28 protein-coding genes (1 of these 28 cut by a window edge) are annotated in these 41,081 nt (G+C 40.9%); 13 read left to right on the forward strand and 15 right to left on the reverse strand.

All coding sequences use genetic code 11. From position 1 onward, the window contains the following. Positions 1–1,100, forward strand: the 3' portion of a protein-coding gene (locus NCWK1_RS05690) for a TRAP transporter large permease (protein ID WP_096581050.1). Its footprint begins 238 nt before the window's first position; the window shows 1,100 of its 1,338 coding nt (coding positions 239–1,338); the start codon falls outside the window, past its left edge; the stop codon is at positions 1,098–1,100. Positions 1,101–1,177: 77 nt separating this feature from the next. Here NCWK1_RS05690 and NCWK1_RS05695 read toward each other — a convergent pair whose 3' ends face one another. The 3 genes from NCWK1_RS05695 to NCWK1_RS05705 all read right to left on the reverse strand — a co-directional run bounded on the left by NCWK1_RS05695 (position 1,178) and on the right by NCWK1_RS05705 (position 10,669). Continuing rightward, positions 1,178–3,166: an ATP-binding response regulator gene (locus NCWK1_RS05695; protein WP_096581052.1), complete on the reverse strand. Its 1,989-nt coding sequence runs from the start codon at positions 3,164–3,166 to the stop codon at positions 1,178–1,180. Beyond that, on the reverse strand, positions 3,163–9,231 hold the full coding sequence (locus NCWK1_RS05700) for a hybrid sensor histidine kinase/response regulator (protein ID WP_103124031.1): 6,069 nt from the start codon (positions 9,229–9,231) through the stop codon (positions 3,163–3,165). Before NCWK1_RS05700 ends, NCWK1_RS05695 begins: the two co-directional genes overlap by 4 nt. Positions 9,232–9,562: 331 nt before the next feature. Further along, entirely contained in the window at positions 9,563–10,669 is a 1,107-nt protein-coding gene (locus tag NCWK1_RS05705) for a TRAP transporter substrate-binding protein (protein WP_103124032.1), read from the reverse strand. A gap of 99 nt (positions 10,670–10,768) precedes the next feature. On the opposite strand from NCWK1_RS05705, the gene mtnA reads away from it, so the two are divergent. The 3 genes from mtnA to NCWK1_RS05720 all read left to right on the forward strand — a co-directional run bounded on the left by mtnA (position 10,769) and on the right by NCWK1_RS05720 (position 13,688). Continuing rightward, positions 10,769–11,833 (forward strand): S-methyl-5-thioribose-1-phosphate isomerase, encoded by a 1,065-nt coding sequence (mtnA, locus tag NCWK1_RS05710; RefSeq protein WP_103124033.1) that lies wholly within the window; start codon positions 10,769–10,771, stop codon positions 11,831–11,833. A 110-nt stretch (positions 11,834–11,943) separates the two neighbouring features. Then, a complete protein-coding gene (locus NCWK1_RS05715; RefSeq protein WP_187308065.1) occupies positions 11,944–13,080 on the forward strand; it encodes a retropepsin-like aspartic protease in 1,137 nt (378 codons plus the stop codon). A 137-nt stretch (positions 13,081–13,217) separates the two neighbouring features. Further along, entirely contained in the window at positions 13,218–13,688 is a 471-nt protein-coding gene (locus NCWK1_RS05720; protein ID WP_103124035.1) for a hypothetical protein, read from the forward strand. Between the two features lie 218 nt (positions 13,689–13,906). Here the strand turns inward: NCWK1_RS05720 and NCWK1_RS05725 are convergent, their stop codons facing one another. The 3 genes from NCWK1_RS05725 to NCWK1_RS05730 all read right to left on the reverse strand — a co-directional run bounded on the left by NCWK1_RS05725 (position 13,907) and on the right by NCWK1_RS05730 (position 16,014). Continuing rightward, positions 13,907–15,034 carry an ABC transporter ATP-binding protein gene (locus NCWK1_RS05725; RefSeq protein WP_096581064.1) on the reverse strand — a complete coding sequence of 376 codons (1,128 nt, stop codon included), beginning with the start codon at positions 15,032–15,034 and terminating at the stop codon, positions 13,907–13,909. 87 nt (positions 15,035–15,121) lie between these two features. After that, positions 15,122–15,274, reverse strand: a complete 153-nt coding sequence (locus NCWK1_RS29425; protein WP_187308073.1) for a hypothetical protein — start codon at positions 15,272–15,274, stop codon at positions 15,122–15,124. Positions 15,275–15,291: 17 nt separating this feature from the next. After that, on the reverse strand, positions 15,292–16,014 hold the full coding sequence (locus NCWK1_RS05730) for a GUN4 domain-containing protein (RefSeq protein WP_096581066.1): 723 nt from the start codon (positions 16,012–16,014) through the stop codon (positions 15,292–15,294). Positions 16,015–16,325: 311 nt separating this feature from the next. Here NCWK1_RS05730 and NCWK1_RS05735 point away from each other — a divergent pair, with 311 nt between their 5' ends. Next, positions 16,326–17,747 (forward strand): NADP-dependent isocitrate dehydrogenase, encoded by a 1,422-nt coding sequence (locus NCWK1_RS05735; RefSeq protein WP_103124036.1) that lies wholly within the window; start codon positions 16,326–16,328, stop codon positions 17,745–17,747. A 445-nt stretch (positions 17,748–18,192) separates the two neighbouring features. Next, the gene (locus tag NCWK1_RS05745; RefSeq protein WP_096581070.1) at positions 18,193–18,933 is read left to right on the forward strand and encodes a superoxide dismutase; all 741 of its coding nucleotides are present in this window, start codon (positions 18,193–18,195) and stop codon (positions 18,931–18,933) included. Between the two features lie 139 nt (positions 18,934–19,072). On the opposite strand, the gene NCWK1_RS05750 is transcribed toward NCWK1_RS05745, so the two are convergent. Further along, the gene (locus NCWK1_RS05750; RefSeq protein WP_245894830.1) at positions 19,073–19,819 is read right to left on the reverse strand and encodes a peptidoglycan-binding domain-containing protein; all 747 of its coding nucleotides are present in this window, start codon (positions 19,817–19,819) and stop codon (positions 19,073–19,075) included. Positions 19,820–19,925: 106 nt separating this feature from the next. Continuing rightward, positions 19,926–20,921, reverse strand: a complete 996-nt coding sequence (locus NCWK1_RS05755; RefSeq protein ID WP_103124037.1) for a glycerophosphodiester phosphodiesterase — start codon at positions 20,919–20,921, stop codon at positions 19,926–19,928. A gap of 274 nt (positions 20,922–21,195) precedes the next feature. Between NCWK1_RS05755 and ligA the strand changes: the two genes are divergently transcribed. Next, positions 21,196–23,232, forward strand: coding sequence for an NAD-dependent DNA ligase LigA (gene ligA, locus NCWK1_RS05760; RefSeq protein WP_103124038.1), 2,037 nt, complete (start codon positions 21,196–21,198; stop codon positions 23,230–23,232). 10 nt (positions 23,233–23,242) lie between these two features. On the opposite strand, the gene NCWK1_RS05765 is transcribed toward ligA, so the two are convergent. Then, complete coding sequence (locus tag NCWK1_RS05765) at positions 23,243–24,295, reverse strand: tellurite resistance TerB family protein (protein WP_096581078.1); 1,053 nt, start codon at positions 24,293–24,295, stop codon at positions 23,243–23,245. A gap of 669 nt (positions 24,296–24,964) precedes the next feature. On the opposite strand from NCWK1_RS05765, the gene NCWK1_RS05770 reads away from it, so the two are divergent. Together NCWK1_RS05770 and NCWK1_RS05775 are read left to right on the forward strand one after the other, a co-directional pair. Continuing rightward, positions 24,965–26,893: an alpha-amylase family glycosyl hydrolase gene (locus tag NCWK1_RS05770; RefSeq protein WP_103124039.1), complete on the forward strand. Its 1,929-nt coding sequence runs from the start codon at positions 24,965–24,967 to the stop codon at positions 26,891–26,893. A gap of 370 nt (positions 26,894–27,263) precedes the next feature. Next, a complete protein-coding gene (locus tag NCWK1_RS05775) occupies positions 27,264–28,745 on the forward strand; it encodes a site-2 protease family protein (protein ID WP_096581082.1) in 1,482 nt (493 codons plus the stop codon). A 184-nt stretch (positions 28,746–28,929) separates the two neighbouring features. Here the strand turns inward: NCWK1_RS05775 and NCWK1_RS29060 are convergent, their stop codons facing one another. From NCWK1_RS29060 to NCWK1_RS05780, 3 genes are all read right to left on the reverse strand, one after another. Next, positions 28,930–29,118 (reverse strand): hypothetical protein, encoded by a 189-nt coding sequence (locus tag NCWK1_RS29060; protein ID WP_146033949.1) that lies wholly within the window; start codon positions 29,116–29,118, stop codon positions 28,930–28,932. A gap of 73 nt (positions 29,119–29,191) precedes the next feature. Next, positions 29,192–29,314 (reverse strand): hypothetical protein, encoded by a 123-nt coding sequence (locus NCWK1_RS30370; protein WP_281259084.1) that lies wholly within the window; start codon positions 29,312–29,314, stop codon positions 29,192–29,194. Positions 29,315–29,329: 15 nt separating this feature from the next. Then, positions 29,330–30,349, reverse strand: a complete 1,020-nt coding sequence (locus NCWK1_RS05780; protein WP_103124040.1) for a tRNA-dihydrouridine synthase family protein — start codon at positions 30,347–30,349, stop codon at positions 29,330–29,332. Positions 30,350–30,871: 522 nt separating this feature from the next. Here NCWK1_RS05780 and NCWK1_RS05785 point away from each other — a divergent pair. Together NCWK1_RS05785 and NCWK1_RS05790 are read left to right on the forward strand one after the other, a co-directional pair. Then, positions 30,872–31,783 (forward strand): NAD(P)-dependent oxidoreductase, encoded by a 912-nt coding sequence (locus NCWK1_RS05785; protein WP_103124041.1) that lies wholly within the window; start codon positions 30,872–30,874, stop codon positions 31,781–31,783. 201 nt (positions 31,784–31,984) lie between these two features. Further along, positions 31,985–33,283 carry an MFS transporter gene (locus NCWK1_RS05790; RefSeq protein WP_103124042.1) on the forward strand — a complete coding sequence of 433 codons (1,299 nt, stop codon included), beginning with the start codon at positions 31,985–31,987 and terminating at the stop codon, positions 33,281–33,283. Between the two features lie 581 nt (positions 33,284–33,864). On the opposite strand, the gene groL is transcribed toward NCWK1_RS05790, so the two are convergent. The 3 genes from groL to NCWK1_RS05805 form a co-directional block, all read right to left on the reverse strand. Beyond that, positions 33,865–35,505, reverse strand: a complete 1,641-nt coding sequence (gene groL, locus NCWK1_RS05795; protein ID WP_103124043.1) for a chaperonin GroEL — start codon at positions 35,503–35,505, stop codon at positions 33,865–33,867. A gap of 111 nt (positions 35,506–35,616) precedes the next feature. After that, positions 35,617–35,928, reverse strand: coding sequence for a co-chaperone GroES (gene groES, locus NCWK1_RS05800; protein WP_103124044.1), 312 nt, complete (start codon positions 35,926–35,928; stop codon positions 35,617–35,619). 509 nt (positions 35,929–36,437) lie between these two features. Continuing rightward, positions 36,438–37,790, reverse strand: coding sequence for a selenium-binding family protein (locus NCWK1_RS05805; RefSeq protein ID WP_103124045.1), 1,353 nt, complete (start codon positions 37,788–37,790; stop codon positions 36,438–36,440). Between the two features lie 486 nt (positions 37,791–38,276). Between NCWK1_RS05805 and NCWK1_RS05810 the strand changes: the two genes are divergently transcribed. Together NCWK1_RS05810 and NCWK1_RS05815 are read left to right on the forward strand one after the other, a co-directional pair. Further along, the gene (locus NCWK1_RS05810; RefSeq protein WP_103124046.1) at positions 38,277–39,887 is read left to right on the forward strand and encodes an FAD-dependent oxidoreductase; all 1,611 of its coding nucleotides are present in this window, start codon (positions 38,277–38,279) and stop codon (positions 39,885–39,887) included. 153 nt (positions 39,888–40,040) lie between these two features. Next, the coding region (locus NCWK1_RS05815; RefSeq protein ID WP_103124047.1) for an MFS transporter at positions 40,041–41,081 on the forward strand (1,041 nt) is incomplete at its 3' end.

Consider the following 41,081-nt stretch of genomic DNA (forward strand, 5'->3'; position numbering starts at 1 on the left):
TGCTAGAGAAATCTGGCATAGCGGAACGGCTTTTAGAAACGATGGGGATTTTATTAGGACGGTTGCGTGGAGGACTGGCCTTAGCGGTGGTGTTGGTGGGAGCTTTGCTGGCAGCTACTACGGGTGTAGTTGCTGCCACAGTAGTAGCAATGGGTTTGATTTCCCTGCCAATTATGTTGCGCTATGGCTATAACAAACAATTAGCCACTGGTGTCATTGCAGCATCGGGTACTTTAGGACAAATTATTCCGCCGAGTGTGGTTTTGGTAGTTTTAGGCGACCAACTTGGTGTATCTGTGGGGAATTTGTTTATTGGTTCGGTGATTCCCGGCTTGATGATGGCCAGTGCCTTTGCGCTTCATGTGCTAATTGTGGCATTTTTGCAGCCGGATGCCGCACCAGCCTTACCTGCGGAAGTGCGGGAAATTGGCGGTAAAGCTTTGGGCAAAAGAGTAATACAGGTGATGTTGCCGCCTTTGGTTGTGATTTTACTGGTGTTAGGGAGTATCTTTTTTGGTATTGCTACCCCGACGGAAGCCGGTGCCGTTGGTTGTGTAGGGGCGATCGCTTTGGCTGCTGCTAACGGTAATCTCACTTTATCATCTCTGCGTCAAGTCTGTGATACCACTTTGCGAATCACCAGTATGGTGGTGTTTATTTTATTTGGTTCTACAGCTTTCAGCTTAGTATTTCGGGGATTAAACGGCGATCAATTTATGTTTGATGTCCTCGCCAATCTTCCTGGTGGCAAAGTTGGCTTTTTAGCCGTCAGTATGATGGTGGTGTTTATCCTCGGTTTCTTTATTGACTTTTTTGAGATTGCCTTTATTGTCATACCTTTATTTGTGCCTGTTGCCCAGCAATTAGGCATCGATTTAGTTTGGTATGGTGTAGTGCTAGGAGCAAATCTGCAAACTTCGTTTTTAACACCACCTTTTGGCTTTGCTTTATTTTATCTCCGTGGTGTTGCACCCCCGGAAGTTACAACATCGGATATTTATCGCGGTGTAGTACCATTTATTCTGCTGCAATTGTTAGTTGTATTGTTAATTATTGTCTTCCCGCAAATTGTGAGTTTCTTACCTTCTTTGGGCAGTTAACATCATCAATACGGGCGATGTTGATTGCCCAAAGCTTTAAAGTAAATGGGTTTGTATTCAGCACTTTGCTATATCTACTATTTAGCCACACTCTCTGGGTTTCGAGATGACTGTACAAGAATGCTGTGTAAGGTCTGCAACAAATCTTTTGTTGTATATGGCTTAGGAATAAATTGTTTCACTCCAGGCATTTTGGTTAATTTACTACTGGCTGTCAAACCACTAACAGCAATCACCTTGACTTGAGAATTCATTTTTTGCATCGTACTAATAGCAGTAGCGCCATCCATTGATGGCATCATCATATCCATCAACACGAGACTAATTTCGTCTTCGTGTTGAGCATAAAGAGCGATCGCTTCAATACCATTACTAGCTGTTAATACTCTGTAGTTGTAAGTTTCTAAAGAAATCTTGGTGGTTTCTAAAATTCCACTTTCATCATCAACTACTAAAATTAATTCTCCATTACCTTTGAGTAATTCTAAGTCTTCCCCTAAAAGTGTATTTGCTACTTCCACTGCTGGCAAGAAAACTTTAAATTCTGTACCTCTGCCAACGTGACTAGACACATTCACAAAACCACCATGACTTTGAATTATACCTCTAACAGTAGACAAACCTAATCCCGTACCTTTACCAATTTCTTTGGTGGTGAAAAACGGTTCAAAAATTCTATCAATAATCTCTGACCGCATCCCCATACCTGTATCTGCAATAGTTACTACAATATAAGCGCCGACACGCGCATCTAGATTCATTCGCGCATACTGTTCATCTATTAAGAGATTTTCCGCCGAGATTTTAATATTACCGCCTCTAGGCATGGCATCACGGGCATTAACTACTAAGTTCATCAGCAGTTGATGGAGATGTGTTGCATCTCCAATCACAGCCCAAAGTCCTGGCTGAATGTTTTGTGTTAATTCAATTGATTTGGGAAAAGTCTCTTGGACAATTTGCTGGATTTCGGAGCATAGATGGCTGACTTGTACAATGCTACGCTGACCGTCCACTCCCCGCGCAAACTGCAAAACTTGCTTGACTAAAGCGGCTCCACGTTTAGAATTAGCTTCGATGGTTTTCAACATCTGCTGATTGCGCTCGTTAGTGTTAGGCATTTTGAGTTGTAGCAGTTGTGCAGCAGTCAAAATGGGAGTCAGAATATTGTTCAAGTCGTGAGCGATACCACTGGCTAGTGTACCGATGCTTTCTAGACGTTGAGCGCGGAGAATTTGACTTTCTAAATGTTTTTTTTCGGTAATATCAGTATTAACGGTCAAAATTGATGTTGGTTGGTTATGGCGATCGCACATTAATGTCCAACGACTAGCCACAATCACATCCTGTCTTTGTTTGTTAACTTGTTTTAATTCTCCTTGCCAAAAGCCAGACTCAGTTATACTTGCATAAATATTTTGTATTTGCGATAAAGTTTCTGGCGTGTACAAAAGCTGATTGACATTCTCACCCATTACTTCTGTAGCTTTCCAGCCATACAAATGTTCAGCGCCTTGGTTCCAAAAACAAATTTGATTATCAAAATCTTTAACGATAATTGCATCGCTAGTAACATCTAACAAAGCTGCTTGTTCGCGGATTTTTTCTTCAACTTGTAAACGTTCGGCAATTTCGGTTTCTAGGCGTAGATTTTGCTCTTGCAGGGTTTTGGTAAGGGTTCGCAACTTGAGATGTAGTTGAATTCTGGCTAATACTTCTTGGTGTTGGAGTGGTTTGGTGAGGTAATCGACTGCACCCAATTCAAAACCTTTGACTTTATCTAAAGTTTCTGAAAGTGCTGTCATGAAAATCACCGGAATATCTTGAGTTGCTTCCTTGGCTTTCAGACGACGACAAGTTTCAAAACCGTCGATTCCCGGCATGAGGATATCTAACAAAATTAAGTCTGGTTTACCATATTCTGCTATGGCGATCGCACTTTCGCCGTCTTCAGCAATTAATACTGTAAATCCAGCTTTACCTAAAAAATCAAACAGCATTTCTAAATTAATGGGAGTGTCATCAACAATTAAAATGACACCCGATTTATTAAAATCATTTTTCATAAAGCCTCAGAACACTTTTGGAGAAACTCCAATATTTGTTTCCCTTTAAAACCTTTTGCTAGTTGATATAAACGAGTAGCAAAAGGTTGTAACTTCTCTTCCCGTTCTTCTAGTTTGAGCGATTGTTCCGCGATACTTCTTAAGTCACCCCGCATAGCCAAATCTAGCAACATTGCTAGTTCGTCTGCGGGAGGAGGCACAATCGCAGCCTGAGATGTCAAGTGTAAAGGATAAATTGAACTTTTTTGTTTATCCTTCATCTTTCTTACCTTGTCTTCATATACCCATTCCAATCCCAAGTGAACTTGTAACTTTTCTAAAAGTTCGGCTTTTTGGATAGGTTTGGGTAGAAAATCATCACACCCAACTTTTCGGCTTTCTTGTTGATTAAACTCAAACACACTTGCTGATACGGCAATTACGACTATTTCCTGAAAATTTGGTAACAATCTCAGGCGACGGGTAGCTTCAAAACCATCCATTCCTGTCATCACTAAATCCATCAAAATCAAGTCTGGCTGAAATTCAGGTATTTTCTGCAAACACTCTAAGCCATCACTAGCCGCCAAAACTTCAAATCCTAAAGGCTCTAAAATATTGACCAAAACTGAGCGATTTTCCCATTTATCATCTACAACTAAAATTTTGCGTTTAGCTCCAGCAACACCAATAATATTCAGTTCATTAATATCAACATTGCTCAGTTGTTCAACCTCTGGTAATTCTAAATCTAGCCAAAAAATACTGCCTTTGCCCAGTTCACTTTTAACAAATAATTTGCCCCCCATCATCTGCACCAATTGACGGCTAATTGTTAAACCTAATCCGGTTCCTTCCGTTTTTAAACTATCCTCACCCACTTGTTTAAATGGCAGAAATATGTCTTCTAATTGCTCCTGAGCAATGCCAATTCCTGTATCTTCTACTAAAAAGCGAATTTTCAACTGTGGAGATTGAGCAGCAAGTTTATCTGTATCTATTATCCAGTCTCCGTCCTGATTTATAGAGCCGACTTTAAAAGTTATACTACCTTTTTTTGTAAATTTTACGGCATTGCTTAATAAATTAATTAAAACTTGCCGTAAGCGTTTTTCATCACCACAAATTAACTCAGGTAGATAACCAAGAGGTTGGTAAATTAAACCTATCCCTTTAGTTTCTGCACGTAGCCGACAAATTTCTATAACCCCATCTAAAAATGCTGAAAAATTAAATTTTTTCAACTCTAGCTCCATTTTCCGAGCTTCAATTTTAGAAATATCTAAAATATCATTAATCAATGTTAAAAGATGTTCACCACACTGATGAATAATGTTTACACCATTCCGTTGTTGACTACTCAAAGAGTCATCTGTTTTAAATATTTGTGTATAACCTAAAATTCCATTTAGAGGTGTACGTAGTTCGTGACTCATATTCGCCAGAAATTCGCTCTTGGCGCGGTTAGCATCGGCGGCGACTTCTTCGGCTTTTTGCCGTTCTTGAATTTCTTGTTGTAGTTGTAAGTTTCTTGCTTGTAATTCTAAAGTGCGTTCTTTAACTTTTGTTTCTAATGTCCGATTATATTCTGCTAAATCATGATAAAGACGGGCATTTTCTAAAGAAATTGCTGCTTGTGATGATAAAAGTTGTAAAACTTCTAATCTTGCTGGTGTAAATGCCCCAGCAATTAATTTATTTTCTAAGTAAAGAATACCAACCAACTTACCCTGATTCACAATCGGGCTACATAAAATAGATTTTGGTTGATGTAAGACAATATAATTATCTGTTGTAAATACGCTCTCAGAAGTAGCATCGTTGAGAACAACATTTTCCCGCGATCGCTGCACATAATTAATTAGCGATATTGGCAAATTCTGACTAGATTCTACCGGAGTTGACTGTCGCACATTGATTTCAGTTTGACCAAACCTACCTGATGCTTCAATAAATAAATTATCAGCTTTAGCTAAAATTAAAGACCCTGTTTCTGCTCCAGCATTTTCTAGCAAAATGTGCATCAATTTAGCTAGTAGTTTGTCTAAAACAATTTCCCCAGAAAGAGCTTGGGACGCTTTCATGACTGTGGCTAAATCAAAAGCTCCACTCATATTGTGATTTATCGAGTGCATCAGCTGATTTTTGTCTAAATTTAGCGTTTGACGTTCCCACAGTCGTCCGACAATTTGGGGATATTTAGCTTCCAAATCTCTCAACTTGGCGATCGCACCCCAGTTACTATATCCATAGTAAGCATCCGTAAAATATATCTGGGCGACTTTTTCTCTACCACTGGCAAAATAAAACTTTGCGGCTAGTTCATTGGCGAGAGCCTCTTCTTGGATATATCCTTGTGCTTTAGCCCCAGCAATAGCTTTGTCATAATTTGCCATTGCTTGCCAATATTGACCAATGATGCGGGCTTTTTCTGCCTCAACAAGCTCATACTTATGCTGAAAATTCATCGGTGCATGATCTGCCCATTTCCGCATTTTTGCTTGATTAGTTTGCACTTTCTCTAGCAGCAGTTTTTGATGTGTAGATGAAACTGATGGATAGATGGCCAGTTGTGCTAAAGAATCGTAGAAATAAAATAATGGTACATTTAACCACCCTGTTACGCCATCTAAATATTGTTCGGCTTTGCTGGCATTTTCCACAGCTTGAGCAAAGTCACCAAATAGATAACAAAGAACTAATTTATTGAGGAATACATAATGAATAATTGTGCGCTCATTTGATTGGATGTGGAAGGGTAACAATTGCTCTTCGTTGTAAGCTTCACCAATTAAAAGGCAAGGTTCTTCTGATAGCCCAATTAAATTCAAAACTGCTTGATGAAAGACTTGATGCCATTTTAGGGCAGTCTCTTGATGAATTTGCGCGATCGCCTTACTATATTTTGCCATTTCCTGTTCTAGGTTGGTTAATTCCCCACCACTCCAGTAGGCATATTGACACTTATTAGCGGCTGAATAACCTGTATGTACTAAATCCCCAGCTTCTAATCCACTCAAGTAAGCATCTTCTAAAAGTGGTAAAGTCTCTCTCACATGATGTTTCCAATGAATTATAAAAGTGCCAACTTTAAATAAAACTTGGCTTCTCACTTCATAAGCATCTAAGCATTCTAATAAGCTTAAAGCTAATTTTCCAATTTGATCAACCGCTTCAATATCTTGTGATAAACCACTCAAAACCACACCAAAATCAGCAAAACCACTCGCTGAAAACGGTGTATTTCCATACTGAATAGATAAGTTTATTTGTTGACAAGCCATCAAAATAAATAATGCAGGTGCAGATTGATAAGCAGCAGGTACTAAACTTGCTATTAGTCTCATTGCTGCTCGTTTGTGAGCATCTGTCATTGAAGGCGAATTAATTAAATCTTCTATTCCTTGACCTGCTAAGTAAGTTGTAGTTTCTTGAATAGCTTGCTGAATATCTAACTCAGTCGGTGCTTGGTTGAGTGTTACTCCTAACATTTCCAAAACTTCCAAACCAAGCTTTACTGCTGCAATTAGTTTTCTTTGAACTTCACAACTTTTGATTCGTAACTCATAAATCTTCACTTTTTCCAGTTGCGTTTTAGCTTGTTGTAATACTACCTCAGCTAATAACTCCATTTGCTCAAAGTCACCGTCTAAAAATGCCGATTCTGCTGCTTCCTGATGTAAGTTTAATGTTAGTTCATATTGCTGATGCCAACTGACAGGTGTTAATAAGCTCAAAGCTATCTTGCAATAACGCACAGCAGACTCATACGCGGCAGCGGCTTTCGCTTTTTTACCTGCAATTAGATTGAGTTCAATTAACTCATATTTTGCTGAATCTGATGTTAGTAAATCGATACCATAATTTAAGTGATTTACTAAAGAAAAAATATGTTCTTTTTGCTCTTCTCGTGATGTTTGTTGTAAAAGTAATCGACCAATTTGGAAATGTGTAGCTTTTTTTTCCACATCAGGAATTAGCAAATAAGATGCTTGCTGTACACGGTCATGTAAAAACTTATAGGTAATTGGTTGCTGTAACGAGTCTGTTAGTAATTTTGCTTCTGGCTGTTCATTCAAAACTAGAGGTATTTTATAAGAGGCATCTAAAGGTAAAATCAACCCTGCTTGTAAAGCCTCCCAAAGTTCCGTTGCTGTTGCTGTCCATGATTTTTGGTTAACAATACTCAAAACATCTAAATTAAATTTATTACCGATACAAGCAGCTAATTGCAAAATTCTTTGGGTAGTAGGTGATAATTTTTGAATTTGATTGACCATCAATTCAATGACATTATCGGTAATCTCAATGTTTTTGATCATGGCAAGATTCCACTGCCAAGATGCTGTATTAAAATCAAAAAATAATAAGTTCTCTTGATAAAGAGACTTGAGCATTTGGGTAACAAAAAATGGATTACCTTGGGTTTTATTAAAGATTAAATTAGCTATTTCTAGTGACTCTTCTGGGCGATTTTTAAGTGCATCACTAACTAATTGTTGGATATGCCAAATTTCTAAAGGCTGAAGCACAATACGATTGACATTTATACCAATTTTTTGTATTTCCTCTAGAGTTAAGATTAAGGGATGAGTCGGAGTCACTTCATTATCACGATATGCACCTATTAATAATAAATATTGACTCTCGCTGTCACTCATCAGTATTTGAATTAACTTGAGAGATGCTACATCTGCCCATTGTAAGTCATCCAAAAAAATTACTAGTGGATGTTCTGCTTGCGAAAATACATAAATCAATTGTTGAAATAATCTATTAAAGCGGTTTTGCGATTCATTTATTCCTAATGCTGGGATTTCAGGCTGAGTCCCGATAATTTTTTCGATATCAGGAATCACATCAATAATCACTTGACCGTGAACCCCAACTGCTGATAAAATTTTGCTTTTCCAGTTGGTTATTTTTTCAGTATTTTCTGTTAATATCTGGCGGATTAATTCTTGAATAGCTTGAATCAATGCCGCATAAGGTATATGGCGTTTATACTGGTCAAATTTCCCAGCAATAAAATAACCATTCTGGCGAATAATGGGTTTATAAACTTCATTAACTAAAGAAGATTTACCAATTCCCGAATAACCGCTAACTAACATTAATTCAGTTGTACCTGAACTAACTCGCTCAAATATATTTATCAATTGAGCAGCTTCTTGCTCTCGCCCATAAAGTTTTTGTGGTATCAGTAATTGACTAGATAAATCAAGTTGACCAACAACAAAATTCTCAATTTTACCAGTTGCTTGTAGCTGGTTTAAACATAATTCCAAGTCAGCTTTTAAACCCAAGGAACTTTGATATCTTTCCTCGGCAGTTTTTGCTAATAATTTCATAATAATATGAGAAACTGCTGGAGGAATTTGAGCATTTAAAGCTTGAGGTGGTATGGGTATTTTAGCAATATGAGAATGAATTATTTCTAAGGGGTCATTTACCTCAAAAGGCAGTTTGCCAAGCAAAATTTGATATAATGTTACACCTAAAGAGTACAAATCAGTGCGATAGTCTATTGAACAATTCATTCTCCCAGTTTGCTCTGGGGACATATAAGCAAGACTACCTTCTAGCAAATTGAGATGATTCACTGTCTGAGTTTCTTGATATAGGCGTGAAGCACTACTAAAATCTATAATTTTGATTTGATTAGTATTAGGATTAATTAAAAGATTGCGAGGTTGGATATCTTGATGAATAATTTGATTTTGATGTAACTGAGATAGTGTTAAGGCTAATTGAATTGCTATTTGTAAAAAATCGTGTAATTCTAAAGTGTTTGTGTTGATAAAATCCTGAAGTATTTCGCCAGGAAAATCTTCTAATATCAGCGCTAGTCCGTTTTGTGTACTTTCTAAAGCGAGAGGTTGAATCACTCCTGCTATTGCCAAAGATTGCAGTATTTGATACTCGTATCGAATGCGAGTGATTTGCTCGATTGTAGGATAAGAAGTTTTAAAAGTTTTGATGATTACTGATATTTGTGCTGATTCTTTAAACGCACGGTAAATACAGGTATTTATGTCATCATAAAGAACTTTGATGAGATTGTATTCGGCAAGAATAATACTCATATTTATTTTGTCACTTGCGTGAGCTAAATATTGACATCAGTGTTCAAGGCACTATTTTGGTATTACTAAATATTTTTTTAATGTGATGCTCAATAATGTTCAGGCGGACAATGCTGATAACATCAAAATTGGTTGTTTTGGAACTAACAGCATTGCCCACCCTAGAAAAATGGGGATAAATCATGGGTATAGAACTGATGTATCTTCATCCTAATACAAATAAACTGCTTTGATTGACTATTTTTTGGGCGATCGCCACCCAGATAAATAACTGCACTCAACAGCAAACTTAATATCCCCACACGCAGCTGTGCTTTGTGTGGGGAAGCTATTACTGGCTATTAGTAGAAGTGACAAAATTGGCGTAACTCAATTCATTCACACGATTCCAGTTATAAACTTGTTGGCGAAAGTTTTTCCACTGTTCGTAAACTTGTTTAAAGTTGGGATCTTTACTGGCATTTTCTTCATATATCTCAATAGCAATTCGCTGTGCAGCTTGTAATATATCTTGGCTATAGGGAGTAAGTTGTGTACCACCAGCAATCAATCTCGCAAGTGCTGCACCATTCAAAGTATCGTACTCGGTGAGCATATTCATGTTGGCTTCAAAAGTCGCTGTCTTGAATATTTCCTGATACTCTTTGGGTAACTTATTCCAAGCATTCAGATTTACTAACACATCCAAAGAAGGGCCTGGTTCCCACCAACCCGGATAGTAATAATATTTCGCAGCTTTATTTAAACCCAGTTTCTCGTCATCGTAAGGGCCTACCCACTCAGCCGCATCAATTGCACCCCGGTCAAGTGACAAATAAATTTCGCCTCCTGGTAAAACTTGTACATTCACACCCAAACGCGACATTACTTGTCCGCCTAAGCCGGGAATTCGCATTTTTAACCCTTTGAGGTCGTCTAAAGTTTTAATTTCTCTTTTAAACCATCCCCCCATCTGCGCCCCAGTGTTACCAGCGGGAAAATTAATAATGTTAAAACTGGCGTAGATTTTCTGAATCGCTTCTAAGCCACCGCCATGATATAACCAAGCATTTTGCTGTTGGGCATTTAAACCAAAGGGTACAGAGGTGGCGAAAGCTAAAACCGGACTTTTACCAATGTAATAATAACTGGCTGTGTGACCACATTCTACTGTTCCGGCTTGGACAGCATCTAAAACTTGCAGTCCGGGGACTAACTCACCAGCGGCGAAGGGGGTAATTGTAAAACGACCGTTAGTCATTTGCTTAACACGTTCTGCAACTACTTTTGCACCAATAAAAGTCCCCAAACTTTTAGTCCAACTAGTGGCCATGCGCCAGCGAACAGTTGGGAGTCCAGCTTGCACTCCAGGAGATGTAGTGCTACGACTACAAGCCGCTAGGGTTGCAGCCGTGGCTGTGGCTAAAGCAGCTGTGTTTAAAATCTTTCGGCGTTTCATCATGCTTGGTAATGTTAATAATTGACTGTCAACATTGCAGTCTTTAAATTTTCACACCTTTGCGATCGCCTACTTCACTTTCTCAAGCTAACTTCTTTTATGACAAATTCTGCAAACCAAGTTTATCCGGTTATTTGGCACAACGATTCAGTCTCACTCATTGACCAAACTCGTTTACCCAATGAATACGCCTTTGTCGAAATTCATCGTAGTGAAGATATGGCGCTGGCGATTAAAACCATGATTGTGCGGGGTGCGCCAGCAATTGGTGTGGCTGCGGCCTATGGTATGTATCTTGGGGCGAGAGAAATTATCACCAGCGAACGCACTGAATTCTTAAATAAATTAGAAACAGTCGCCCAATTATTACGAGAGACTCGTCCCACGGCGGTAAACTTATTTTGGGCAATTAGCCGGATGTTAAATACTGCCCACGCAACTGAAGGAAGCGTCGAAGATATCAAAGAAGTTTTATTTCACACAGCTCAAGCCATTAATGAGGAAGATTTGCAAACTTGTCAAGCGATGGGCGATCATGGTTTAACTGTGTTGCCTAAAACACCCGAAAAACTCACTTTACTGACTCACTGTAATGCTGGCGCGTTAGCAACTGCTGGTTATGGTACAGCCTTGGGTGTAGTGCGTTCTGCGTTGCGCGAAGGGCGCTTAGAACGGTTGTTTGCCGACGAAACCCGCCCCCGCTTACAAGGCGCAAAACTCACAGCTTGGGAATGTGTGCAGGAAAATATACCTGTGACCTTGATTACCGATAATATGGCCGCCCATTGTATGCAGCGGGGTTTGATTCATGCTGTCGTTGTGGGTGCTGATCGCATTGCGGCGAATGGTGACACAGCCAATAAAATTGGTACCTATAGTTTAGCGATCGTTGCCAAAGCCCATAATATACCCTTCTTTGTTGCGGCACCGTTTTCTACCGTTGATTTTGCATTAGCTAATGGTAGTCTCATTCCCATTGAAGAACGTCACCCAGAGGAAATTTATCAAGTTGGCGACACCAGACTCACTCCAGAAGGTGTGGAATTTTACAACCCAGCTTTTGATGTCACCCCAGCCGAGTTAATCACAGCCATAATTACAGAAAATGGAGCATTTGCACCTGGCGATTTAGCTAAGTACCAGTTAAAACAGTGTGTTAACTAACTATCATTACTGTTTTTATGCAAATTCTCATTCAGCCTCGGTGGGAAAAATACCAGACTCCAACAAACAAAAATTCTCCCCGATGCAAAAGCCTGCTTCCTCATATATTTATGGCAGGCATTTTTTTCAGCAGTTTTTCCCCATTGATACCAACATCTGCTGTTGGTCAAATTAACAGTAAACTAGCTAATTCAAGCCTTGGTCAACAACTTTTACAAGAAGTCTCACAATGCGCTGAAGCCAAAATTTCTCATCAACAGCCAATTGATCAAACAGAATCAGAAGCTATTGCTACGAAGTGTGCTTTGCAAATTCTAACTCTAGGGTCAAATGAAGAATTTCGTCCTGATGCTTTTGATCGCGTCGCGGCTTTTATGGAAGCCGTTGGTGTGAAACTCCCTCAATCTACTAGTCAAGGACAAGCCAACGTAAAACTTAACTTTAATGGGGAAAGTTCTATTTTTAGAATTCCTGTCCGCATTGGTAGACAAACTCAAACTTTTATATTAGATACAGGTAGTGGACAGACAATTATTAATACTCAAATTGTTCAACAGCTAGGGCTTAAAAGCAAACCTGTGCCGAATGGACTTTTGGAATATAAACCAGTCATTGGCAATAACTTCAAAAATCTAGATGTTAAGGTTCATACTTTACCAGTTTTAGGCGTAAATTCTGCCACTGTTTCTGGAATTCAGGGTTTAGAATTACCTACATACGCACTACCAAAAGATATCTCTGGAGTTTTAGGACTGGATTTTTTAAGTAAATTCGATGTTGTTCTCAATCCTAAAAAACAACAATTGCAACTTTTACCACATTCCGACTTTGTTGCTGATGCTATCCCCCTTAAAGGAAGCTTTGGTATTTTAACTGCCCAAGTTTATATTAACGGTCAAGGGCCTTTTACTTTTGTTGTGGATACAGGAGCCTATACAATAGCTGTTTCCAAATCTGTAGCTCAAAAATTAGGCATTGACGATCGCAACGCCCAAACATCAGAAATCTTTGGTTTTGGCGGAAGGGAAACAGTCAAAAAAATTAAATTGACTAAGTTGCAAATTCAGCAACATCAAGTAACTGAAATTGATGCTGTCATTGTTGAACAAAATAATATCCTTAAGCTCCCTGGTGTAGAAGGTATTATTGGTCAAAACTTTCTCAACAAATATCAACAACATTGGCGCTTTAGCAAACCCAATGCACTAGGAGTTGTGGAATCGGGAAGTTTAGTTTTAACACCTTAGAGGCAGGAGGCAGAAGGCAGAAGGTAAGAATATTACTATTGTGAGCATTCATGCTTTCAAAATTAATTATTGAACATTACCAAATCCTTGTACAGCTGTAACACACCCTACTTGTACTTTATAAATAAACTCTAACTATGAACAAACCTAGCTTCATCACTGGATTAATTATTTGTCTGATTTGGATTAGCGGTTGTACTAATTCCTCTACAGAAGTTAGCCAAGAAACACCGACAACTAAATCTGAAATTACGCAGAGTCCTAGCCAAATCTCAACAGTTACCGCATCTCCTGAACCAATTTCCACACCAGATGTTTCGCCATCAGAAAACCCAGAAACATCTACAAAAGCTTTACCAACTATTGGTACAGTAAAAGAACTAGTCAACGGTGATTTATTGTGTTATGCCACATTAACTGATGAACAAGGAATTGAACATCAGGTAGGTGCATCTTTTGAGATTTGTGCAGAATCGGCGAAGTTTTTAAACAAAAAAGTCCGTGCATCTTACACAATTGAATCGGTAAGTGATTGTCAAAGTGCTGAACCATGCGGCAAAACTAAAAAAGAATCAATCATTACCAAGATGGAAATTTTGACTCAATAAAAAATATAGCTGACCAAGGATGCGAAACTAATCTAGGGTATTCATGTATAAAAACCATTTAAACTAAAAACTTGGGCTATTCGTTTTACTTGGTTGTTTGTGATTATTGGAGTAGCATTTCTCTATCTATATCCCGTAATTAGTTGTAGAGTGTGGCATGATCAAACTGCTTGTGAAACTGAGAAGTGGCAGCAGCGTAATTTACCCAATACTTAATTTTATGACTCAGGCCATATTCTATCTCCAGTAATAGAATCAAACACAAATAACTGAGTTAAATCTAATTGTACAGATAAGCGATCGCCCACATTCACCCGTACATTTCCACCAATCTGCACATTCAATAACACTGTTGAACCAGGTAAACTCGCACGAATTAAAGTTTCTCTCCCCAAAGGCTCAACCACCTTCACATCAACTGAAAGTGCTGAGTGCTGTACACTGAGCGCAGCCGAAGTGTGAGTGTTGAGTGTTGAGTTATTGTTAATAGAAATATGTTCTGGACGAATACCCAAATCATAATTCTGCCCTGGATGCAGTTGTAATTTTTCCTTTATAAGTTCGGGAACTGCAATTAATTGTCCACTAGCATCAAAGCCATCATTTGTATATTTTGCTGACAAAATATTCATTGGTGGATTGCCTAAAAAAGTTGCCACCATTTGATTAGCTGGAAGCGCGTAAATGCTTTGGGGTGCGCCAATTTGTTGAATTCTCCCACGATTCAGCACGACAATTTTATCAGCCAAGGTCATCGCTTCAACTTGGTCGTGGGTAACATAAACAGTCGTAATTCCCAACTCTTGATGCAATTGTTTTAATTCGGCTCTGGTGTCATCGCGCAACTGAGCATCTAAATTAGATAAAGGTTCATCTAATAAAAATACTTGGGGTTCACGGGCGATCGCTCTTCCTAATGCTACCCGTTGTTGCTGTCCACCAGAAAGTTGTTTGGGTTTGCGATCTAACAAATGTTCCAAAGAAAGCGATCGCGCCACCGTCCCTACCCTTTCCTGAATGAGTTTCGCATCCACCTTCCGCATCTGCAACCCAAAAGCGATATTTTCCGCCACCGTCATGTGCGGATAAAGGGCGTAGTTTTGAAACACCATCGCCACATCGCGCTGTCTGGCGGGGATGTTATTCATTAAGCGATCGCCTATAAATAGTTTGCCAGAAGTGGCAGTTTCTAAACCCGCGATCGTCCGTAAAATTGTCGATTTACCACAACCAGAAGGCCCAACTAACACCCAAAATTCGCCATCGGGAATATCAAAGGTAATATCTTCGATGGCGGTGACGTTATTAAACCGACGTTTAATTTCTTCGAGACGTACTTTAGCCATTATTTAATTTTGTCCTTTGTCATTTGTCATTTGTCACTTGTCATTTGCCCTTTATTTTTATAACCAAGGAATAATGACTATTAACAATTAACTATTTTCAGGCTGTGCAGTATTAGGTTCTAAACGAATTGTTGTTTGAGTAAAACTTTTACGTTCAGAGCCAAATTTTCTGACTCTTAAGCTTTTTAAGTTATACTCTGAACGCAAATCATCTTCTATCTCTGCCTTATGCTTCTTCATACTTCACACTTCATCCTTCATACTTTATTTGTCCACGCCGGATGAGCAAATAAAGACGCAATTACTCGCACACCTCGCAGTTGATTCGATAGAGGTAAATGACCTTTTGGCGCACTCAAATCCCAAATAAAGCTATTAGGATAACGTGTCCAATTATTACCATCTTTCCAGGCAATTTTCGGCCAGAAATTATCCCAATTTTTGCCGAGGCTTAACCAAATTTCGCGCTGTACTGCAAAGCCAAATTTCCCTTCCGAATGAACTAACCACAAATTATTAATGGTATGTAAGTCAGTTACAGGGAAATTGTCAACTTCCGTAAAATACAGCCATTTGCGTTTGACAGCCGTTGGCCCTGCTACTTCACACATTTTCTCAATAGTCATGCGATCAGCTGCTTGGAAGTCTTGAGCAGCAAGTAACTGTTGTAAAGGTTTGTAATTGATCCCTGCCTCTGATTTTAGAGGTACAATGCCTTCAGGAAAATTTGTTTGGAGAAATTCTCTGGCGTTTGGTGCATCAGAGTTGTAAAGGACTTGGTAAGCTTTACCATCAATCCAAGTTGCTGGGGACTCACGACGTTTCAGCAAAAATTCCATCAACACTTCTAATCCCTGATTACCTAAGTCGGCTAACTGTGGGATGATTTGTTGTTGGACTTGAAGAGACCCAGCGATTAAGCGTTGTCGGAGGGAGTCGATGTCATTAGCAGTGCCTGATACAATCATTGGGTCTGTCATGCCATTACTCGTGTTAGCGGTCAGTGAACAAGCGATCGCTATCGTGAATTCTTGATGATGAAACACTGATAGCGAAAAGTAGTTTACTATTTTTGATCGTACAAAATTGCGACAGTTTCACTGAATCCCCAAATGCTGTAAAAGGGGAATAGGGGGAAAATCTGCACATTTAGGGGCGCTGAGGCTAGGGACTAAAGGCTAGAACCCAAGCAAGATGAAGGATTAAGGCTGAAGGTGAAATTTATATTTGACATTTCATACTTCAAACTTCATACTTCGTACTTTTTATGTTTTTCTGGAGTGTTTGAACTATGTACGAAAAGATTACCCCCCCGACTAGTGGATCAAAAATCACCTTTAAAAATGGTGAGCCAGTTGTGCCTGACAATCCAATTATCCCGTTTATTCGGGGCGATGGCACAGGAATTGATATCTGGCCTGCTACCCAAAAGGTACTAGATGCGGCGGTAGCTAAGGCGTATCAGGGTAAACGCCAAATCAGTTGGTTTAAGGTTTACGCTGGTGACGAAGCTTGTGATTTATACGGCACTTATCAATATTTACCCGAAGATACTCTGACAGCAATTAAAGAATATGGTGTGGCAATTAAAGGGCCTTTGACCACTCCTGTGGGCGGTGGAATTCGTTCTTTAAATGTGGCATTACGGCAAATTTTTGACTTGTATGCTTGCGTGCGTCCTTGCCGTTACTATGCGGGTACGCCTTCACCGCACAAAAACCCTGAAAAACTGGATGTAATTGTTTATCGAGAAAATACCGAAGATATTTATTTGGGAATTGAATGGAAACAAGGTAGTGAAATTGGTTCACGCTTAATTTCCATCCTCAACAAAGAACTCATCCCCGCCACCCCAGAACACGGCAAAAAGCAAATTCCTCTCGATTCTGGTATTGGCATCAAACCCATCAGTAAAACTGGTTCTCAGCGTCTAGTACGTCGTGCCATCAAACACGCCTTAACCTTACCCAAACATAAGCAACAGGTGACTCTGGTGCATAAGGGTAACATTATGAAGTACACCGAAGGCGCGTTTCGTGATTGGGGTTATGAACTAGCAACTACTGAGTTTCGCCAAGAGACAGTTACCGAACGGGAATCTTGGATTTTAAGCAACAAGGAGAAAAATCCTAATATTTCCTTAGAAGAAAACGCCCGTCAAATTGATCCTGGGTTTGATGCACTTACCCAGGAGAAAAAAGCGCAAATTGTCAAGGAAGTGGAAACAGTTCTTAACTCAATTTGGGATAGCCACGGCAATGGCAAGTGGAAAGATAAAGTCATGGTCAATGACCGCATTGCTGACAGTATTTTTCAACAAATCCAAACCAGACCAGATGAGTATTCAATTCTGGCGACAATGAACCTCAACGGGGATTACTTGTCGGATGCGGCTGCGGCGATTGTTGGTGGTTTAGGTATGGGGCCAGGCGCGAATATTGGCGATGCTTGCGCCGTTTTTGAAGCAACTCACGGTACAGCACCCAAGCACGCAGGCTTAGACAAAATTAACCCTGGTTCAGTGATTTTATCTGGCGTGATGATGTTGGAATATCTGGGTTGGCAAGAAGCCGCCGACTTAGTGAAGAAAGGTTTAGGAGATGCGATCGCTAACAGTCAAGTAACTTACGATTTAGCAAGGTTACTCGAACCACCAGTAGAACCTCTCAAATGTTCTGAATTTGCCGACGCAATTATCAAACACTTCGGTTAATTTTAGTTAACCTTTAGGGCGGGTTTTTCCCGTCCTAACATCAATTAATTTATTGCTGATTGCATAATGATTCATAGAAATTTTAAGTGTTCAGAAAGACTAACTATAAAAGTTAATCAAATAAATCCCATTAGTTCAAACTACAAATAATTGGTTAGAAGACATTGGTTTAGGCGTTACCTTGTGGACTGGAGAATTTGAATTGAGAAATAACACATGGTTGCGATAGTTTGACCAAGCAGGTCGTATTTTACTGACTGGTGATAAACGCGCTCAATTACTAGCCGAGAGATTAAAAGTTTTGGGTGTAGACCCTGATAGTATTTAACCTAAACTTAACCATATTTATTTTGATATTTAAGTCATAAAGGTGATTTTTTGTAGCCTAAATCTATGACAATAAAAATTGACAACAAATTGCGTAGATTTGCTGTAAAAAATTCTTATGACTCTTAACCGCAGACATTTCTTATTTTTACTGGGTGCAGGTGCAGGTAGTTTTGCATTAGATTCTTTGGCGTTGGCTGATAAATCACCTGTTAGTCAAGCACCAAGCACCACAGGCGTAATTGAACTACCACCTTTACCTTATGCTTACGAAGCATTAGAACCACACATTGATGCGAAAACAATGCAGTTTCATCACGATAAGCACCATGCGGCTTATGTGAAAAACTTGAATGCTGCATTAGACAAACACCCAGAACTGAAAAATAAACCTGTTGAAGAACTGTTACGCAAACTTGGCAAAGTTCCGGCAGATATCCGTACAACAGTCCGCAATAATGGCGGTGGTCATGTTAACCACTCGATGTTTTGGAAAATTATGAAGCCGGAGGGAGGCGGAGAACCAACCGGAGAAATAGCTACTGCAATTAATCAAAATTTTGGTAATTTTGCAGCCTTTAAAAAGCAATTTAACGAGGCTGGTGCTGCACGTTTTGGTAGTGGTTGGGTTTGGTTAGTTCGTAACAAAAATGGCAAGTTAGAAATTACAACTACAGCTAATCAAGATAATCCCATTAGTGAAGGTAAATATCCCATTCTCGGTAATGATGTCTGGGAACATGCCTATTATCTCAACTATCAAAACCGCCGCGCTGATTATTTAACAGCATGGTGGAATGTTGTTAACTGGGATGAGATTAACAACCGATTTGCAGCAGCAAATAAATTTGCTTATTAAAGGTTGATTTGTAAATACAAATAAACTTAGATACCAGACTTCTTGAAGAAGTCTGGTATCTTGTTTTTTACAGAAAGATTAGGATATTGTGTAATTTTGCCTCCTGCCTCCTGCCTTCTGCCTCCTGCCTTCTCCCATATCACAGTCCCAATGCTTTGCGTGTACCTGTCCCAACAATACCATCTGGTGTTAAACCTTGCTTGTTTTGAAAAGCTGTCACAGCATTATCCGTAGCCGCACCAAATATCCCATCGGCTTTAAGATTAAATCCTTTTTGGATGAGAGCTTTCTGCACAGCAATTACATCATCTCCTTGCATGGGTGGCTCAGTCAGAAATAAAATTCTTGGCTGTCCAGAAACAGAATTAGGTTGAGATAAAGCTCTCATTTCTGATTGGATAATAGGAAATTTGGCATCCCAAGTAGCAGCATCTCTGACATTTAACCCATCATCAATATGAACTGAATCTGCGGGGGTAAAATCTCCTCCCCATCGTAGCATCGGATCATTACGGATGCTTTGAATAAAGTTTTGAATTGCTTGTGGCAGATTTTTTAAGTTGCTTTTGTCGAGAGCATCACTGTTAAATAGCTTATCTCCTAGAGAAACATTCATATCAATGCCATGACCGACTAAATGATTTGACCGACTAGCGGGACGGACAATTGCGCCTGAGACTACGCCACCTTGTAAGCGAGTAGAACTAGTGACATAAATTTTGATACCAGCATCAGTCGCAAATTGATCAACTTTTTCTAGGGAATCAAAAAACTCAATGTCTGCTAAAAGAGGTTTACCTATAAATCGAGGTGATTTAAATGCTTCTAATTTAGTTACCATAATTACCTTGATTTGGGATGCAGTAGTTAATTCTTTGGAAACCATCTATGGTGATGGAGGAATTGAGACTAGATAATTATGGATTTATAATATTTCTCATACCTTTAGTAGTAGCCTTAAGTATAATTTTGGCTTTTTTTAGATGAAACTATTAAGAAATATCAATTGATGTAAAGCGATCGCGCACATTTAAAGCAGTATCAGAAAAGTCACTAAATACGCCATCAACCCCTAAACTAAAAAATAGTTCATATTCCCCTTGGGGATTACCTGGGAAGTCTAGAGGTAAAAAGCTGTCTTCGTTGCGAAAAGTCCAGATATGTACCTTTAAACCAACAGCATGGGCATTTTGTAGCACAGATGTGGGTGATAGCAATTTATTTTTATGATCTCTAGGAACTAAAATATCTTTATGAATGCCAATTGCTTGGGCGTATTTAGCAATTTCTTCTAAACCTGATTTTGTCACTAAATCGGTATATGTGCGAACATCACCACTAACGACAAAATCATGAGGTTGACCAGTAAGATTGATTAACTGGACTAAAGGTAAATTAGTTATTTGGGCTAAATATCGTAAGTTACTCACTTCAAAAGATTGAATAAAAATTGGGGCGTTTTTTTCGTGATAACCGTTGGCTCGTAAAGTATTGAGTAAAGGTTCTTCTAAACTTAAATTGATAGACCTAAAATAAGTGGGATGTTTTGTTTCAGGATAAATGCCAATATTCCGACCCAATTTTTTACTATAATTTTTGGCTAAATAAATAATTTCTTGGAGTGTAGGAATTTCCCACAAATCATCATAAATAGTATTTTGTTGGCGTAATTGAGGGATTCTTTCTTTGGCGCGTAATGTTTTGATTTCAGCTAGGGTAAAGTCTTCTGTAAACCAACCCTTTTTTGATTCGCCATCGATAATTTTAGTGGTGCGCCGTTGAGCAAATTCTGGATGTTTAGCAACATTAGTGGTTTCTGAAATTTCGTTTTCGTGACGCGCAATTAAAACACCATCTTGAGTTGAAACTAAATCTGGTTCAATGTAGTCTGCACCAAAATTAATTGCTAATTCGTAAGCGGCTAAAGTGTGTTCTGGACGATAGCCACTCGCGCCGCGATGAGCAATAATGATGGGTTTTTTATTCATGAGGATGATTGTATGTGTGGTGGAAGACAAGAATTGTTTATCTCACGCAGAGGCGCAAAGATTTACAGCAAAGTTATCTGTTTAGTCAGCAGAATCAGAATTTATGCAACAGGTTTATAAATTTATGGGGATTTTTTTAACAAATGTTAATATTGGGAGACAGGATGCGATCGCCTATTACCTATTGCTCATGCCTTTTGATACCCAAGAAGATTAACCTAGAATTATCCCAACAAATAAAATTATATTTACTCAGTATCGTTCTATAAGAATAATGATTCAGATTCATCTCGAACTCAAGCGCATAGAAGAATTACGCCAGCTTTTGCAACAAGCTAGTTACGCCTATTATGTTTTAGACGCACCCATCATGGAAGATGCAGTCTATGACCAGCTATACCGCGAATTGCAACAGTTAGAAACTCAGAATCCAGAATTAGTTACACCCGACAGTCCCACTCAGCGCGTGGGTGAAAGACCAGCCACTCACTTTACCTCAGTACGCCACAATATCCCCCTGTACAGTCTGGAGAATGCGTTTAATATTGATGAGTTACAAGCTTGGGATCAACGTTGGCGGCGACAACTGCCGACAACCGACGCGGTAAAATATGTCTCGGAATTGAAAATTGATGGTTCGGCTTTGGCGCTGACTTATCAAGATGGTGTGCTAGTCAGGGGTGCAACTAGAGGTGATGGGGTTACGGGTGAAGAAATTACCCAAAATGTGCGAACAATTCGTTCTATTCCTTTGCGTTTAAACTTTGATGGGATAGAACCGATAGAAAGAATCGAAGTGCGCGGTGAAGCATTTTTACCGTTGGAAGTCTTTAAGCAAATCAACGAAGAACGGCAAAAAGCAGGCGAACAGTTATTTGCTAACCCCCGCAACGCCGCCGCAGGTACACTCAGACAGTTAGACTCTCGCATTGTGGCGCGGCGACGGTTAGATTTTTTTGCTTACACTCTGCATATTCCGGGGATGGATGATGCGAGTATTGCCAATACCCAATGGGAAGCCTTGGAATTGTTACAAAAAATGGGTTTTCGGGTCAATCCCAATCATCAGCTGTGTGAGTCTTTGCCAGAAGTGGCAGAATACTACAAATACTGGGATACGGAACGGCTGAATTTACCCTACATGACCGATGGTGTAGTAGTCAAACTGAATGCTTTTAAACTGCAAGAACAGTTAGGATTTACCCAAAAATTCCCGCGCTGGGCGGTGGCGTTGAAGTATCCAGCCGAGGAAGCACCCACCCGTGTGGAAAATATTGCGGTGAATGTGGGTAGAACTGGGGCGTTAACACCTTTAGCAGAGATGCGTCCGGTACAATTGGCGGGGACAACAGTTTCTCGTGCTACTTTACATAATAGCGATCGCATTGTCCAATTAGACATCCGCATCGGTGATACTGTAATTGTTCGCAAAGCTGGGGAAATTATTCCCGAAGTGGTGCGGGTAATTAAAGAACTGCGTCCGGCTAACACAGAACCCTTTATTATGCCTAGCCACTGCCCAGTTTGTGGTCAAGAAGTGGTGAGAGAATCAGGAGAAGCCGTGACTCGTTGCGTCAATGCTTCTTGTGCAGCTATTCTCAAAGGTTCCATTGAACATTGGGTTAGCCGCGATGCTTTAGATATAAAAGGCGTGGGTGAAAAATTAGTGCATCAACTGGTAGATAAAGGTTTGGTGCATTCTGTAGCTGATTTGTATGATTTGACAGAAGCACAATTATGTAGCTTAGAAAGAATGGGGGAAAAATCGGCACAGAAATTAGTAGATGCGATCGCCCAATCAAAAAATCAACCTTGGCATAGGGTATTGTATGGTTTAGGCATTCGTCATGTTGGCAGTGTCAATGCTCAACTCATCACCGAGAAATATCCCACCGTTGAGAAATTAGAAACCGCCAAACAATCAGACATTGCAGGTATTTATGGTATTGGTGCAGAAATTGCCCAATCTGTTTATCAGTGGTTTCATATTGATGCTAATCAAGCTTTAATTGAACGCTTAAAAACAGCCAATTTACAATTTGTCGCCGCAGAAAATATAACTGTTAGTGATAGTAATCAAAAGTTTGTCGGCAAAACTTTTGTGGTGACAGGCACATTACCCACCTTAAAGCGCGATGAAGCTAAAGCAATCATCCAAAAAGCTGGCGGTAAAATTACAGATTCCGTCAGTAAAAAAACAGATTATTTGGTAGTAGGAGAAGATGCTGGTTCTAAATTAGACAAAGCCCAGGCTTTAGGAATTACTCAGTTAACTGAAGCACAGCTATTAAAGATGTTAGAAGATGAATAAACTCTAGAGATTAACTAAACTCCATCGTCTCCACAAAAGACAAAATATTATCCTTAATATACTCAGCTTCTTCGGCGATATCATTTGGTATTTCGCCATATAAAAAGCTGCGTTGATTGCTAACTATATATAAAAACTCTCCATTAATAAAAGCCAGCAATCCACGGTAAGCATCCAATCTAGTAGCAGTACCGTTATTTCCTTGTTGAGACATGGTTGAACCTTTAGGCATATCAACTAAGGCGTAATATGCACCCGCAAAAATGTCTTCTAAATACTCACTATACTTGATTTGAGCATCTGACACATTCGTAAAAATTGCTTGGGGGACATATTTATCTACTACGATATTTTTTAAATATTCCTCCTGTCCCTCAGATTCTAATTCTTCTAACTGTTCTGGAGGGATAGGATAATAATCAATCCGTAACAAAGTCCCAAAGTCATCAGAAAAACCTACTACTCCTTCTTGTGTTTGAATCTTACCTCCTTGTGTTGGATCAACAGGAATCGAAACTGTAAAATTGCCTAAAGGAGATTCATAGACATCTTCGAGATAGTCTTCTACAGTAATTGTGTCATCTTCATCATCAAAATCTGCTTCATTTTCTCCTGCTTGAAAAGCCGCAATTATTTCTTTGACAATTTCATCGGCTTCTTCATCTTCAAGGTCTAATGCTGTTTGTAACCTTTTTAAGAAAGGCTGTTTATTTTGAGGAACAATTAATTCTTCTTCATCTAAAAGTGCAACTACCCCAGCCGCAAAACCATCTAAGACTAAATCTTCAGGGAGAGATTCATTCGCAGTGTTAAACAACGGACTCAACCCTTGTGATTCTGCTATATAGATGAGTTTATCGACGATTTCGATCATTTCATCTTCGGAATATTCTTCAAAAACCTCAAATTCCCAGAGGATACCTGCTAAACCTTCGGGATCTACTTCTTCAATCGAAGCATCTGCGATCGCCGTTACCACCGCGATCGCTGCTACAGCTTCTTCTGGTGTTAAAGACTCGGCTAATGTTTTTTGTGAGTTAAAAACATTATCATATTTAGTCATAATTGCTACCCTTGTTGATTGCTTACTAGTTTGATTAAAATTTCCCTTCAATTCATATTCATTTGTATTTAATTAATCCCCTTAGCTTTTTTCATCCTCCAAATGAGACATCCAAAAGTAATTAGCAATATGTCTGCAAAAAACAGCAAAAATTTGCTATAAATTTGGACAATTCACCCATCACTTAGATTAATTAGTCTTAATAAACTTAGCTTTCATGAAAACTCTTTTGTTTTAACAGTTGAATTTCCTAATTCATCTACTGCTAATGATTACCATAAAAAATCAATTTATAATTTTTTTTAACAGTTCTATAAATTCTCTCATCACCAAACAAAGATCTGAATGCAGCAAACAGGGTTTGTCATCCTGATATTTGATGCACTACAACACATCAATTTGATTTGCTTTGTATCACATAACCTTGACAACGTATGCAACATAATATTCTACCAAGAGCCAATTTCTTAGGATTAATTTAATTTTGATGACAAAATCTCTATATATGAACTGCTAGAACATCGATTTTTTGACCTCTAGCAAGAGAACTATATCTAATGATAGAAAATAAACTAGCTCTCGATAGATTTTCTTTACCAATAGCAGGATGGCATAATACCGAAGTGCAAAGCAACACATAGAAATTATTTAAATCCCAATTTAAATCTTATGGTGCAAACACCTCCATCCCAGTTCTCACCAGACCAATACACAGTTGATTCAGCCACAGCCGAAGTAGAAGCGCTAATTCAAACGCCACCATCAGATACAGAGCTTAATCTAGAGTTTCTCTACACCAGAGATATTGAATTTCGCCAAGAAACAATTTACTTTATCGTTGTCGATCGCTTTCATGATGGCGACCCCGAAAATAGTGAAGGTATTAATCCAGAATTGTATGATCCCAGCGGACAAGACTGGGGTAAATACTGGGGTGGCGATTTGCAAGGTGTTATAGAAAAATTAGACTATCTCAAAAATATGGGAGTTACCGCTGTTTGGTTAACTCCTTTATTTGAGCAAGTAGAAGAATTATTTGTTGGTAATGCAGCCATACATGGCTATTGGACAAAAGACTTTAAACGCATCAATCCTAGGTATATTGCTAAGGACGAAAACCCGTCGTTAAATGAAACCCAAGAAGCCAAAAATACAACATTTGATCGCTTAATTGAAGAGTTGCACAAACGCAACATGAAACTGGTGCTAGATATTGTTTGTAACCACAGTACCCCTGATACTAGCGGTAGTAAAGGTGAATTGTATGACGACGGTGTAAAAATCGCCGACTTTAATAACGATGTTAATAACTGGTATCACCATTATGGTGAAGTGCAGAACTGGGAAGATGATTGGCAAGTCCAAAACTGTGAATTAGCTGGTTTAGCCACCTTCAATGAAAACAACAGCGAATATCGTGAGTACATCAAATCAGCCATTAAGCAATGGCTAGATAGAGGTGTAGATGCCTTGCGGGTAGACACTGTGAAGCACATGCCCATTTGGTTTTGGCAAGAATTCACAGGCGATATGTACAATCACAGACCAGATGTATTTATTTTTGGGGAATGGATTTATAGTGGCCCCAGCGACGATCGCTCTTTGGAATTTGCCAATAATTCCGGGATGACTATTCTAGACTTTGGCTTGTGTGTTGCCATTCGTGCCGCCCTCGCCCAAGGCTCAGAAAATGGATTTCACACCATTCAATACATTTTTGATGAAGACTACCGCTACAACGGCGCAACCGAGTTAATCACCTTCATCGATAACCACGATATGCCGCGCTTTCAATCGCTCAACCCTGACCCAGCGATGTTGAGAGTGGCGATCGCCTTAATTATGACATCCCGTGGTATTCCCTGCATCTATTACGGCACAGAACAGTATCTCCATAACGATACTGATGGCGGTAACGACCCATACAACCGCCCCATGATGGAAACATGGGACAACGATACAGAAGTTTATCGCTACATCCGCTTACTGTCTGGCTTACGACGACTGAACCCAGCTATCTCAATGGGTAGTCATTGGCAAAAATACATCACCCCCGATGTTTACTGCTACGTCCGCCGCTATCGTGATTCTCTGTGCTTCGTCGCCCTCAACCGAGGTGGAGAAGTCACATTGCCAGAAATCGAAACAGAACTACCCGACGGCGAACACACTTGTGTCATCACACGCAATAAATACGAAGTCAAAGACGGCAAAATTTACGACCTGCAACTAGAAGAACGGGGAGTAATTGTCATCAGCCATGTTGGCGAAAGAATCAAAGGACAAACCATCATTCGGGTACAACTCAACGGCGTAAATACCCAACTCGGTGAAACCATCGTCGTCACAGGCGACTGTCCAGAATTAGGTAATTGGGATATTAGCAAAGCTTATCCCTTGGAATATATCAACGCCAACACTTGGTTTGCCGAGATTCCCTTTGATGAAAGTGCAGGCAAATTGATTAGTTATAAATATGCTCTCTGGCGCGAAGGGCGATCGCCCCTACGCGAAAACACCACACCCCGCCGTTGGGTAGTCGCCAAAGAAGGCACAGTCAAATGGCGCGATACTTGGGCAACCGGACGAGAATCTTAGAAGTCTGAAGGCTCGGAGGGCGTAAGGAGACAAAGTGTAATTTCCAGGTATTACACATTGTCTCCCTACTAAAATTTTTCCATCACCCTATAAGTGATTTGGGCGAAAAACAGGTGGCGTTATACATTAAATGTATAGCAAGAAGCAGAGAGCGTTAGACAAAAAGCATGAATGGTAGGAATAGTCATAACTTTTTCGCCTGCCTCTCCGCAGTCGCTACAACGGGGAGCCACTGCGTTGGGCGGCTCTGCCGACTTGAAGCATGTGGTGTGCGAACCCCCGCAACGCGCTGCTCTCTGCCTCCTGCCTCCTGCTATACTCTCACACCTGACCAACTCAGGCTTGGTCGTTCACAGCGAAGGGTTTGGAAATGTTTGCTTCCTCAGAGACTCCTATAATTGGGACAATTTTATTAGTAGCTTTCGGCATTTTAGGCTGGGGCTTTTATCGCGCCAGACCTTTTGGAAAACTGGGAATCTTAGCCTGGTTGCAGTCAGTGGTGTTAATGTCTCCCTGGCTGCTATTCTTTGGTTTATTTGCTGCCGGAATTTACCTCAACATAGTTGGCATATTGTTATTGGTGGTAGCTTCAGCTGGATTATATATCTACCTCGGCAGAAAACTGCGGGCGGCTGGGCAAGATGCCATTCTCCAGCAACGAGCAACAGAAAGGCTTGCAGCTAATTCCACCTCGGAAGATAATGCTGCACAAACACCAGTTATTGCCGAACTAAAAGAAGTCTTATCAATTCCCGAAGCAGATTTGAGTGCCATTAAAAGCATTTTTGGCGTAGATACATTTTTCGCCACAGAAACGATCGCCTACCAAGAAGGCGCTATCTTTAACGGTAATCTGCGCGGCGAACCCCAAGAAGTTCACAACCGCCTCAGTGACAAGTTACGCGAACGCCTGGGTGAACAATATCGCCTGTTTTTAGTCGAAAACACAGACGGTAAACCTGTGGTGATTGTATTACCTAGCCGTAACGATCCCCGTCCCACTACAACAGGGCAAAAAGCCTTTGCCGGAATTTTGCTCATCGCCACTCTGGCTACATGTTTAGAAACTGCCGGGTTACTCCTGAACTTCGATTTATTTGCCACCCCAGCACGCTTCACCCAAGCCTTACCCATCGGCCTCGGCATATTTGTCATTTTAATTGCCCACGAAATCGGTCATTGGGTAATTGCGCGGCGTTATCAAGTCCGTCTTAGCTGGCCATTCTTTTTACCTGCTGTGCAGATTGGCTCCTTTGGTTCAATTACCCGCTTTGAATCTCTCTTGCCCAACCGTACTGCATTATTCGATATTACTTTGGCAGGGCCAGCCGCTGGCGGTATCGTCTCTTTAATCATGTTAATTGCGGGGTTATTACTTTCCCACCCAGGCAGTTTATTTCAATTACCTAATCAGTTTTTCCAAGGTTCTATTTTAGTCGGCAGCTTGGCGCGAGTAGTCCTCGGTTCAGCTTTACAATCACCCCTAGTCAACGTCCATCCTTTAGTCATCATTGGTTGGCTGGGGTTAGTAATCACTGCGTTAAACCTGATGCCAGCCGGTTCTCTAGATGGTGGACGCATCGTCCAAGCCATTTATGGGCGCAAAACTGCCAGAAGAGCCACATTTGCCACTTTAATTTTGTTGGCATTAGTTTCGCTTGGTAATACCTTAGCGATGTACTGGGCAATTGTCATTGTGTTTTTACAACGAGACTTAGAACGCCCCAGCCTAAACGAAATCAGCGAACCTGATGATGCCAGAGCCGCTTTAGGTCTTTTGGCACTATTCTTAATGATTGCCACTCTTCTGCCCTTAACTCCCGGTTTAGCTGGGCGTTTAGGCATTGGCTGATTAACTCTGAAGTCTGAAGAATCTTCAAAAAATTTTTAGTGGCGTGAACTAAATTAATTAGCCCCCGCCACTAAAAACTCCGCGTAACTTCGCGTTTACCTCTTGATTCCTCTGCGTTGAAAAACACTTATTAACTTAAAAATTAATATAAAAAAACAGCCAAATTTTTAATTATCAATAGGCTCTAATAATCACTATCAGCGACACAAATACCTTTACATTTAATCCCATTTGTAGCAGTACGCAGACAATGAGGACAGAGGATTTTTTCTGCTGCTATTTCTTGATTTATCTCTATACTAGTACTTGCCTGTAATTTATCTTTCTCTGTCTGGGGTGTTACAGTCATAAAAATTGCAGAATCGTTTGGCACTTTCACTTAAATGCTAACAATATTTTAATTGATTGTAGCTCCGAAAGGTTGCACTGACTCGAACACAGGGATTTCACTCCAAACTCAATTTTGTACTCCTACCCATCCGTGGATGGAGGCAAGAAATTTCTAATGGGCTGATAATGGCTGCGCCAATGCCAAAGGCGATCGCATCTCCAGAATGATTTAGAGTCAACTGTAGCAGTCATAATTACACACCAGAGTAAGGCGCTAGAGCAAAAGTTTGCGTAGTATCAACAACAAGAAAGCGATCGCATAAATTAAACAGTTCTGCCTGAGTCTGAGTTTGTCGCATCAGCCGCAAGAAAACACCTTCAGAGTCAACACTCAAGGCGATATAGTTGAGGAACATTTTGAGGTAACCTACACGCGCACGCTCTGGGATATTTGGTGCTGCTGGGGTTTGCCATAAACGATCAATGTATTTACGTACCTCGATTAAAGGAACAGGTGCGATCGGTTCCAAGCGCAAAGCCTGCCGGATTTGCTCAAAAATCCAAGGATTTCCAATTGCCCAGCGTCCCACCATCACACCAGCCGCACCTGTTTGAGCCAGCACCGATAGTGCTTGTGCCGCCGAGTAGATATTTCCGTTGGCCAGCACTGGACAATTAACTCGTCTGACGGCTTCGGCAATCAAATCATAATTCACTCGTCCGTGGTATCGATCTAGAACTGTGCGACCATGTAAACTCAGCAAATCTATGTTGTGGCGATTGATTAAATCTAGAATTTGGTAAAAGGTATCGGTATTTTCAAAACCTAAACGCATCTTGACTGTAAAAGGTCGATCATTAACTGCTTGCCGCAATTCCCCCAGAATTCGATCCACTTTTTCGGGTGAAAGCAGCAATCCACCCCCAGCTTTTTTGCGGTAAATTCTCGGTGCGGGACAGCCCATATTCAAGTCAACTCCCGCAATATTATAACCGCAGAGTTCTTGTGCTGTTTTGACTAAATGAGGAATGCTTTCACCCATCATTTGAGCAAAAACAGGGCGACTAGTATCGTTTTCGGTGATTGATGCCAGAATGCTAGGGTTGAGTCGTGAGGTTTCATTGACGCGGAAATATTCGGTAAAAAAGTAGTCAGGACTGCCGTACTGATTAATGACCTTCATAAACCAGAGATTTGTGACATCCTGCATAGGCGCAAGAGCAGTCAGGGGTAAATCTAGGTGAAGTGATTGAGGGAGCAATACCTGGGACATAAAATGGAGAGCATTCGACACAGCATCACTCTATCAAACAAAATGAACCAATTAGGGATGCTTATTGTAGACCTAATGGTGTGTTGATAATGTTGCCATTAAAGCAACCTCTAAAAAATTATTAATTGTTCTTGATTAAGCAAGGCGTAATCAAGAATACTTTAATAGTTGCATAAATTTGTTTTTTTGCGCCTTATTAAAACCTCTATGTTCTGCACCTTTAACAGTTAATAATTGATTTATAGTCCCAACTTGGCGCAATGCTTGATTATAGTCTGACTGCATAGCTATAAGGAACAAAATGATCTTTTTTACCATGTATTGTCATAATTGGTGGTAGATTTTAACACGCATTTAATTGGGAAAAATATTATTCATTTCACCTTGCGTTCGACTAATGAATTGTGATAAGTTTCTAATCAATAATTAAATACGGTAATTGTATCGATATGCCGTACTTTACTCAATAACTCATCACCAAAATCAGTTAAAAGCTGAATATAAAGCATTATCAAGCTTTTTATGCCAATTCAAACAGTCGGTATTTTAAGTCCTGGTGATATGGGACAAGCGATCGCATCTGTTCTCAATCACAATGGATTAAGGACGATTGCAGCCTTAGAAAATCGCAGCCAAAGAACTCGCCAGTTAGCCGCCGCAGCTAATATAGAGGATGTGGGTTCTCTTACACAGTTGGTAATTGAATCTGATATAGTGTTATCCGTTTTGGTTCCCGCCGCCGCCGCAGAGGTAGCCCAGCAAGTAGCTGCGGTGATAAGTAATGTAGGGAAACAGATTCTTTATGTTGATGGTAATGCGATGTCTGACGACAAGCCGCAAAGCGTCTACGCACCCCAAAAGGTCAAAACTATCGCTCAAATCATCGAATCATCTGGAGCAACTTTCGTCGATGCTTCCATCATCGGCCCACCTCCCAGAGTTCCCGGACGCACGCGCATCTATGCTTCTGGCAAACAAGCTGTGGAATTTCAACAACTAAGTAATTATGGCTTAGATATCCGGGTCATTGGCGATGAAATTGGTCAAGCTTCGGGTTTGAAAATGTCTTATGCCGCCCTCACCAAAGGACTAACAGCAATTAGTACAGAATTATTAATTGCTGCCCATCGCTTAGGCTTAGATGAAGAACTATGGAGTGAAGTATCTAGTAGTCAGCCGGAACTTGCTCATATACTTGCTCGTTCCATTCCATCTATGACACCAAAAGCACATCGTTGGGTTGGGGAAATGGAGGAGATTGCCGAAACCTTCAAAGAATTAGGTTTGACTGAACGCATATTTTATGGTGCAGCTGATGTTTATCGTTTAGTGAAAGATACTTCTTTAGGGCAGGAAACACCAGAAGAACGCGATCGCGATCGGCAATTGTCAGAAATTATCACGACGCTTTCTGACGAAACTACATCAAACTAAATAGGATTTACGCACAAAGTTGAGACTGGGTATAGGGGAGAGGGCTAAGGGTTTTGAACACCTTTAGCCCTCAATGTACTGCGAATTTACAAAATTTTGCGCTTAGTAGAACAATCACCTCTAAGTTCAGGCAAATAAGCGATGATCATATAATAATCGTTAGTTAATCTAATAGTTAGTAAAACATATCGAACTTTCCCTATGAAAATTTGGCAGGGACAACTAGGCGATCGCATCAGTAAGGCCATTTACCACCATCTACCCGCCTTTCGTTGGCGGAATTTTCGGCTATTTTTCGGGGGACAGTTACTATCAATGTCTGGGACATTTATGACCCAGCAGTTGACTATTCCTTGGTTAGTATACGATTTGACTAAATCTGCTTGGTTGTTAGGAGTTGCCGGGTTTATACAATTTTTGCCTACATTGTTAGTGATTCCCTTTTCGGGCGTATTGTCTGATCGCTGGAGTCGTCGTGACTTGTTAATGCTGGTGCAGATATTGGGAATTAGTGTGTCCTTGGCTTTAACAATTCTGACCTTTACGAATTGGATTACCTTTCCCATCCTATTAATCCTGAGTGTTCTCAACGGTTTTCTCAAGGGATTAGATATGCCAGTGCGCCATACAATCGTTACCGAAACCGTAGACGAGCGCGCTGATTGGAGTAATGCGATCGCTTTAAATTCCGTCATGTTAAGCTCCTCTCTGGTATTGGGGCCAGCTATGGGTGGGATTTTAATTGCAACTCTAGGGGTGAAATATTGTTTTCTCTACGATACTCTCAGCTACATCCCAGCAATTTTTACCCTATTAGCAATGCGGCTGAAAGTTAGACCGATGCAGACTATGACTAACCTGAGCGATACTTTCCAGAAAATGCGAGAGGGCTTTGAATATGTCTCCAAATTTCAACCGATTAGAGCAATTTTGTTGATGTTAGCGTTACATGGTTTAGTGGGGATGTCTCATGTCGCACTTATGCCTGTTTTTGCAGCTAAGATTCTCAATGGAGATGCCACAACAATGGCTCACCTTAGCACTTCAGCACCGATTGGCTCGTTTTTTGCTTGTGTCTATCTGAGTGTCAGACGAGGGATTGTGGGCTTAGACCGTTTGATTATCATCGCTCAAGTTTTAATCGGAATGAGTTTGATATCCTTTTCACTCTCGCGTCAAGTTTGGCTATCGATTATCATCCTTGTGTTTGTTGGCTGCTTTTCTATTCTCAACATTACAAGTAGTAATATGATTATCCAGACCTTAGTTGCCGAAGATAAGCGTGGAAGAGTAATGAGTTTTTATGCCCTAGCAATGGTAGGTACAATGCCCTTTGGCAATCTTTTAGCTGGAACTTTAGCACATAATTTTGGTGCGACGAATGCCTTGATTGTTTGTGGCAGTTTGTTTATCTTAGGTGCGCTATGGTTTTCTGCACAATTACCAGTAGTGAGACGTTGGATAGCTGGCGAAACAAGTGGCTTATCTTTGGAAAAGTGAAATTAATGTGATTTTTTGACCTCTCCCCCAACCCCTTTCTGACGCGGAGCGGGGAGTATAGAGTATGAGATATAGCAGGGGACAGGTGATAGGTGACAGGTTACAGAGTTAAAAGTCTTTTATTATCTAAGTTTTGTCGCTTACCGATGTCCTAATTACCCTGGCTACAGCTATATCAACGAGAAATTACGATTTTAAAGCTCTCTCCTTGCAGAGGCTAAAATGTTCGTTGAGTGCATCTGTCCCGCCGCAGAATGAATTCCGAGTCTCATAGCGCAAGTCATCTGAAGATGAATCAACCAAAAATCTCTTCCAGTCCACGCTTTGTGGACTTTGGCTATGAGCCTGGAACTTTAGTTCTAGGCGGGATGTGGTTGAACACGAAAATTTTCGACTTGTGTGTACACGGTAGCCTTGCAGGGGAGAGGATTTAAATCTGTCGAACTCACGCTAAATTAGCTGAATAAGAACGACTACTCAACATCAGAAAAAGAGGTGATCACGACATCTGATGATCACCTCTGGAAATTTAGTACATAGACGAAGACTTGCACGGTTAATTTTTTGATGAACTATGACGATTAGTAATCGAAATCGCCACCTAAGCCACCGCCACCAGGTGCAGCCGGCGCAGCATCTTTGGGTTCTGGCTTGTCAACTACAATGGCTTCGGTAGTTAACACCATCCCGGCAATTGACGCAGCATTCTGCACAGCCGAACGAGTTACCTTAGCGGGGTCAACAATCCCGGCGGCAAACAAATCTACGAATTCGCCTGTGGTTGCGTCGTAACCTACATTGAAGTCTTTCTCTTTGACCCGTTCGGCAATTACCGCACCATTTTGACCTGCATTCTCAGCAATCCGCTTCAGAGGTGCAGCCAGGGCGCGAGACACAATCAATGCTCCTGTTAATTCTTCGTTCACTAGGGTAGACTTCGCCCAGCTTTCTAATTGAGGCGCTAGATGTGCAAGTGTCGTACCACCACCGGGAACAATGCCTTCTTCGACAGCAGCTTTTGTGGCGTTAATGGCATCTTCTAGACGTAACTTGCGGTCTTTGAGTTCGGTTTCGGTGGCAGCACCCACCTTCACAACTGCAACCCCACCAGCTAGTTTTGCTAGACGTTCTTGCAGTTTTTCTTTATCGTAGGAAGACTCGGTTTCCTCGATTTGGCGGCGGATTTGTTCTACACGAGCCTTGACAGCTTGCTCGTTACCTTCTGCTACGAGGGTGGTACTATCTTTGGTGATGGTGATGCGGCGAGCTTTACCGAGTTGCTCAAGTTTAGTAGCATCTAGTCTCAGACCAGCATCTTCGGTAATCAGCTGTCCGCCTGTGAGAATGGCAATATCTTCTAGGATAGCTTTGCGGCGATCGCCAAATCCAGGTGCTTTAACAGCGGCTACATTTAGCACACCACGCAAACGGTTAACAACTAAGGTTGCGAGAGCTTCTTTTTCAATATCTTCGGCAATAATTACTAAGGGACGACCAGCACGGGCTACTTGCTCAAGTACGGGTACAAGGTCTTGCACCAAGGCGATTTTCTTATCTGTTAACAGTAGGAAAGGCTCATCTAGGACTGCTTCCAACCGTTCTGCATCGGTGGCAAAATAGGGAGAAATATAACCTTTGTCGAAGTTCAACCCTTCTGTAACTTCTAGTTCAGTGGTGACTGACTTACCTTCTTCTAGAGATATCACCCCTTCCCGACCAACCTTATCTAATGCTTCAGCAATCAAAGCACCTACGACTTCATCGTTACCAGCAGAGATAGCCGCAACTTGAGCGATCGCTTTTGAGTCTTCTACAGGACGCGCGTGTTCTTTGATTTTGTCCACGAGAAAAACTGTAGCTTTATCAATACCACGTTTGATTTCAATGGCATTCGCACCAGCAGCGACATTCCGCAATCCTTCTTTGACAATGGCGTGAGCCAAAACAGTTGCCGTTGTCGTCCCATCTCCCGCAGCATCGTTGGTTTTAGATGCAGCTTGACGAATTAGGGATACACCTGTGTTTTCAACGTGATCTTCTAATTCAATCTCTTTAGCGATGGTGACTCCATCATTGACAATTTGCGGAGCGCCAAACTTCTTTTCTAAAACGACGTTACGACCTTTGGGGCCAAGGGTAACTGCTACTGCTTCAGCCAGAATGTCAATGCCTTTTTCCAAAGCACGACGAGCATTTTCGTTGTAAATGATGCGTTTAGCCATAGTGTTCTCAATTCTCTGTGTAAGTTGGTCAGTTAATTATTTGCGAATGTCATGGGTTATTCGTCATTCAGTGTTGCGGAGTCAGAATGATGAATAAATCAGGTCTATCGACTAGGAAACAATTGCCAAGATGTCTTTTTCAGACAATAGGACGTACTCTTCTGTACCTAACTTGATGTCAGTGCCAGCATACTTGGAGTAAAGAACCTTATCGCCAATAGCAATATCAATAGTTTGATGAGTGCCATCGTCGTTGCGTTTACCAGGGCCGACCGCAACGATTTCACCCACTTGGGGCTTTTCTTTAGCACTATCAGGGAGAAAAATACCTCCGGCTGTTTTCTCTTCCGACTCACTAACCTTGATGAAAACGCGATCGCCTAGAGGTTTAACAGTAGATACGCTCAACGCTATAGCTGCCATACAAAATTCTCCAAACAAACTTTTCTTAAGGTGGACAAATGGTTGCAATTAAGTCATCGACTAATTGCAGATGTTTAACTAGCAGGAAAATTTATCATGCGTGATGTTTCTCAAATTCAACACTAAGCATGAACGGCATTCTAATCAAACCAACTAATAAATCGTCAGTAAAATCAGAAATTGCCAGTAGCGGAGATTAACTACACTAAGTCTATCGGATTAATGTAGTTTACATTGTGTTAAGTATGATGTCATATAATTTTCAAAAAATCAAGAGTTTAAATAAGGAAGATATGGGTGTAAAGGTATAGGGGTGTAAGGGAAAAAATGAACCCGACGATTTACGACTTAATATATAGTGAGAAAGAACGCACTCATCCCCTACACCCACTTCTCGCAAAGGTTTCACCTTTCGTCGTTGCCTTCAGACCTTGCTTCTCCTAGCGTAGCCTCTCCACCAACGAGCCATATCTATTCCCTATCACCTGTCACCCGTAACCTGTAACCTATCACACCCAAATATCGGAAGTACAATCACCACCGGGATAGCGAATTTCATGAGCGCGAGCAGGGCCAGCAGGTTCTTTACCAAAGTCAACGTAAAAATTTTCGTTAATTTTCATCCCACCATTTTCCGTATCGCAATCAATCTGCAATAAATATGAGCCACTTTTCGACAAATCAGGGTAAAACTGATTATCCCAACTGCTAAATAGGGAATTGGTGACATAAAGCCGTTTACCATCTAAACTCAGCTGTAGCATCTGCGGGCCACCTAATAATTTATGGCCTTGGACTTCGCCACTTAACCCTTGCAAACCACCACACCAAACCTGACCAGTTAAACGAGGATGAGTAGGATCACTAATATCGTATTGACGAATATCTCCATGCAGCCAATTGGAGAAATAAATATAGCGATCGTCCAGAGAAATTAAGATATCAGTAATTAACGATGGCACAGGTATTGGCCAGCCTTCTATTTCTATTGATGGTATATCTAGGACTTTTTCTACTTGCCAATGGCCATTAGACTTGTGCCAATGCCAAACATTACTGCTGAGTGCCGCAGCCACAAATCCATGTGTGCTATCAGGATTATGATGAAAGCGTAGTTCTAAGGGAATTAAACCTTCTTCTCCTAAGTCAACAGTTTGAATAATTTCGTGAGTTGACCAATCCCAAAAATGTATCTGCTGTCCATAGTTACCTGATGTGACATCGTTGAGGTCAAAGCCTGGGTAATATGTTTTGGGTGCAGCCCACTCACTACTAACCATGACATTATGACGCGGCTGATACCAAAAGTCATAGTTAAACCGCATACCCTCGGCTTGATGTTCCCAGCGTCCAGCAATGTCAAAATTTTCATTTAGTAACAAAAAACCACCAGGGCCGTTACCTTCGCTGTCACCTAACATTGAGATCATCACATGACCATCGGCTAGGCAATGTACTGTATGAGGTGCAGTTAAGTTGGTTTTAGCTTTAATTTCTTCTGGTTCAATAACTTTATAGAGTTTTGGTGCTTTGGTCTCTGCTGTATCAACAATGTAAATTCGACTAGATTTTTGTCCAGGAATTACACTAAATCGGCGGGATTTACTGGCATCACCATGACAAGAACTACAAGCATTCCAACCAAAATGATGTAACTCATCACCAATATAAGGCACGGGTAAACGATGAATTACTTGGGAGTAGGTTGGAGATTGCGGATCAACGTCTACAGTCGCTAAATAATCTGGTTGTTCAATGCCTGTACCTGTATACACGGCAATTACATAAAGCACTTTTTCCTTTTCTGCCTGGATAGCTGCTTCTGGGGAAGCATAACCAGGGCCACAGCAAGCATGAGCCATAATTTGATACCTCTATATCGAGATTAGTATGTGTGGGTGCGATCGCGTGACGAATGATATTGTCCAGCGAAAGATCTATTTTATTTAGTTTTTCTAAGTATTCGCAGTACAGATAATTAGATTGCCATATATTTAATTCGCTAAGGACTTGAATTTTCTGGGGTGTAATGTAATACTGCTAAATTAAATCCTACTAAATCGGTCAATAATTAGTATTTTATCGAAAAACCTCGTGTGACCTGACAAATAAGTCTGTCGAGTTTTCTCAAATATCGTTAAAAAATCCTATCTGTTAGACCATTGTCCCACCAAACCTTTGACAGCGGCAGGATTGAAACTCTTAAGTTCCACAAAACAGTTTCTCGCTGATTTTGAGATTAAAGATTGGCACATACCCGATCCCTAAAAGGTTTACCCAGTTTTAATCTCGCATCTTTGGGGAAGTTCCATCTTTCCCCTTTTCTTACTTTTAAAGGAGTTGATTTCATGAATAGTATCCATCAACATGCTTCTCAGATTAATTTAACCGCCGATGTATTAGTGATTGGCGGTGGCCCGGCTGGGACTTGGGCTGCTTGGAGTGCAGCCAGCAATGGTGCAAAAGTTGTATTAGTAGACAAAGGTTACTGCGGTACAAGTGGTGCCGCCGCCGCATCTGGCAATGGTGTTTGGTATATTCCACCAGAGCCAGAACAACGGGAAGCAGCAATGGCCAGTCGGGAAGCAATGGGAGGCTTTTTAGCAGATCGGCACTGGATGACGAGGGTATTAGATCGCACCTACGACAACATTAATTCTCTTGCAGATGAGGGTTACCGTTTCAGTGTTGATGCTAATGGCCAAGTTATCCGTCGTTCCTTGCAAGGGCCAGAGTATATGCGGTTCATGCGGAAACGGATTAAACAAGCAGGGGTGAAAATTCTAGACCACAGCCCCGCTTTAGAATTGCTCGTAGATGCAGAAGGCGCTGTAGCTGGGGCTAAGGGAATTAATCGCCAATCTGGGGACTCTTGGACAGTGAAAGCCGGTGCAGTTGTGATTGCTACAGGTGGCTGTGCTTTCTTAAGTAAGGCTCTGGGTTGTAATGTCTTAACTGGAGATGGTTATTTAATGGCAGCTGAGGCGGGTGCTGACTTCTCTGGAATGGAATTTTCTAATGCTTACGCAATTTCTCCGGCGTTTTCTTCTGTCACCAAGACTCGATATTATGATTGGGCTTCTTTCACTTATGAAGATGGCACAGTTATTGAAGGTGCAGGTTCTAAGCGCGGTCGTTCTGTCATTGCCAAAACATTGCTAAATCAGCCTGTGTATGCTCGTCTCGACCAAAATATGGATGAAGAGACAAAAGCTTGGATGCGAGCCTCTCAACCAAACTTCTTTGTTGTCTTCGATCGCGCTGGAATTGACCCCTTTACTCAACGATTCCCCATCACCTTACGTTTAGAAGGAACTGTCCGCGGTACTGGGGGAATTCGCATTGCTGACTACACTTGCGCTACCTCCGTCAGTGGATTGTATGCGGCGGGAGATGCAGCCACAAGGGAATTAATCTGTGGTGGTTTTACAGGTGGTGGTAGTCATAATGCCGCTTGGGCAATGTCTTCTGGTTATTGGTCGGGACAGTCGGCGGCTAACTATGCAATTAGTTTAGGAGAACAAGCCAAACAGCGCAGTGTCCAAGGCGTTGGTGTAGCGGGATTGCATGGTGAAGGTCATCAGAAATTCTCAGCAGATGAAGCGATCGCGGCAACCCAAGCAGAAGTTTTCCCGTACGATCGCAACCTTTTCCGTAGTGATGCAGGGTTAAGTGCATCTTTAGACAGATTAAATCACCTCTGGCAAGAAATCCGTCATAGTCATGCACCGGATGATACCCAAATTGTGCGATCGCGGGAAGCGGCGGCAATGGTAGCGACTGCGCGTTGGATGTACAACAGTGGTTTGCAACGTCAGGAAACTAGAGGGATGCACAAACGCATAGATTACCCACAACAAGACCCCAATCAGCAATATCGCCTGCGGAGTGGTGGTTTAGATCAGATTTGGGTCAAGCCTGAGTCGTTAGTAGCAAATCGGGAATTGGTGACAGTGTAATTTGTGGGAATTGAGGAATTTCTCTACCTTTGAGCTAGGAAGGAATTAGGCTATTGTCTTGTTTCTTCCTGTTTCTTTTTTTAAACGCAAAGGTGTGAGGAGGTTAGCGCAGAGTAACGCAGAGTGTTTGTCAGGTCAATTTGCTATAAATTAATGAAATTATTATCTAAATATAGATTCCAGTTGAATCTTGATCTTCCTGCTTTGCGATCGCGTAATTATCGCCTTTATTTTGCTGGACAAGCTTGGTCGATGACTGGCAGTTTCATGACGCAAGTAGCGATTCTCTGGCTGATTTATCGATTAACTGATTCAGCTTTACTATTGGGATTAGCAGGATTTTTTGGACAATTACCAGTATTTGCCTTAGCGCCAATTTCCGGTATTTTAGCTGATCGCTACAATCGCCATCACCTGTTACTGCTACTCCAAATTGTCGGGATTTCCCTATCTGTAATTTTGACAGTGATGACATTTCTCGGTTGGGCAGATTTCTGGACATTGCTGACTTTTAGTACATTGTTAGGTTTGTTGAAAGGGTTAGATGTTCCTGTACGTCACGCCTTTGTTAGTGATATGGTCAGTCGTGAACTCATGGCAAATGCGATCGCTCTCAATGCGGCCTTTCTTCATACTGCGAGGCTAATTGGCCCTGCCCTTGGCGGCATTTTTATTGCTAAGTTTGGTGCAGGTTATTGCTTTTTATACGATAGTCTCAGCTATGTTGTGGCTATTTGGGCAATTTCAGTTATGCAGATTACACCCAGAAAAGTAGAAATACATACTAGTAATCCTTGGCAGAAGTTGAAAGAAGGGTTTCAATATGCTTATCAATTCTTGCCTGTGCGGTCTATTTTGTCGTTACTCGCAGTAGCCAGCTTAGTTGGAATGTCATATACAACACTGCTACCCATCTTTGCAGTCGAAGTTCTGCGGGGAGGTTCAGAAACTTTAGGTTTCCTCTCAGCCGCCGCCGCAATGGGTTCAGTTTTTGCCTGTGTCTATCTGAGTTTTCGCCAAAAAATTGCAGGCTTAGAACGCCTCATTGCTTTTTCTCCAGCAATTATGGGAATTGGCTTTATATTTTTCTCTTTATCTCAAGTTTTCTGGATTTCGCAATTAGCTTTAGTTTTAGTTGGTTGGAGTTCTACGCTTCAAGTAGCGGCTAGTAGTCCACCAAGGAAATTTTGCTGG

This window comes from Nostoc cycadae WK-1 (genome assembly GCF_002897135.1).
GTDB lineage: Bacteria > Cyanobacteriota > Cyanobacteriia > Cyanobacteriales > Nostocaceae > Nostoc_B.

What these genes read in the sequence shown, in the direction of transcription:
- NCWK1_RS05695 (WP_096581052.1), bottom strand. Translation starts at nt 3,166, where the DNA reads ATGAAAAATGATTTTAATAAATCGGGTGTCATTTTAATTGTTGATGAC.
- NCWK1_RS05700 (WP_103124031.1), bottom strand. Translation starts at nt 9,231, where the DNA reads ATGAGTATTATTCTTGCCGAATACAATCTCATCAAAGTTCTTTATGAT.
- NCWK1_RS05705 (WP_103124032.1), bottom strand. Translation starts at nt 10,669, where the DNA reads ATGAAACGCCGAAAGATTTTAAACACAGCTGCTTTAGCCACAGCCACG.
- mtnA (WP_103124033.1), top strand. Translation starts at nt 10,769, where the DNA reads ATGACAAATTCTGCAAACCAAGTTTATCCGGTTATTTGGCACAACGAT.
- NCWK1_RS05715 (WP_187308065.1), top strand. Translation starts at nt 11,944, where the DNA reads ATGGCAGGCATTTTTTTCAGCAGTTTTTCCCCATTGATACCAACATCT.
- NCWK1_RS05720 (WP_103124035.1), top strand. Translation starts at nt 13,218, where the DNA reads ATGAACAAACCTAGCTTCATCACTGGATTAATTATTTGTCTGATTTGG.
- NCWK1_RS05725 (WP_096581064.1), bottom strand. Translation starts at nt 15,034, where the DNA reads ATGGCTAAAGTACGTCTCGAAGAAATTAAACGTCGGTTTAATAACGTC.
- NCWK1_RS29425 (WP_187308073.1), bottom strand. Translation starts at nt 15,274, where the DNA reads ATGAAGAAGCATAAGGCAGAGATAGAAGATGATTTGCGTTCAGAGTAT.
- NCWK1_RS05730 (WP_096581066.1), bottom strand. Translation starts at nt 16,014, where the DNA reads ATGACAGACCCAATGATTGTATCAGGCACTGCTAATGACATCGACTCC.
- NCWK1_RS05735 (WP_103124036.1), top strand. Translation starts at nt 16,326, where the DNA reads ATGTACGAAAAGATTACCCCCCCGACTAGTGGATCAAAAATCACCTTT.
- NCWK1_RS05745 (WP_096581070.1), top strand. Translation starts at nt 18,193, where the DNA reads ATGACTCTTAACCGCAGACATTTCTTATTTTTACTGGGTGCAGGTGCA.
- NCWK1_RS05750 (WP_245894830.1), bottom strand. Translation starts at nt 19,819, where the DNA reads ATGGTTTCCAAAGAATTAACTACTGCATCCCAAATCAAGGTAATTATG.
- NCWK1_RS05755 (WP_103124037.1), bottom strand. Translation starts at nt 20,921, where the DNA reads ATGAATAAAAAACCCATCATTATTGCTCATCGCGGCGCGAGTGGCTAT.
- ligA (WP_103124038.1), top strand. Translation starts at nt 21,196, where the DNA reads ATGATTCAGATTCATCTCGAACTCAAGCGCATAGAAGAATTACGCCAG.
- NCWK1_RS05765 (WP_096581078.1), bottom strand. Translation starts at nt 24,295, where the DNA reads ATGACTAAATATGATAATGTTTTTAACTCACAAAAAACATTAGCCGAG.
- NCWK1_RS05770 (WP_103124039.1), top strand. Translation starts at nt 24,965, where the DNA reads ATGGTGCAAACACCTCCATCCCAGTTCTCACCAGACCAATACACAGTT.
- NCWK1_RS05775 (WP_096581082.1), top strand. Translation starts at nt 27,264, where the DNA reads ATGTTTGCTTCCTCAGAGACTCCTATAATTGGGACAATTTTATTAGTA.
- NCWK1_RS05780 (WP_103124040.1), bottom strand. Translation starts at nt 30,349, where the DNA reads ATGTCCCAGGTATTGCTCCCTCAATCACTTCACCTAGATTTACCCCTG.
- NCWK1_RS05785 (WP_103124041.1), top strand. Translation starts at nt 30,872, where the DNA reads ATGCCAATTCAAACAGTCGGTATTTTAAGTCCTGGTGATATGGGACAA.
- NCWK1_RS05790 (WP_103124042.1), top strand. Translation starts at nt 31,985, where the DNA reads ATGAAAATTTGGCAGGGACAACTAGGCGATCGCATCAGTAAGGCCATT.
- groL (WP_103124043.1), bottom strand. Translation starts at nt 35,505, where the DNA reads ATGGCTAAACGCATCATTTACAACGAAAATGCTCGTCGTGCTTTGGAA.
- groES (WP_103124044.1), bottom strand. Translation starts at nt 35,928, where the DNA reads ATGGCAGCTATAGCGTTGAGCGTATCTACTGTTAAACCTCTAGGCGAT.
- NCWK1_RS05805 (WP_103124045.1), bottom strand. Translation starts at nt 37,790, where the DNA reads ATGGCTCATGCTTGCTGTGGCCCTGGTTATGCTTCCCCAGAAGCAGCT.
- NCWK1_RS05810 (WP_103124046.1), top strand. Translation starts at nt 38,277, where the DNA reads ATGAATAGTATCCATCAACATGCTTCTCAGATTAATTTAACCGCCGAT.